The sequence below is a fragment of the Streptomyces sp. NPDC093586 genome (assembly GCF_044764905.1).
GTDB lineage: Bacteria > Actinomycetota > Actinomycetes > Streptomycetales > Streptomycetaceae > Streptomyces.
In genome coordinates this window covers 57,015-111,662 of sequence record NZ_JBIWJA010000022.1, presented here as the reverse complement: position 1 = coordinate 111,662, position 54,648 = coordinate 57,015, and the positions used below count along the sequence as shown (strand labels likewise).

At 73.2% G+C, this 54,648-nt stretch carries 55 protein-coding genes and 4 pseudogenes (1 of these 59 cut by a window edge); 30 read left to right on the top strand and 29 right to left on the bottom strand.

What is annotated here, in order from left to right:
* Positions 1-795 carry the beginning of a glycogen debranching protein GlgX gene (glgX, locus tag ACIRFH_RS22890; RefSeq protein ID WP_403523743.1) on the bottom strand. 1,323 nt of this gene lie to the left of the window's left edge, so 795 of the gene's 2,118 nt are visible here — the first part of the coding sequence; its start codon is at positions 793-795; the stop codon falls past the left edge of the window.
* A gap of 344 nt (positions 796-1,139) precedes the next feature.
* Between glgX and ACIRFH_RS22885 the strand changes: the two genes are divergently transcribed.
* Positions 1,140-2,396, top strand: a complete 1,257-nt coding sequence (locus ACIRFH_RS22885) for an SAV2148 family HEPN domain-containing protein (RefSeq protein ID WP_403523740.1) — start codon at positions 1,140-1,142, stop codon at positions 2,394-2,396.
* Positions 2,397-2,509: 113 nt separating this feature from the next.
* Entirely contained in the window at positions 2,510-3,232 is a 723-nt protein-coding gene (locus ACIRFH_RS22880; protein WP_403523737.1) for a 3'-5' exonuclease, read from the top strand.
* Positions 3,233-3,271: 39 nt separating this feature from the next.
* Here the strand turns inward: ACIRFH_RS22880 and ACIRFH_RS22875 are convergent, their stop codons facing one another.
* Positions 3,272-4,135 carry a phosphotransferase enzyme family protein gene (locus tag ACIRFH_RS22875; RefSeq protein ID WP_403523734.1) on the bottom strand — a complete coding sequence of 288 codons (864 nt, stop codon included), beginning with the start codon at positions 4,133-4,135 and terminating at the stop codon, positions 3,272-3,274.
* A 278-nt stretch (positions 4,136-4,413) separates the two neighbouring features.
* Here ACIRFH_RS22875 and ACIRFH_RS22870 point away from each other — a divergent pair, with 278 nt between their 5' ends.
* The 4 genes from ACIRFH_RS22870 to mgt are packed head-to-tail and all read left to right on the top strand — an operon-like array spanning position 4,414 to position 8,727.
* The gene (locus ACIRFH_RS22870) at positions 4,414-5,352 is read left to right on the top strand and encodes a carbohydrate ABC transporter permease (RefSeq protein WP_403523730.1); all 939 of its coding nucleotides are present in this window, start codon (positions 4,414-4,416) and stop codon (positions 5,350-5,352) included.
* A complete protein-coding gene (locus ACIRFH_RS22865; RefSeq protein ID WP_403523727.1) occupies positions 5,349-6,182 on the top strand; it encodes a carbohydrate ABC transporter permease in 834 nt (277 codons plus the stop codon). Before ACIRFH_RS22870 ends, ACIRFH_RS22865 begins: the two co-directional genes overlap by 4 nt.
* Positions 6,182-7,468, top strand: coding sequence for an ABC transporter substrate-binding protein (locus ACIRFH_RS22860; RefSeq protein WP_403523724.1), 1,287 nt, complete (start codon positions 6,182-6,184; stop codon positions 7,466-7,468). The genes ACIRFH_RS22865 and ACIRFH_RS22860 overlap by 1 nt, the downstream gene beginning before the upstream one ends.
* A 56-nt stretch (positions 7,469-7,524) precedes the next feature.
* Complete coding sequence (gene mgt, locus ACIRFH_RS22855; protein WP_403523721.1) at positions 7,525-8,727, top strand: macrolide-inactivating glycosyltransferase; 1,203 nt, start codon at positions 7,525-7,527, stop codon at positions 8,725-8,727.
* 70 nt (positions 8,728-8,797) lie between these two features.
* On the opposite strand, the gene ACIRFH_RS22850 is transcribed toward mgt, so the two are convergent.
* The gene (locus tag ACIRFH_RS22850) at positions 8,798-11,047 is read right to left on the bottom strand and encodes an MMPL family transporter (protein ID WP_403523718.1); all 2,250 of its coding nucleotides are present in this window, start codon (positions 11,045-11,047) and stop codon (positions 8,798-8,800) included.
* Positions 11,048-11,434: 387 nt separating this feature from the next.
* Between ACIRFH_RS22850 and ACIRFH_RS22845 the strand changes: the two genes are divergently transcribed.
* Together ACIRFH_RS22845 and ACIRFH_RS22840 are read left to right on the top strand one after the other, a co-directional pair.
* Entirely contained in the window at positions 11,435-11,989 is a 555-nt protein-coding gene (locus tag ACIRFH_RS22845; protein WP_403523715.1) for a DUF1697 domain-containing protein, read from the top strand.
* 76 nt (positions 11,990-12,065) lie between these two features.
* Positions 12,066-12,284, top strand: a complete 219-nt coding sequence (locus tag ACIRFH_RS22840) for a hypothetical protein (protein WP_403523712.1) — start codon at positions 12,066-12,068, stop codon at positions 12,282-12,284.
* 56 nt (positions 12,285-12,340) lie between these two features.
* Here the strand turns inward: ACIRFH_RS22840 and ACIRFH_RS22835 are convergent, their stop codons facing one another.
* The 15 genes and pseudogenes from ACIRFH_RS22835 to ACIRFH_RS22765 form a co-directional block, all read right to left on the bottom strand.
* Entirely contained in the window at positions 12,341-13,108 is a 768-nt protein-coding gene (locus tag ACIRFH_RS22835) for a sirohydrochlorin chelatase (RefSeq protein ID WP_403523709.1), read from the bottom strand.
* Between the two features lie 8 nt (positions 13,109-13,116).
* On the bottom strand, positions 13,117-14,013 hold the full coding sequence (locus tag ACIRFH_RS22830) for an ABC transporter permease (RefSeq protein ID WP_403523706.1): 897 nt from the start codon (positions 14,011-14,013) through the stop codon (positions 13,117-13,119).
* Entirely contained in the window at positions 14,000-14,788 is a 789-nt protein-coding gene (locus tag ACIRFH_RS22825) for an ABC transporter ATP-binding protein (protein WP_403523704.1), read from the bottom strand. Before ACIRFH_RS22825 ends, ACIRFH_RS22830 begins: the two co-directional genes overlap by 14 nt.
* 34 nt (positions 14,789-14,822) lie before the next feature.
* On the bottom strand, positions 14,823-15,926 hold the full coding sequence (locus ACIRFH_RS22820) for an aliphatic sulfonate ABC transporter substrate-binding protein (protein ID WP_403523701.1): 1,104 nt from the start codon (positions 15,924-15,926) through the stop codon (positions 14,823-14,825).
* 425 nt (positions 15,927-16,351) lie between these two features.
* The gene (locus ACIRFH_RS22815; RefSeq protein WP_403523698.1) at positions 16,352-17,707 is read right to left on the bottom strand and encodes a sulfate adenylyltransferase subunit 1; all 1,356 of its coding nucleotides are present in this window, start codon (positions 17,705-17,707) and stop codon (positions 16,352-16,354) included.
* 2 nt (positions 17,708-17,709) lie between these two features.
* Complete coding sequence (gene cysD, locus ACIRFH_RS22810; RefSeq protein WP_403523695.1) at positions 17,710-18,657, bottom strand: sulfate adenylyltransferase subunit CysD; 948 nt, start codon at positions 18,655-18,657, stop codon at positions 17,710-17,712.
* Positions 18,654-19,223, bottom strand: coding sequence for an adenylyl-sulfate kinase (gene cysC, locus ACIRFH_RS22805; protein ID WP_403523692.1), 570 nt, complete (start codon positions 19,221-19,223; stop codon positions 18,654-18,656). Before cysC ends, cysD begins: the two co-directional genes overlap by 4 nt.
* Before the next feature lies 1 nt (position 19,224).
* Positions 19,225-19,935, bottom strand: a complete 711-nt coding sequence (locus ACIRFH_RS22800; protein WP_403523690.1) for a phosphoadenylyl-sulfate reductase — start codon at positions 19,933-19,935, stop codon at positions 19,225-19,227.
* Positions 19,932-20,111: a hypothetical protein gene (locus ACIRFH_RS22795; protein WP_403523687.1), complete on the bottom strand. Its 180-nt coding sequence runs from the start codon at positions 20,109-20,111 to the stop codon at positions 19,932-19,934. Before ACIRFH_RS22795 ends, ACIRFH_RS22800 begins: the two co-directional genes overlap by 4 nt.
* Positions 20,108-21,805 carry a sulfite reductase SirA gene (gene sirA, locus ACIRFH_RS22790; RefSeq protein ID WP_403523685.1) on the bottom strand — a complete coding sequence of 566 codons (1,698 nt, stop codon included), beginning with the start codon at positions 21,803-21,805 and terminating at the stop codon, positions 20,108-20,110. The genes ACIRFH_RS22795 and sirA overlap by 4 nt, the downstream gene beginning before the upstream one ends.
* Positions 21,806-21,985: 180 nt before the next feature.
* Complete coding sequence (locus tag ACIRFH_RS22785) at positions 21,986-22,069, bottom strand: putative leader peptide (RefSeq protein ID WP_310591794.1); 84 nt, start codon at positions 22,067-22,069, stop codon at positions 21,986-21,988.
* Positions 22,070-22,196: 127 nt separating this feature from the next.
* Positions 22,197-22,769 carry a GNAT family N-acetyltransferase gene (locus ACIRFH_RS22780; protein WP_403523681.1) on the bottom strand — a complete coding sequence of 191 codons (573 nt, stop codon included), beginning with the start codon at positions 22,767-22,769 and terminating at the stop codon, positions 22,197-22,199.
* Positions 22,770-22,863: 94 nt separating this feature from the next.
* Complete coding sequence (locus ACIRFH_RS22775) at positions 22,864-24,162, bottom strand: hypothetical protein (RefSeq protein ID WP_403523813.1); 1,299 nt, start codon at positions 24,160-24,162, stop codon at positions 22,864-22,866.
* Positions 24,163-24,462: 300 nt separating this feature from the next.
* Positions 24,463-25,734, bottom strand: a pseudogene (locus tag ACIRFH_RS22770) (GAF domain-containing protein); the annotation flags it as partial.
* A 322-nt stretch (positions 25,735-26,056) separates the two neighbouring features.
* Entirely contained in the window at positions 26,057-27,697 is a 1,641-nt protein-coding gene (locus tag ACIRFH_RS22765) for an acyl-CoA dehydrogenase family protein (RefSeq protein WP_403523678.1), read from the bottom strand.
* A gap of 100 nt (positions 27,698-27,797) precedes the next feature.
* Here ACIRFH_RS22765 and ACIRFH_RS22760 point away from each other — a divergent pair, with 100 nt between their 5' ends.
* On the top strand, positions 27,798-28,931 hold the full coding sequence (locus ACIRFH_RS22760) for a YihY/virulence factor BrkB family protein (RefSeq protein WP_403523675.1): 1,134 nt from the start codon (positions 27,798-27,800) through the stop codon (positions 28,929-28,931).
* Positions 28,932-28,943: 12 nt separating this feature from the next.
* On the opposite strand, the gene ACIRFH_RS22755 is transcribed toward ACIRFH_RS22760, so the two are convergent.
* A complete protein-coding gene (locus ACIRFH_RS22755; protein WP_403523672.1) occupies positions 28,944-29,786 on the bottom strand; it encodes an NmrA family transcriptional regulator in 843 nt (280 codons plus the stop codon).
* An 82-nt stretch (positions 29,787-29,868) separates the two neighbouring features.
* On the opposite strand from ACIRFH_RS22755, the gene ACIRFH_RS22750 reads away from it, so the two are divergent.
* Together ACIRFH_RS22750 and ACIRFH_RS22745 are read left to right on the top strand one after the other, a co-directional pair.
* Positions 29,869-30,804 carry an AraC family transcriptional regulator gene (locus ACIRFH_RS22750; RefSeq protein WP_403523670.1) on the top strand — a complete coding sequence of 312 codons (936 nt, stop codon included), beginning with the start codon at positions 29,869-29,871 and terminating at the stop codon, positions 30,802-30,804.
* A gap of 10 nt (positions 30,805-30,814) precedes the next feature.
* Complete coding sequence (locus tag ACIRFH_RS22745; RefSeq protein ID WP_403523667.1) at positions 30,815-31,498, top strand: helix-turn-helix domain-containing protein; 684 nt, start codon at positions 30,815-30,817, stop codon at positions 31,496-31,498.
* On the opposite strand, the gene ACIRFH_RS22740 is transcribed toward ACIRFH_RS22745, so the two are convergent.
* Entirely contained in the window at positions 31,484-31,882 is a 399-nt protein-coding gene (locus ACIRFH_RS22740; protein WP_403523664.1) for a VOC family protein, read from the bottom strand. The two genes, ACIRFH_RS22745 and ACIRFH_RS22740, sit on opposite strands and share 15 nt — an antisense overlap.
* Positions 31,883-32,012: 130 nt before the next feature.
* Here ACIRFH_RS22740 and ACIRFH_RS22735 point away from each other — a divergent pair, with 130 nt between their 5' ends.
* The 5 genes from ACIRFH_RS22735 (at position 32,013) to ACIRFH_RS22715 (ending at position 36,402) form a co-directional block, all read left to right on the top strand.
* On the top strand, positions 32,013-32,339 hold the full coding sequence (locus tag ACIRFH_RS22735; RefSeq protein WP_403523661.1) for a hypothetical protein: 327 nt from the start codon (positions 32,013-32,015) through the stop codon (positions 32,337-32,339).
* 62 nt (positions 32,340-32,401) lie between these two features.
* Positions 32,402-33,052, top strand: a complete 651-nt coding sequence (locus ACIRFH_RS22730) for a hypothetical protein (RefSeq protein ID WP_403523658.1) — start codon at positions 32,402-32,404, stop codon at positions 33,050-33,052.
* Positions 33,053-33,159: 107 nt separating this feature from the next.
* Positions 33,160-33,579: a YciI family protein gene (locus ACIRFH_RS22725; protein ID WP_403523655.1), complete on the top strand. Its 420-nt coding sequence runs from the start codon at positions 33,160-33,162 to the stop codon at positions 33,577-33,579.
* Positions 33,576-34,715 carry an RNA polymerase sigma factor gene (locus ACIRFH_RS22720; RefSeq protein ID WP_403523810.1) on the top strand — a complete coding sequence of 380 codons (1,140 nt, stop codon included), beginning with the start codon at positions 33,576-33,578 and terminating at the stop codon, positions 34,713-34,715. Before ACIRFH_RS22725 ends, ACIRFH_RS22720 begins: the two co-directional genes overlap by 4 nt.
* Before the next feature lie 181 nt (positions 34,716-34,896).
* Positions 34,897-36,402, top strand: coding sequence for a carboxylesterase/lipase family protein (locus ACIRFH_RS22715; RefSeq protein WP_403523652.1), 1,506 nt, complete (start codon positions 34,897-34,899; stop codon positions 36,400-36,402).
* On the opposite strand, the gene ACIRFH_RS22710 is transcribed toward ACIRFH_RS22715, so the two are convergent.
* Entirely contained in the window at positions 36,359-36,601 is a 243-nt protein-coding gene (locus ACIRFH_RS22710) for a DUF397 domain-containing protein (RefSeq protein ID WP_403523649.1), read from the bottom strand. The genes ACIRFH_RS22715 and ACIRFH_RS22710 overlap by 44 nt on opposite strands.
* Entirely contained in the window at positions 36,598-37,416 is an 819-nt protein-coding gene (locus tag ACIRFH_RS22705; protein WP_403523646.1) for a helix-turn-helix domain-containing protein, read from the bottom strand. Before ACIRFH_RS22705 ends, ACIRFH_RS22710 begins: the two co-directional genes overlap by 4 nt.
* 112 nt (positions 37,417-37,528) lie before the next feature.
* On the opposite strand from ACIRFH_RS22705, the gene ACIRFH_RS22700 reads away from it, so the two are divergent.
* Positions 37,529-37,972, top strand: a complete 444-nt coding sequence (locus tag ACIRFH_RS22700; protein ID WP_403523642.1) for an ATP-binding protein — start codon at positions 37,529-37,531, stop codon at positions 37,970-37,972.
* A gap of 84 nt (positions 37,973-38,056) precedes the next feature.
* On the opposite strand, the gene ACIRFH_RS22695 is transcribed toward ACIRFH_RS22700, so the two are convergent.
* The 3 genes and pseudogenes from ACIRFH_RS22695 to ACIRFH_RS22685 all read right to left on the bottom strand — a co-directional run bounded on the left by ACIRFH_RS22695 (position 38,057) and on the right by ACIRFH_RS22685 (position 39,767).
* Positions 38,057-38,569 (bottom strand): hypothetical protein, encoded by a 513-nt coding sequence (locus ACIRFH_RS22695; RefSeq protein WP_403523638.1) that lies wholly within the window; start codon positions 38,567-38,569, stop codon positions 38,057-38,059.
* Between the two features lie 234 nt (positions 38,570-38,803).
* A pseudogene (locus ACIRFH_RS22690) lies at positions 38,804-39,297 on the bottom strand (hypothetical protein).
* A gap of 29 nt (positions 39,298-39,326) precedes the next feature.
* Entirely contained in the window at positions 39,327-39,767 is a 441-nt protein-coding gene (locus ACIRFH_RS22685) for a MarR family winged helix-turn-helix transcriptional regulator (RefSeq protein WP_403523636.1), read from the bottom strand.
* Positions 39,768-39,886: 119 nt separating this feature from the next.
* On the opposite strand from ACIRFH_RS22685, the gene ACIRFH_RS22680 reads away from it, so the two are divergent.
* Positions 39,887-40,528 (top strand): MBL fold metallo-hydrolase, encoded by a 642-nt coding sequence (locus tag ACIRFH_RS22680; RefSeq protein ID WP_403523633.1) that lies wholly within the window; start codon positions 39,887-39,889, stop codon positions 40,526-40,528.
* 7 nt (positions 40,529-40,535) lie between these two features.
* Here ACIRFH_RS22680 and mmuM read toward each other — a convergent pair whose 3' ends face one another.
* Positions 40,536-41,450 carry a homocysteine S-methyltransferase gene (gene mmuM, locus ACIRFH_RS22675; RefSeq protein WP_403523631.1) on the bottom strand — a complete coding sequence of 305 codons (915 nt, stop codon included), beginning with the start codon at positions 41,448-41,450 and terminating at the stop codon, positions 40,536-40,538.
* Between the two features lie 162 nt (positions 41,451-41,612).
* Here mmuM and ACIRFH_RS22670 point away from each other — a divergent pair, with 162 nt between their 5' ends.
* From ACIRFH_RS22670 to ACIRFH_RS22660, 3 genes are read left to right on the top strand one after another with little or no spacing between them, the layout of a single operon-like run.
* Positions 41,613-42,452 (top strand): lysostaphin resistance A-like protein, encoded by an 840-nt coding sequence (locus ACIRFH_RS22670; RefSeq protein WP_403523628.1) that lies wholly within the window; start codon positions 41,613-41,615, stop codon positions 42,450-42,452.
* Positions 42,449-43,615 (top strand): sensor histidine kinase, encoded by a 1,167-nt coding sequence (locus tag ACIRFH_RS22665; protein ID WP_403523625.1) that lies wholly within the window; start codon positions 42,449-42,451, stop codon positions 43,613-43,615. The genes ACIRFH_RS22670 and ACIRFH_RS22665 overlap by 4 nt, the downstream gene beginning before the upstream one ends.
* Positions 43,612-44,271: a response regulator gene (locus ACIRFH_RS22660; protein WP_403523622.1), complete on the top strand. Its 660-nt coding sequence runs from the start codon at positions 43,612-43,614 to the stop codon at positions 44,269-44,271. The genes ACIRFH_RS22665 and ACIRFH_RS22660 overlap by 4 nt, the downstream gene beginning before the upstream one ends.
* A gap of 182 nt (positions 44,272-44,453) precedes the next feature.
* On the opposite strand, the gene ACIRFH_RS22655 is transcribed toward ACIRFH_RS22660, so the two are convergent.
* The gene (locus ACIRFH_RS22655) at positions 44,454-44,990 is read right to left on the bottom strand and encodes a hypothetical protein (RefSeq protein ID WP_403523619.1); all 537 of its coding nucleotides are present in this window, start codon (positions 44,988-44,990) and stop codon (positions 44,454-44,456) included.
* Positions 44,991-45,107: 117 nt separating this feature from the next.
* Here ACIRFH_RS22655 and ACIRFH_RS22650 point away from each other — a divergent pair, with 117 nt between their 5' ends.
* From ACIRFH_RS22650 to ACIRFH_RS22640, 3 genes are read left to right on the top strand one after another with little or no spacing between them, the layout of a single operon-like run.
* Positions 45,108-45,578: a hypothetical protein gene (locus ACIRFH_RS22650; protein WP_403523617.1), complete on the top strand. Its 471-nt coding sequence runs from the start codon at positions 45,108-45,110 to the stop codon at positions 45,576-45,578.
* A complete protein-coding gene (locus ACIRFH_RS22645) occupies positions 45,575-46,321 on the top strand; it encodes an isocitrate lyase/phosphoenolpyruvate mutase family protein (protein ID WP_403523614.1) in 747 nt (248 codons plus the stop codon). The genes ACIRFH_RS22650 and ACIRFH_RS22645 overlap by 4 nt, the downstream gene beginning before the upstream one ends.
* Positions 46,322-46,356: 35 nt before the next feature.
* Complete coding sequence (locus tag ACIRFH_RS22640; RefSeq protein ID WP_403523612.1) at positions 46,357-47,160, top strand: SAM-dependent methyltransferase; 804 nt, start codon at positions 46,357-46,359, stop codon at positions 47,158-47,160.
* Between the two features lie 63 nt (positions 47,161-47,223).
* On the opposite strand, the gene ACIRFH_RS22635 is transcribed toward ACIRFH_RS22640, so the two are convergent.
* Positions 47,224-47,796: a TetR/AcrR family transcriptional regulator gene (locus ACIRFH_RS22635; protein WP_403523609.1), complete on the bottom strand. Its 573-nt coding sequence runs from the start codon at positions 47,794-47,796 to the stop codon at positions 47,224-47,226.
* Between the two features lie 219 nt (positions 47,797-48,015).
* Here ACIRFH_RS22635 and ACIRFH_RS22630 point away from each other — a divergent pair.
* Positions 48,016-48,234 (top strand): annotated as a pseudogene (locus ACIRFH_RS22630) (nitroreductase/quinone reductase family protein); the annotation flags it as partial.
* A gap of 1 nt (position 48,235) precedes the next feature.
* Positions 48,236-48,499, top strand: a pseudogene (locus ACIRFH_RS22625) (nitroreductase/quinone reductase family protein); the annotation flags it as partial.
* Here ACIRFH_RS22625 and ACIRFH_RS22620 read toward each other — a convergent pair.
* A complete protein-coding gene (locus ACIRFH_RS22620; protein ID WP_403523607.1) occupies positions 48,462-49,718 on the bottom strand; it encodes a D-arabinono-1,4-lactone oxidase in 1,257 nt (418 codons plus the stop codon). The pseudogene ACIRFH_RS22625 and the gene ACIRFH_RS22620 sit on opposite strands and share 38 nt — an antisense overlap.
* Positions 49,719-49,866: 148 nt before the next feature.
* On the opposite strand from ACIRFH_RS22620, the gene ACIRFH_RS22615 reads away from it, so the two are divergent.
* The 4 genes from ACIRFH_RS22615 (at position 49,867) to ACIRFH_RS22600 (ending at position 54,646) form a co-directional block, all read left to right on the top strand.
* On the top strand, positions 49,867-51,186 hold the full coding sequence (locus ACIRFH_RS22615; protein ID WP_403523604.1) for a radical SAM protein: 1,320 nt from the start codon (positions 49,867-49,869) through the stop codon (positions 51,184-51,186).
* A 338-nt stretch (positions 51,187-51,524) separates the two neighbouring features.
* Positions 51,525-52,625 carry a ribosome small subunit-dependent GTPase A gene (rsgA, locus tag ACIRFH_RS22610; RefSeq protein ID WP_403523601.1) on the top strand — a complete coding sequence of 367 codons (1,101 nt, stop codon included), beginning with the start codon at positions 51,525-51,527 and terminating at the stop codon, positions 52,623-52,625.
* A 75-nt stretch (positions 52,626-52,700) separates the two neighbouring features.
* Positions 52,701-54,134, top strand: a complete 1,434-nt coding sequence (locus ACIRFH_RS22605; protein WP_403523807.1) for a bifunctional transcriptional activator/DNA repair enzyme AdaA — start codon at positions 52,701-52,703, stop codon at positions 54,132-54,134.
* Complete coding sequence (locus ACIRFH_RS22600) at positions 54,131-54,646, top strand: methylated-DNA--[protein]-cysteine S-methyltransferase (RefSeq protein ID WP_403523598.1); 516 nt, start codon at positions 54,131-54,133, stop codon at positions 54,644-54,646. Before ACIRFH_RS22605 ends, ACIRFH_RS22600 begins: the two co-directional genes overlap by 4 nt.
* Positions 54,647-54,648: the final 2 nt, after the last annotated feature.

Below are 54,648 nucleotides of genomic sequence, written 5' to 3'. Positions count from 1 at the left end.
GAGGATGACCTCGATGCCCGCCTCGTGCAGCGCCTTCACCGCCGACTTGAACTCCAGCACCTGCTGGCCGCGGTCGCCCCAGGAGGCGTACGCGTTGTGCGGGGCGAAGAAGCCGATCGTGTTGTAGCCCCAGTAGTTGTTCAGCCCCAGGTCGACCAGGCGGTGGTCGTTGACGAACTGGTGCACGGGCATCAGCTCCAGTGCCGTCACCCCCAGTTCGGTCAGGTGCTCGATGACCGCCGGGTGCGCGAGGCCCGCGTAGGTGCCGCGCAGCTCCTCGGGAAGCCCCGGGTGGCGCATGGTGAGGCCCTTCACGTGGGCCTCGTAGATCACCGTGTGGTGGTACTCCGTCCGGGGGCGCCGGTCGTCGCCCCAGTCGAAGTACGGGTTGACCACGACCGACGACATCGTGTGCGGTGCCGAGTCCAGGTCGTTGCGCCGGTCGGGGTCGTCGAAGTGGTAGCCGTACACCTCCTCCCCCCACCGGATCGAGCCGCTGATCGCACGCGCGTACGGATCGAGGAGCAGCTTCGCGGAGTTGCAGCGCAGCCCGCGCTCCGGCGCGTAGGGGCCGTGGACGCGGTAGCCGTACCGCTGTCCCGGCATCACGCCCGGCACGTACGCGTGCCGTACGAACGCGTCGCTCTCCCGCAGCTCCACCGCCGTCTCCGAGCCGTCGTCGTGCAGCAGACACAGCTCTACTCGGTCCGCGGCCTCCGTGAAGACCGCGAAGTTCGTACCGGCGCCGTCGTACGTGGCACCGAGTGGATATGCCTCTCCAGGCCAGACCTGCATGGACACGACTCTTTCAGGTGTGCGGCGCCGGTACGGACGCCTGGGCTCCGAGTCTCCCCCGAAAGTGAGGCGACCACCTAGCACTCACGTGCCTCTTACCCGTCTCGTGCCGATCCGTTCCGGCGAGTTCCCGGCCGTCCTGCCCGCACCGTACGACGTCACCGCTATGAATCCGCTCACTCGCCCCGGGCCGGGGACCCGGAACGGGCGCGTGGTCCAGGGCCGTTGGGGAAACCGGCGTGCCCATCCGGCTGCACCGCGCACCACTCGCGGAGTACCCTTCCTTGATCGTTGGACGGGGGTCTGACCGGGAGTGCTCCCAGGGAGCGGAAGGCGGTGCGCGGGTGGGCTCGGGAGGGCTGGAGCTGCCCCCTGGTGGCGAGGGTCACGAGGGGACCTCCACGGACGTCCCGCCCGGTGCGGTGTCCCTGGCGCGGCCCATGAACGCGGGCGCGATCGGTCCGGAACTGGACTGGGACGCCGACGCCTGGCACGAGGTGCGCACGCGCGCGCAGCGCGCCGGCCGGGCCTACATATGGCTCAACCTCGTCGAACAGCGGCTGCGCGCCGTCGTCGCCGCCGTGCTGCGGCCGATCTACGAACCCGTCCACGGCGACGACTGGGTGGTCGCCGCGGCCGGGCCCGCCGGACAGGAGTGGGTGCAGCGCGCCGTCGCCGTCCGCGAGGTCAGCCGCCGCAAGGGCTACCTCCTCGACCCGGCCGACGACAACGTCCTCAGCTTCCTCACGCTGCCGCAGCTGCGCGAGCTCATGGTCCAGCACTGGCCCTGCTTCGAGCCCTACGTCGACGAACGCCGCGACGTGGAACTGGCCCTGGACGAGCTGGAGGTCACCCGCAACGTCGTCTCCCGCAACCGGGCGCTGTCCGAGGCGGTCCTGAACCAGGCCGAACGGGCCTCGGCACGGCTGCTGGAGGCCCTCGGCGCGGGCAGCGACCTGCCGTCCACGCGCCGGCTCCCGGTCGACGCGGTGGAGGACCTGGTCGGCGACCGGTACGCCGACGTGGTCGCCGTGCACTCGGACCGGGTCCGGCTGCTGCGCCAGTTCCCGGCGGAGGACATCTTCGGCCAGGCCCGTCGCGTGGACGCCCTCGGCATCGGCCTCAACCTGCTCGTGCAGAACTTCTCCGGCCGCCGCCTGCTGCGGCTGGCCGAGTCCGGCAGCCGGGTGCGGCTGCTGTTCCTGAACCCCGCCTCCAGCGCGATCAAGCGCCGCGAGCGCGAACTGGGCATCAAGCGCGGCGAGCTGAGCCGCGCCGTCGAGACGAACATCCTGCACATGCGCCGGGTGCGCTCCCGGCTGCGGGATCCGGGCGCCTTCGAGATCCAGGTCTTCGACGAGACCCCCCGCTTCACGGCCTACCTCGTGGACGGGGACGGCGCCGACGGCATCGCGGTCGTGCAGTCCTACCTGCGCCGCACGCGGGGGATGGAGGCGCCGGTGCTCGTCCTGCGCAACGGGCGCAACGGCGGCAGGGTCGTGAAGCCGGGCCAGGCGGACCAGGCGGACGAAGGCGGACTCTTCCCCACCTACCGTGAGGAGTTCGAGCAGATGTGGGCGGATTCGCGGCCGGTGTCCTGAGCGTCGGCGGGCGCCGGCACCGGCGCGAACGGAACGCGATCCTCCGATTGTCAGTGGTCCGTGCGAAGGTGGAGACCACTGGGGGAACGCACCACCGAGGAGGGGGACCGCCCATGGGCTGGCACCGGGAGCTGCTGATCGGCTTCGACCTGGAGACGACGGGCACCGATCCGCGCGAGGCGCGCATCGTCACCGGCGCCGTGATCGAGGTCAGGGACGGGGAGCCGCTCGGCCGCCACGAGTGGCTGGCCGACCCCGGCGTGGAGATCCCGGCGGACGCGGTGGCCGTGCACGGCATCAGCAACGAACGCGCGGCCGCCGAGGGCCGCCCCGCCGACCAGGTCGCCGACGCCGTCGCCGAAGTCCTCACGGACCACTGGAAGGCGGGCGTCCCGGTCGTCGCCTACAACGCGGCCTTCGACCTCACCCTGCTCAGCGCCGAACTGCGGCGCCACGGGCTGCCGTCCCTGCGGGAGCGCCTGGGCGGCCTGGACCCCGCGCCCGTCATAGACCCGTACACCATCGACCGCTCCGTGGAGCGCTACCGGCGCGGCAAGCGCAACCTGGAAGCGGTCTGCCGGGAGTACGGCGTCCCGCTCGACGACGCCCACGACGCCTCGGCCGACGCCCTCGCCGCGGCCCGGCTGGCCTCCGCGATAGCCGGCCGCCACCCAGAGGTCGCCGCCCTCGGCCCGGCGGAGCTGCACCGCCGCCAGATCGAGTGGTACGCCGAGTGGGCGGCGGACTTCCAGAGCTTCCTGCGCCGCAAGGGCGACGCCACGGCGGTCGTCGACGGGACGTGGCCGGTCCGTGAATCGGCCGGCGAGCCGGTCTGACCCGGGCCGCCGGGACCGCCGGGGCCGCCGGGGCCGCCGTCAGAACGGGTACCAGCGCACCGTCGGATCCCCGTCCCGCAGCGACGCCACCCGGCGTTCGAACTCGGCCAGCGCCTTCGGGTTGCCCGGCGCGTGCTGGGCCACCCAGGCACAGCTGGCCGTCTCGCGGGCCCCGCGCAGCACCGCGCAGCCGTCCCACTCGCGCACGTCCCAGCCGTAGGTGGCGGCGAACGCGTCGTACGCCTCGGCGGGCAGCCCGTACCGGTCCCGGCTGAGCGACATCACCACCAGGTCGTGCTCGCGCAGGTCGGCGGAGAAGGTCTCCAGGTCGACCAGGACCGGCCCGTCGGGACCGACGTGCACATTGCGGGGGAGCGCGTCGCCGTGGATCGGGCCCGGCGGCAGATGGGGGGTGAGCGCGGCGGCGGCCGTCGCGAAGCCGTCGCGGCGCTCACGCAGGTACGCCGCGTCCGCGGGGTCGATCGCGTCGCCGGCGAGCCGCAGCCAGCGTTCCACCCCGCCCAGCAGGTCGCGGGGCGGCAGCCCGAAGGAGGGGGAGGGCAGCGCGTGGACGAGCCGCAGCAGTGCGGCCACGTCCCGCGGCTCGGTGGGCCGCACCGCGTCGGGCAGCCGGTGCCACACGGTCACGGGATGCCCGTCGACCGTCAGCGCGTCCGGCCGGGCCGCCCGCACCGCCGGCACACCGGCCTCCTCCAGCCACACCGCGACGGCCAGTTCCCGGCCCGCCCGCTCGAGGAGTTCGGCGTCGCGGCCCACCTTCACCACCAGGTCTCCGGCGGCGAAGACCGCGTTCTCGCCGAGGGCGAGCAGCCGCGCCTCCCGCGCCGGGCCGGGCAGCACCTCCGCCGCGGCCAGCACCTCCCGCGCCCGTGCCTCGTCCATCGTTCCGTGCCTCCGTGTCCGTCCCGGTCCGTCGTCGCCGCCCCGCCGTCGCCCGGGCAGGTCCGATGCGCCTGAGCCGGTGCGGTCGCCGGGGACGGCCCGGGCCCCCGCCGGGGTACGGCACGCGTCCGCCGTGCGCGTCCACCGACGGGATCCCGCCATCCGACGGCCAGTGTCGCATTCGCACAGGTGGGAGCGTGTGCGCGGTCCCTTGACGGGGCACAGCGCCTTCACGACCATGACCGAGCCCGTCCGAGCCGTGCGAAGGGGCTGACCACGTGACATCGGTGACCGAGGTGAGGAGACCGGCGCGCCGCGCGCCCGGGGGCAGGGACCGGCCACGGCGCGGCCCCGACCACGGTGCCTGGTTCCTGGTGCTGCCCGCGCTGATCCCCATCCTGGTGCTCAGCGTCGGACCACTGATCTACGGCGTCCTGCTGGCCTTCACCGACGCCCAGTCGGGCCGCACCGAGCCCACGCAGTGGATCGGCACCCTGAACTTCCAGGACCTGCTGCGCGACACGCTGTTCTGGGAGTCGTTCGGCATCGGGCTGGTGTGGGCGGTCGGCGTGACCGTGCCGCAGTTCCTGCTGGCGCTCGGCCTGGCCCTGCTGCTGAACCAGGACCTGCGGCTGCGCTGGCTGGCCCGCGCCCTGGCGATCATCCCCTGGGCGATGCCCGAGGTCGTCGTCGGCATCATGTGGCGGCTCGTCTACAACCCGGACGCGGGCATCCTCAACGAGACCCTGCGCGACCTCGGCCTCGGCGACGGCCGCGACTGGCTCAGCGGCCTCGCCACCGCCCTGCCCGCCGTGATCGTCGTCGGCGTCTGGGCCGGGATGCCGCAGACCACGGTCGCGCTGCTCGCCGGGCTCCAGAACACCCCGCGCGAGCTGCACGAGGCCGCCGCGGTCGACGGCGCCGGAGCCTGGCGCCGCTTCCGCACGGTCACCTGGCCCGCCCTGAGGCCGGTCGCGCTCGCCATCACCGCGCTCAACCTGATCTGGAACCTCAACTCCTTCGCCCTGGTCTACGTGCTGACCAACGGCGGCCCCGGTGGCCGGACCCGGCTGCCCATGCTCTTCGCCTACGAGGAGGCCTTCCGGTACGGGCAGTTCGGCTACGCGGCGGCGATGGGCTGTGTCCTGGTCGCCGTGGTCTCGGTCCTGCTGGCCGTCTTCCTCGTCGGTCGGCTCAGGGGAGGTGGCGACGCGTGAGGACCTCGACCGGGGCCCGCGTCGGCCAGTACGCCGCGCTGCTCGCGTATCTCGTCTTCCTGGCCTTCCCGCTCCTGTGGCTGCTCTCCACCGCGTTCAAACCACCGCGCGAGCTGGCGAGTCTCCACCCCACCTGGATCCCGAAGAACCCCACCCTCGACAACTTCCGGCAGGCCTTCGACGAGCAGCCGCTGCTGCACGCCGCGCTCAACTCCCTGCTGGCCGCCCTCGGCGCCGCGGTGATCGCGGTGCTGATCGCGACCCCGATGGCCTATGTCATGGCCCGGCGCCGCGGCCGGCTCGCCAAGGCGGCCACCGGGTGGGTCGTGGTCAGTCAGGCCTTCCCCTTCGTCCTGCTGATCATCCCGCTCTTCCTGGTCCTGAAGAACCTGCGGCTGATCAACTCCGTGCCGGGGCTGGTGATGGTGTACGTCGTGTGGTCGCTGCCGTTCGCGCTGTGGATGCTCGCCGGGTACGTCCGGGCCGTGCCGGCCGAGCTGGAGGAGGCCGCGGCGGTCGACGGGGCCGGGCGGCTGCGCACCCTCGTCTCGGTGACCGCGCCGCTGCTCGCGCCGGGGATCGTGGCGACGGCGCTGTTCGCGTTCATCACCGCGTGGAACGAGTTCTTCTTCGCGCTGGTGCTGCTGAAGACACCGGAGAAACAGACCCTGCCGGTCGTGCTCACCCACTTCATCGGCGCCGAGGGCGTCGCCGACCTCGGCCCGCTGGCGGCGGCGGCCTTCCTCGCGACGCTGCCCTCGCTGGTGGTGTTCGCGATCGTCCAGCGGCGGATCACGGGCGGCATGCTCGCCGGGGCGGTGAAGAGCTGATGCGCACCAGGACCCTCACCACCCTGCTCGCCGCGCTCGCCCTGCTGCTCGCGGCCTGCACCGGAACGGGCGGCGAGGCCGACGACGGCCGGATCACCCTGCGCTTCCAGTCCCTGGCCTGGCAGGACGAGTCCGTCAAGGCCAACAAGGAGCTGGTCGAGGAGTGGAACAGGACCCACCCCGACGTGCGCGTCGAGTACGTCCAGGGCAGCTGGGACAGCGTCCACGACCAGCTCCTCACCTCCTTCGAGGGCGGCGAGGCGCCGGACGTCATCCACGACGCCTCCGACGACCTCGCGGACTTCGCCCACGGCGGCTACCTCGCCGACCTCACCGGCCTGCTGCCCCAGCGGCTGAAGGACGACATCCCGCGGCACAGCTGGGAGACGGTCACCTTCGGCGACGGCGTCTACGGCGTGCCGTTCCTCCAGGAACCCCGCGTCCTGATCGCCAACACCACCCTGCTGGAGAGAGCGGGCGTCCGCCTCCCCACTCCCCAACGCCCCTGGACCTGGCCGGAGTTCCGGCAGGTGACGAAGCGGCTGAGCGGCGACGGGAGGTACGGGGTGGCCTGGCCGCTCAAGGAGCCCGTGTCCGCCACGCTCAACCTGTCGCTGTCCACCGGCGGACGGCTGTTCCACCGCGACGGGGACGGCAAGGTGACCGTCCGGTTCGAGGACGCCGACCAGGTGGTGCCGCGCACCATCCACGACCAGGTCGGCCGCGACCGCAGCGCCTCCGCGTCCACCCTGGGCAGCGGCGGCTCCGACACCCTGCCCGGCTTCTTCGCGGGCAAGTACGCGATGGTGCCGCTCGGCTTCTCCTACCGCCAGCAGATCGAACAGCAGGCGCCCGAGGGCTTCGACTGGCAGGTGCTGCCCGCCCCGGCCGGCGCCGACGGGCTCGCCCAGGGCGTCAGCCCGCAGACCCTGTCCGTCGCCGAGGACAGCCCGCACAAGAAGGAGGCCGTCGCGTTCGTCGACTTCCTCCTCCAGCCGGACAACATGGTCCGCCTCGCCCTCGGCGACTGGATGCTGCCCACCGGCACCCGGGCCCTGGAGGACCCCGCCCTGCGCACGCCCGAGAACGGCTGGGCCACCGGCGCCGCCCTCGCCGCCCACCTGCGCCCGGCACCCGCGCAGTCCGTCCGGGGCTACGCCGAGTGGAAGGACAAGGTGGCGACCCCCGCGCTCCAGGAGTACTACAGCGGGGCGATCGGCATGAAGGAGTTGCGCGAGAGGCTGGAGGAGGACGGCAACCTGGTGCTCGCCCGCTATCAGCGCTGACGGCCCGCACCGGAAAAACGTTGTACGAGACGTTTCGTCTCGCTTACGGTGGTGACATGACCGGTCGAGCCCACATCGCCATGTTCTCCATCGCCGCGCACGGCCACGTGAACCCCAGCCTGGAGGTGATCCGCGAGCTCGTCGCACGAGGGCACCGGGTGACGTACGCGATCCCGCCGCTCTTCGCGGAGAAGGTCGCCGAGACGGGCGCCGAACCCAAGCTGTGGAACAGCACGCTGCCCGGCCCCGACGCCGACCCGGAGGCGTGGGGCACCACCCTGCTCGACAACGTCGAGCCGTTCCTCGACGACGCCGTCCAGGCACTGCCCCAGCTCATCAAGGCCTATGAAGGGGACGAGCCGGACCTCGTCCTGCACGACATCGCCTCCTACCCGGCCCGCGTCCTCGCCCACCGCTGGGGCGTGCCCGCGGTCTCCCTGTCGCCCTGCATGGTCGCCTGGGAGGGGTACGAGAAGGAGGTCGCCGAGCCGATGTGGGAGGAGCCGCGCAAGACCGAGCGCGGTCAGGCGTACTACGCCCGTTTCCGGACCTGGCTGGAGGAGAACGGGATCACGACGCACCCCGACCCCTTCACCGGCCGCCCCGACCGCTCCCTGGTGCTGATCCCCAAGGCGCTCCAGCCCAACGCCGAGAGGGTGGACGAGAAGACGTACACCTTCGTCGGTGCCTGCCAGGGCGACCGCGGTGCCGAGGGCGCGTGGACGCGTCCCGAGGGTGCCGAGAAGGTCGTGCTCGTCTCCCTCGGGTCCGCCTTCACCAAGCAGCCCGCCTTCTACCGGGAGTGCGTCAGGGCCTTCGGCGACCTGCCGGGCTGGCACGTGGTGCTCCAGATCGGCAGCCACGTCGACGCCGCCGACCTGGGCGACGTGCCGGGCAACGTGGAGGTGCGGTCGTGGGTGCCGCAGTTGGCGATTCTCCAGGAGGCCGACCTGTTCGTCACCCACGCGGGTGCGGGCGGCAGTCAGGAGGGCCTGGCCACCGCCACGCCGATGATCGCCGTGCCGCAGGCCGCGGACCAGTTCGGCAACGCCGACATGCTCCAGGGGCTCGGCGTCGCCCGCCGGCTGTCCACCGAGGACGCCACCGCCGAGGCGCTGCGCGCCGCCGCCCTCGCCCTGGTCGACGACCCGGAGGTGGCCGCGCGCCTGGAGGAGATCCAGGCGCAGATGGCCCAGGAGGGCGGCACCCGGCGGGCCGCCGACCTGATCGAGGCGGAGCTGGCGGCGGCGCGGTCCTGACCGCGCCGGTGACGACCGAGGGCCCGTCGGTTCCCCCGGAACCGACGGGCCCTCACCCTCCCGGGGCCGTTCAGACCCCGACCCGCTCGCCCTCGTCGTCCCGGGCCGCCGGGGCGACCGCCTCGGGCGTCTCGTCGTGGGTGAGGTCGGGCAGCCGGTGCAGCCACTTCGGCAGGTACCAGTTCCGCTCGCCGAGCAGGGCCATCACGGCCGGCAGCAGCACGCCCCGGATGACCGTCGCGTCGATCAGCACCGCCGCCGCCAGGCCCACGCCCATCTGCTTCATGGACTGCATGGACAGGGTGCCGAAGATGGCGAACACGGCGACCATGATGACCGCGGCACTGGTGACGACCCCGGCCGTGGTGACCACGCCGTGCTGGATGGCGTCCCTGGTCGTCCGGCCGCGCAGCCGCGCCTCGCGGATTCGCGAGACCACGAACACGTGGTAGTCCATCGACAGGCCGAAGAGGATCACGAAGAGGAACAGCGGCAGCCAGGTGACGATGGCGCCGACCCCCTCAGCGCCCACCAGCGAGGCGCCCCAGCCGTGCTGGAAGACGGCGACGAGGATGCCGTACGCCGCGCCCACCGACAGCAGGTTCAGCACGATCGAGGTGATCGCGACCGTCAGGGAGCGGAACGACAGCAGCATCAGCAGGAAGGCGAAGACCACGACGAACGCGAAGACCGGCACGACCGAGCCGATCAGCTGGTCGTTGAAGTCCTTGTTGCCGGCCACCTGCCCGGTGATCGGGGCCTCGACGCCGTCGACCTTGCCCAGCGTCGCCGGCCGCACGTCGTCGCGCAGCGTGTCCAGGCTCTCGCCCGCCTTGTCCTGGTCGGAGCCGCCGACCAGGGGGACGTGGATCAGGGCGACGTTCTGCTCGTCGTGCATGGTGATGCCGACCGGCCCGCGCGAGGCGCCGGAACTGACCGCCCGCTCCCGGAAGTCGGCGAGCGCCGCCCGCACCTCGGGCGCGTTGATGTCGTCGGCCTTGACGACGACCTCGGCCGGGTCGGAGCCGCCGGGGAAGGCCTCGTTGACCCGGTTGTACGTCTGCACGATGGGCAGTGCGTCGCCGAACTCCTGGTCCAGGGTGAGGTTCTGCGTCTTCATGCCGACGGCGGGAGCGGCGACGGCCAGCAGGGCACCGACCGCCACGGCGGCGGCGAGCACCGGCTTGGCGAGCACGCGCCGCAGCACCGCCGTCCAGAACCGGCTGCCCTCCTCGGCACCCTGGCGCCGGCGCCGGCGCAGGAAGGGCACGCGCCCCTTCTCCACCCGCTCGCCCAGCAGGGACAGCAGTGCCGGCAGCACCGTGACCGAGCCGACCATGGCGACCGCGACCACCATCAGCGAGGCCAGGCCCATCGCCTCGAACTCGGCGATACCGGTGAACAGCATGCCCGCCATCGCCACGCACACCGTCACACCGGAGACGACGATCGCCCGGCCACTGGTGGCGGCGGCGATCCTGAGCGCCGTCTGCGCGTCCCGGCCCGCGGCGCGCTCCTCGCGCTCGCGGCGCAGGTAGAACAGGCAGTAGTCGACGCCGACGGCCAGACCGACCAGCAGCATCACGGAGTTGGCGGTGTCGCTCATCGGCTGGAGGTGGCTGACGAGACCCATCAGGCCCATCGTCGCCATGATCGCGGTGATCGCCAGCGCCACCGGAACCAGCGCGGCCACCAGCGCGCCGAACGCGACCAGCAGGATGCCGAGGGCCACCGGCACCGCGGAGTACTCGGCCTTCTGGAAGTCGTCGCCGAACGCGTCGTCGTACGTCTTCATCATGCTGGCGCCGCCGATCTCCTCGATCCGCAGCGACCCGTGCTCCTCCTGGACGCCCTCGACGGCCTTCAGCACCGGTTCGATCCGCTCGACCGCGGTGTCCGCCTCGCCGCGCATGTCGAACTGCACCAGCGCGCTGCGGCCGTCCTTCGAGATCGTCTTCGTCCGGTACGGCGAGGTGACGCCCGTGACCTTCCCGGTGCCCTCCACCGCCTCGACGACCGCGGTGACGGCGGCGCGGAACTCGGCGTCCGTGGCCGTCAGTTCCCCGTCCTTCGCCTGGATCAGGACGGTCTCACCGGCCGGTTCGTCGATCCCGGCGTCCTCGATGATCCTGGCGGCGGTACGCGTCTCGCCCCCCATCTGCTCGCTGTCCTTGACGTCGACCCGGCCGGCCGCCGAACCGAGCCCCATCGCCAGGACGACGAACAGTACCCAGATCCCGACGGCAGCCCATCGGTGCCGGGCGCTCCAGCCGCCGGCCCGGGCGGCGATGCCCCGCACCCGTGTGTCTCCGTTCCCCATGACGGGCTTGCCCCCTCGTCTGCGGTGGAGGCCCCCTGCCACCACCTTCCGATTCGAAGGTATGGCCCGCATAAGCCGGTCTCGTCGTGCTGACCGGTGACGTGGGACGGGTCCGGCTCATCCCCTCGGACACCCGGTCTCACCGCTGGGGAGGACGGTGGTCCCTTACATCTGTCCGGGTCTCTCGGGGGCGGCGGTCGGGGGAGGGTGACCGGAGGGCAGGATTCTGCCAAGTTTCCCTCCGCGGGCCTGTCGGACACGTCACAGGTGTGCGCGGCGGTTGAATCCCGCCCGGCGGATGGGCGAGAGTGGCGCGCACGTCCGCCCGGCGGACGCGGCCGTCGCGCCCGCCCCCACGGGGCGCGACGGCCGCTCTATGGTGTGGGCATGACGACGAGGTATGCGGCGCTGCTGCGCGGGATCAACGTGGGCGGCGCCAGGAAGGTCCCGATGGCCGAACTGCGCACGCTCCTGGAGGGCCTCGGTCTCGACGCCGTACGCACCCATCTGCAGAGCGGGCAGGCCGCGTTCACGTCCGGCCGCGGGGACGAGCAGTCCCTGGCCGCAGAGCTGGCGCGGGCGGTCGAGGAGCACTTCGGCTTCCCGGTGGACGTGATCGTGCGCGACCACGCCTATCTGAGAGCGGTCGCCGAGGCGTGCCCGTTCCCGGCCGCCGACCTGGAGGCCCGGCAGCTGCACGTCACCTACTTCTCCGCGCCGGCCGACGAGGAGCGCTTCGCGCCGGTCGACCGGGCGGCGTACCTCCCCGAGGAGTTCCGCCTCGGCGACCGCGCCCTGTACCTGTACGCGCCGGACGGGCTGGGCCGCTCCAAGCTCGCCGAACAGCTCGCCAGGCCGCGCCTCACCGAAGGTCTGGTCGCCACCACCCGCAACTGGAACACCGTCGTCAAGCTCGTCGAGCTGACCGCGCCGGCGGCCTGAGGGAACTGTGCGGCGCCCGCAGTCGTCACAACGGACAGGACTGAAGCGCCGGACGACGCGACGGAGGCGAGTGGTCATGCGGACGAGCGACTCGACGAAGGTACGGGCGACATTGGCCGACGGGCGGCGGATCACCCTGTCGCTCCCGCCCACGGACGCGCCCTGGGCCGCCGACGGCATCGGCGGCCTGCGCCCCGTCCCGCCCACCCACACCGGCCGCGGCGAGGAACCCCGCCCTCTCCCGGACCGGCCCCCACTGCCCCTGGACGTGGCCCTGCTCGGCCTGGGCGCCTAGCCGTATCGACCTGGAGCGTCGTTCACGCGGCTGATCGGTGGGCGGCGGTCCGGGTGTCAGGCCGCCCCGGCCGCCGCCGGCACCGGTGTCCGCGCCGCGTCGTACCGCTCCAGCAGCAGCCGCGCCACCTCGGGCGCCGGGCCCAGCACGTCGGCCAGGACGTCGGCCCCGGCCGCGCCCCGTGCGATGCGGTCCGGCAGGAAGCCGGGGGCCAGCACGTACGGGGCGACGGCGACGCGTGCGCAGCCGGCGGCGCGCAGCGCGCGGACCGCGTCCTCGGTGCGGGGAAGGGATGCGGAGGCGAACGCAGGCCGCACGGCGCACCAACCGGTGTGCCGCCACTCCCGCGCGATGTCTGCGATCACTGCGATCGCCTCCGGGTCGGAGGACCCCGCCGAGGCCAGCACGACCCCGGTCGAGGACTTGTCGGCGGGCGTGAGGCCCGCCTCGTACAGGCGCCGCTCCAGCGCCGACAGCAGCAGCGGGGAGGGGCCGAGCACCTCCGCCTGCCGGATCCGCAGCCGGGCCGGCGCGTCCGCGAGGACGGCCGGGATGTCGGCCTTGGCGTGGAAGGCGCGGGTCAGCAGCAGCGGCAGCGCCACCACGTCCCTTATCCCCTCCGCCGCCAGGGACTCCAGTACCCCCTGCACGGAGGGGACGTTGAAGTCCAGGAAGCCGGTCTCCACCCGTACGTCCGGGCGCAGCGCCCCGACCCGGCGGACCAGGGCGTGCACGGTCGCGGCGTGCCGCGGATCGCGGCTGCCGTGGGCGACGACCAGCAGGACGGGCCGGGCGTGCGGGGCGGGGCGGACCGGACGGCGCATGGGGTGTCTCAGCTCCTCACCAGCAGACCGCGGCTGCGCAGCACCCACCGCTCCAGCGGGCTGAAGATCAGCAGGTCGATGGCGATGCCGACGATCAGGATCAGCAGGATGGCCTCGAAGACCATCGCCATGTCGCTGGCGTTGCGGCCGTTCTCCAGCAGCTGGCCGAGGCCCACGCCGAGGTCGGGGAAGGACGCGATGATCTCGGCGGCCATCAGCGACCGCCAGGAGAACGCCCAGCCCTGCTTCAGCCCCGCCACATAGCCGGGCAGCGCGGCCGGCAGCACGATGTGCCAGGTGCCCTTCAGCCCCGTCGCGCCCAGCGTGCGGCCCGCCCGCAGGTACAGCGGGGACACCTGGTCCACGCCGGACACCAGACCGTTGGCGATGGAGGGCACCGCGCCCAGCAGGATGACGGCGTACATCATCGAGTTGTTCAGGCCCAGCCAGATCACGGCCGGCGGCACCCAGGCCACCGACGGCAGCGACTGGAGGCCGGACAGGATCGGGCCGATCGCCGCCCGCACGAACTTCACCCGCGCCACCAGCAGCCCCAGCGGGGTGCCGATCAGCAGGGCGAAGCAGAAGCCGAGCAGGCCGCGCGAGACGCTGGTCCAGATGTAGCCGAGCAGCTCGCCCTGGAGCCACGCCTGCCGGACGACGTCCCACACGGCGGACGGGGCGGGCAGCTTCGTCGGGTCGTCGACGACGTGGAACGAGACCAGTCCCTGCCAGATCGCCAGCACCAGGAGCACCGCGACGGTGGGCGGCAGGATCTTCTCGACGAAGGTCTGCCGGAACGGCGTGCGGCCCTGCTGCACCGTCTCCAGTGCGTCGAGGCCCGCCTCCAGACCGGCGAGGTCGCCGCCGTCCTTCGCCGGACCGGTCGTCTCAGTGCTGGCCATGGCGGCGGATCTCCCCACGCAGTTCTTCGGTGATCTCGACGGACAGTTCCGCCACGGCGGTGTCCTCGATGCGGCGCGGATGCGGGATGCCCACCGTCCACTCGCGTGCGACGCGCCCGGGGCGGGAGGACAGCAGCACCACGCGCTCGGCGAGCCGCACGGCCTCGCGCACGTTGTGCGTGACGAACAGGACGGACAGCTTCGTCTCCCGCCAGATCCGGGTCAGCTCGTCGTGCAGCACGTCCCGCGTGATCGCGTCCAGCGCCGCGAACGGCTCGTCCATCAGCAGCAGCCTGCTCTCCTGCGCGAGAGCGCGCGCCATCGCGACGCGCTGGCGCATGCCGCCCGACAGCTCGTGCACCCGCTTGCCGTACGCGCCCTTCAGCCGGACGAGTTCGAGCAGTTCCTCGGCCTTGTCGCGGCGCTCGGACTTGGGCACGCCGCGCAGTCTGAGGGCGAGTTCGATGTTCTTGCCCGCGGTCAGCCACGGGAACAGGGCGTGCTCCTGGAACATCAGGGCCGGCCGCCCGTCCGTGGTGATGGCGCCGGCGCTGGGCCTGTCCAGGCCGGCCACCAGGTTCAGCAGCGTGGACTTGCCGCAGCCGGATGCCCCCAGGAGGGTGACGAACTCGCCGGGTGCGACATCGAGGGTGATGTCGTCCAGCACGAGCTGCTGTCCGGCGGGGCCCGCGAACGACTTCGAGACGTGCTCGATCCGGGCGGCGTGCGTGGCCGCCTCGGTGCCGTCGGCGGCCTTGGCGAGGGTCGTGGCCATGGTCGTCACCTCCTGGGAGTGGTCGGATCCGGGCTTACTTGACGCCGAGACCGGCGTCGTCGACCGCGGGCTCGCCCTTGGCCTTGAGGACCTTGTTGAGCAGCGTGAGGTCGTAGATGCCCTGGAGGTCGGGCTTCTTCAGCAGACCGGCCTTCACGGCGTGCTCCGCCTGGGCGTCGAGGGTGGCGGCCAGCGGGTCGTCGGTGAGCTGGATCGACTTCCACGCCGGGTCCAGGACGTCGGCGGGCAGTGCCTTGCCGGTGTCGGCCTTGAGCCGCTCGTTCGCCGCGGCCTTGGCCTCGTCCGGGTGGGCCTCGATCCACGCGTTGGTGTCGACCGACGCCTTCAGGACGGCCTCGACGGCCTTCGGGTGGGCCTTGAGGAACTTCTGCGACACGATGATGTTCGTGATCACGAACTTCTTGTCGGGCCACAGGTCGGACTCGTCGAGCAGCACCTTGCCGCCCGCGGCGACCAGCTTGGACGCGGTCGGCTCCGGCACCCAAGCGCCGTCCAGGGAACCGGCCTTGTAGGCGTCCGGGGTGACCTTGTTGTCGCTGCGGACGACCGTGACGTCGCCCTTGCCGCTCTGCGCGTCGACCTTCCAGCCCTGGTCGGCGATCCAGTTGAGGAACGCCACGTCCTGTGTGTTGCCGAGCTGCGGGGTCGCGATGCGCTTGCCCTTGACGTCCTTCAGGGACGTGACCTTGTCGGGGTTCACCACCAGCTTCACCCCGCCGGAGGCCGAACCGCCGATGATGCGCAGGTTCTTGCCGGCGGACTTGGTGTAGCCGTTGATCGCGGGGGAGGGGCCGATCCAGCCGATGTCGATGGAGCCGGAGTTCAGCGCCTCGATCTCGGACGGGCCCGCGTTGAACGTCGCGTACTTGGCCTCGGTGGCGCCCAGCTCCTTCTGGAAGAAGCCCTTCTGCCGGGCGACCAGGGCGGTGGCGTGGGTGACGTTGCCGAAGTAGCCGATGCGGACGGAGTCGAGTCCGTCGATCTTCTCGGCACCCGCGGCGACCTCGGCGGTGTCGTCGTCCTTCGCCTCGGAGCCGTACCCGCAGGCGGCGAGGGTCAGGAGCGGCAGGGCGGCTATGACCGCGAGGGTGCGGCGCAGGGCGGTGGTGGCAGGCACGGGAGGTGTTCCTCTCGTTGGCCCGGCGGTCACGCCTGTCGCTTCGTGCGAGGTGTCAGGTCGTGGCCGGGAGGTCGGCAGGTCTTCGGCTGTGCGGGTGGGGGGTGTGGGGGTGTCGTTCGGACCTTGCCGGGGTCGCGGGCTCCGGCACGCACGTCTGCGGCGTTGTCGTCGGTTGCCGACGCTCCGCGTCGACGCCCTCCTCCGCCTTGCAGCCGCACGCACCAGACCCCGCTCGGCCCGGTACAAAGGCGCCGTTGCCTGGAGCCGGCCAGGTCCGAACGACACCCCCTTGGGCGCGCATGCGGTGCGCGTACGTCAGCGCGCACATCGCGCCACTCCGCCCTGCCCGCTGCCGAGAGCACCGCTGCCGACGCGGCCGCCCTCCTTCGCGAACGTGGAGTAGAAATCGGGGGAGTTCATGCTCAGAAGTCCCAGCCGTCCTCGTCGTCGGCGTCCTTGACCGGCTCCGGGGCGGCGAAGGACTCGCCGGCCATCCCGGCGGTCAGCGTGGTGCCGTCGCTCGGATCGATCAGGATGAACGAGCCGGTGCGGCGGGAGTCCGCGTAGGAGTCGGCGGGCAGCGGCTCGGCGGTGCGGATCTTCACGCGGCCGATGTCGTTGGCGACGAGCCGGCCGGGGTGCGGGTGCAGGGACAGGTCGTCCAGCGTGAGCCGGGCCGGGATGTCCTTGACGATGGCCTTGACGGTGCGGGTGCCGTGCTTGAGCAGCACGCGGTGGCCCACGGTCAGCGGCGCGTCGGCGACGTGGCAGACGGTGGCCTCGACGTCCTGGGTGGTGGCCGGGGCGTCCTTGCTGGGCACGATCAGGTCGCCGCGGGAGACGTCGATGTCGTCCTCCAGCAGCAGCGTCACCGACTGCGGCGTCCAGGCCGCGTCGACCGGCTCGCCCAGCAGGTCGATGCCGGCCACCTTGGAGGTGCGGCCCGACGGCAGCACGGTGACCTCGTCGCCGACGCGGAAGGTGCCGGCGGCGATCTGGCCCGCGTAGCCCCGGTAGTCGGGGTGCTCGGCGGTCTGGGGACGGATCACGTACTGCACGGGCAGCCGGGCGTGGCAGTGCGCCAGGTCGTGGCTGACCGGGACGGTCTCCAGGTGCTCCAGGACGGTCGGGCCGCCGTACCAGTCCATGACCGCCGACGGCTCCACCACGTTGTCGCCCGCGAGCGCCGAGATCGGGATCGCGGTGACCTCGGGGACGCCCAGCTCGGTCGCGTACGCCGTGAACTCCTCGGCGATCGCGGCGAACACGGACTCCCGGTAGTCGACCAGGTCCATCTTGTTGACGGCGAGGACGACGTGCGGCACCCGCAGCAGGGCGGCGATCGCGGCGTGCCGACGGGTCTGCTCGACGACCCCGTTGCGGGCGTCGACCAGGATCACCGTCAGCTCGGCCGTGGAGGCGCCGGTGACCATGTTCCGGGTGTACTGCACGTGCCCGGGGGTGTCGGCCAGGATGAACCGGCGCCGCGGGGTGGCGAAGTAGCGGTAGGCCACGTCGATGGTGATGCCCTGCTCGCGCTCGGCCCGCAGACCGTCGGTGAGCAGCGCGAGGTCCGGAGCGTCCTGGCCGCGGCTCGCGGAGGCGCGCTCCACGGCCTCCAGCTGGTCCACGAGGACCGACTTGGAGTCGTGCAGCAGGCGGCCGACGAGGGTGGACTTGCCGTCGTCGACGGACCCCGCGGTGGCGAACCGCAGCAGGGTGGTCTCCGACAGCTGCCAGGCCGCCGAGGGCTCGGTGGGTTCGGTGGTGGTGGTCATCTCTAGAAGTACCCCTCGCGCTTGCGGTCTTCCATCGCGGCCTCGGAGAGCTTGTCGTCGGCGCGCGTCGCGCCGCGCTCGGTGAGCCGGGACGCGGCGATCTCGGCGATCACCTTCTCGATGGTGTCGGCGTCGGAGTCGACCGCGCCGGTGCAGGACATGTCGCCGACGGTGCGGTAGCGCACGCGCCGCTTGACCACCGTCTCGTCGTCCTTGGGGCCGCCCCACTCGCCGGCGGTCAGCCACATGCCGGCGCGGGCGAAGACCTCGCGCTCGTGGGCGTAGTAGATCTCGGGCAGTTCGATGCCCTCACGGGCGATGTACTGCCACACGTCCAGCTCGGTCCAGTTGGACAGCGGGAAGACGCGGACGTGCTCGCCGGGGGCGTGCCGGCCGTTGTACAGGTTCCACAGCTCGGGGCGCTGACGGCGCGGGTCCCACTGGGAGAACTCGTCGCGCAGCGAGAACACCCGCTCCTTGGCGCGGGCCTTCTCCTCGTCGCGGCGCCCGCCGCCGAAGACGGCGTCGAACCTTTCCGCCTGGATCTTCTCCGTCAGCGGCAGCGTCTGCAGCGGGTTGCGGGTGCCGTCCGGGCGCTCCTTGAGCACCCCCCGGTCGATGTAGTCCTGCACGGAGGCGACGTGCAGGCGCAGCCCGTGCTTCTCCACCGTGCGGTCGCGGTAGTCCAGGACCTCGGGGAAGTTGTGCCCGGTGTCGACGTGCAGCAGGGAGAACGGCACGGCCGCGGGGGCGAACGCCTTCAGCGCCAGGTGCAGCATGAGGATGGAGTCCTTGCCGCCGGAGAACAGGATCACCGGCCGCTCGAACTCGCCCGCCACCTCGCGGAAGATGTGCACCGCCTCGGACTCGAGGGCGTCGAGGTGGGAGAGGGCGTAGGGGCTGCTCGCCGAGCCCTCGCCCTCCTTGACCGTGGCGACGGTCGTCGTCATGCCAGTCCCCTTTCGCTGAGCAGGGCGTACACCGCCGCGGCGGACTCCTGGACGGTCTGGTCCTGCGACTCGATGCGCAGGTCGGGCGAGGCGGGTTCCTCGTACGGGTCGTCGACCCCGGTGAGCCCCGTCAGCTCACCCGCGGCCTGCTTGGCGTACAGGCCCTTCACGTCGCGTACGGAGCACACCTCCACCGGGGTGGCCACGTGCACCTCCACGTACGCCGTCCCGTGGGTCTCGTGGCGCTTGCGGACCGCCTCCCGGCTGTCCGCGTACGGCGCGATCACCGGGACCAGCGCCGTGACGCCGTTGCGGGCGAGCAGTTCGGCGACGAAGCCGATGCGCTGCACGTTGGTGTGCCGGTCCTCGCGGCTGAAACCGAGGCCCGCCGAGAGGAACTCGCGGATCTCGTCGCCGTCGAGCACCTCGACGCGCCGGCCCTCCCCGCGCAGCCGGCCGGCCAGCTCGTGCGCGATGGTGGTCTTGCCGGCGCTCGGCAGACCCGTGAGCCAGACGGTGGCTCCGGTCGTCACGTGGTTCTCCTGGATCTCGGTGGTCGTCGTCATGTCAGCCGTGCAGCCCGCACTCGGTCTTGGAACGGCCCGCCCAGCGGCCGGCCCGCGCGTCCTCGCCCTCCAGCACACGGCGGGTGCAGGGCGCGCAGCCCACGGAGGCGTAGCCGTCCGTCAGCAGCGGGTTGGTGAGGACCCCGTGCTCGGCGACGTACGCCTCCACGTCGTCCTGGGTCCACCGGGCGATGGGGGAGATCTTCACCTTCCGGCGCTTCTCGTCCCAGCCGACCACGGGGGTGTTCGCGCGGGTCTCGGACTCGTCGCGGCGCAGGCCGGTCGCCCACGCCTGGTAGCCCTTGAGGCCCTCCTCCAGCGGCTTGACCTTGCGCAGCGCGCAGCACAGGTCGGGGTCGCGGTCGTGCAGCCTCGGCCCGTACTCGGCGTCCTGCTCGGCGACCGTCTGCCGGGGGGTGAGCGTGATGACGTTCACGTCCATCACGGCCTCCACGGCGTCCCGGGTGCCGATGGTCTCCGGGAAGTGGTAGCCGGTGTCGAGGAACACCACGTCCACGCCGGGCAGGGCGCGGGAGGCGAGGTGGGCGACGACCGCGTCCTCCATGGAGGAGGTCACGCAGAAGCGCTTGCCGAAGGTCTCGGCGGCCCACCGGAGAATCTCCAGTGCCGGGGCGTCCTCCAGTTCGCGGCCCGCCCGCTCGGCCAGCGCCTTCAGCTCGTCGGTCGTCCGCTCTTCCTGAATGGCCGTCATATCGCTTTCCCTCCCGGGGAGTCGGGCTGAAGCCCCCGGGCCATCAGCCCGAGGAACCTCAACTGGAAGGCGCGGTTGCACGCCGCGCATTCCCAGGCCCCGTGGCCCTCTTCGCTCGGTCGCAGGTCCTCGTCGCCGCAGTAGGGGCAGTAGAAGGGCGCGGCGCGCTCGCTCACGACAGCGCCTCCTCCGAGGCGCGCGCCGCCCAGGTGGCGAACCGCTCGCCGTCCTCGCGCTCGGCCTGGTAGCGCTTCAGGACGCGCTCCACGTAGTCCGGCAGCTCGGCCGCCGTCACCTTCAGGCCACGCACCTTGCGGCCGAAGCCGGCCTCCAGGCCGAGCGCCCCGCCCAGGTGCACCTGGTAGCCCTCGACCTGCTCGCCCCGGTCGTTCAGGACCAGCTGGCCCTTGAGACCGATGTCCGCGGTCTGGATACGGGCGCACGCGTTCGGGCAGCCGTTGAGGTTGATGGTGAGGGGCTCGTCGAAGTCCGGGAGGCGGCGCTCCAGTTCGTCGATGAGCGAGGCGCCGCGCGCCTTGGTCTCGACGATGGCGAGCTTGCAGAACTCGATGCCGGTGCACGCCATGGTGCCGCGCCGGAACGTGGACGGCCGGGCACTGAGGTCCAGCGCCTCCAGGGACTCCACCAGGGAGTCGACCTGTCCCTCCTCGACATCGAGCACGATCATCTTCTGCTCGACCGTGGTGCGCACGCGGCCCGAGCCGTGCGCCTCCGCCAGGTCGGCGATCTTCGTGAGGGTGGTGCCGTCGACGCGGCCGACGCGCGGGGCGAAACCGACGTAGTAGCGGCCGTCCTTCTGCCGGTGCACGCCGATGTGGTCGCGCCAGCGGCTCGCCGGCTCGTCGGGCGCCGGACCGTCGGTCAGCCTGCGCTTCAGGTACTCGTCCTCCAGGACCTGGCGGAACTTCTCCGCGCCCCAGTCGGCGACCAGGAACTTCAGGCGGGCGCGGTTGCGCAGGCGCCGGTAGCCGTAGTCGCGGAAGATCGAGATGACGCCCTCGTAGACGTCGGGCACGTCCTCGATCGGCACCCAGGCGCCCAGGCGCACACCGAGCTTGGGGTTGGTGGACAGGCCGCCACCGACCCACAGGTCGAAGCCCGGACCGTGCTCGGGGTGGCGCACGCCGACGAACGCCACGTCGTTGATCTCGTGCACGACGTCCTGCACCGGCGAGCCGGAGATCGCGGTCTTGAACTTGCGCGGCAGGTTCGAGTACGCCGGGTTGTTCAGGACCCGGCGCTTCATCTCCTCCAGCGCCGGCGTGCCGTCGATGATCTCGTCCTCGGCGATGCCCGCGACCGGGGAGCCGATCATCACGCGGGGCGTGTCGCCGCAGGCGGTGACGGTGGACAGGCCGACGGCCTCCAGGCGGTTCCAGATCTCGGGCACGTCCTCGATCCGGATCCAGTGGTACTGGACGTTCTGCCGATCGGTGATGTCGGCCGTGCCGCGCGCGAACTCCTGGGAGATCTCGCCGATGACGCGCAGCTGGGTGGTGGTCAGCGCGCCGCCGTCGATGCGCACGCGCAGCATGAAGTAGCTGTCGTCCAGCTCCTCGGGCTCGAGGATCGCGGTCTTGCCGCCGTCGATGCCCTGCCTGCGCTGGGTGTACAGACCCCACCAGCGCATCCGTCCGCGCAGGTCACCGGGGTCGATGGAGTCGAATCCCCGCTTGGAGTAGATCGTCTCAATACGTGTCCGTACGTTGAGACCGTCGTCGTCCTTCTTGGTCTGCTCGTTGCCGTTGAGCGGGGTGAAATGACCCATGGCCCACTGGCCCTCGCCGCGGTGACGGCTCACCTTGCGGCGGGGAGTCGTGGCATCGGGCTTCGGCGGGGTGGCGGCCATGGTGGACACGTCCTTCGGGACAGCGATGGATTGGGCCGGCGCGGAGCGCCGTCGGTGAGAGGTGGCGGTCGGGTGACGGGAGGGCGGCTCTGACCTGCGCGAACGGGCGCACGGGCATACGTGCGCGTCATTGCGCGGAGGGAGGGGAACGCAGGAATCCGGTGGTGCTGGAGGGGTCTCTCAGCGCGCCGGACAGATGGCGCTGGACATGCGGCCGAGGTCGACGTGCCGCCGACTCACCAAGGCAATTCCAGTTCCGGACATGGCGGAAGCGTGGCACGGCGATCTGAATGCAGTCCAGCTTTATCCAAAATGCGGACGCCCCTGTCCCGTAGAGCGAGACAGGGGTGTCGTGGGTCACACGGTCCGAAAACGGACGCTCCGGAGCAGGTCAGGACGGGAAGGCCCCGGGCCAGGGCCCAGGAGTCTCCACTTCCGGTTCTTCCTCGACCTTGGTGTCGAAGAGGCGGAAGCCACGGCGCTGGTAGTTGTCCATCGCGAACTCGCCGTCCTTGCTGCACGTGTGCAGCCACACCCGCTTGGTCGTGGCCAGCCCCGGCCAGCGGTCCGCGAGGTCCCAGGCGCGGGCGGTCCCGTACGACAGCAGGTGACCGCCGATGCCCCGGCCGCGGAAGGCCGGGATCAGGCCGAAGTACTCGATCTCCACGACGCCGTCGTCCCCGGGCGTCAGCTCCACGTACCCGGCGGGCGTGCCCCGCTCGTAGGCCACCCAGGTCTCCACGCCGGGCCGCCCGAGGTGCTCCTGCCACCGCGCGTAGGTCCAGCCCAGCCGGTCCGTCCAGCGGATGTCACCGCCGACGGAGGCGTACAGGAAGCGGCTGAACTCGGGCGAGGGCACCTCGGCGCGGACGATCCGCACGTCCCCCTCCGGGGCGGCGACCGGCAGCAGATCGGTCGGCGCGGTCTGCTCCAGGGACCAGGTGGTCACGGCGATGTTGGTCATGGCGGTCAGGGAATCATCCGGCCGCGAGATCTGTCGATCCCGGTTCCGCGTCCACCCGGCCTCGACCCCGGCCCCGGAGCCGCCGCCGCGGCCGTCAGCCGAGCGCCTCGTCCATCGAGGTCAGCGGCAGCGCGAAGAGCACACGGCCCGACTGGGACCAGACCTCACCCGTCCCCGCCTGGTACGACAGGGAGCCCGGCGGCCCGCTCCAGCACTGGCGCGACCCGTCGGCACCGCACTCCGCGGTCCGCGCGCCCTCCGCGTCCTGCCGCCACAGCGTCCCGTGCCCGCCCCGGTCGCCGGCCGGCCGGTCCAGGTACCAGTCGGTGTGTCCGGCGCCGGCCGGGCGGTGCGCCAGCACGCCCACGACCTCGGCCGCGTCGCTCTCGTACGCCTCCCGCGCGTCCACGTGCCCGGCGGAGTCGGCGGCCGGCAGTCCGGTCCGGGCCGGGTCCGTGCCGAGCGCGTAGCGCCACAGGCGGGTGGGCCGGTCGGCGTCGGCGGGCACGTACTCGCTCGCCACCAGGCCGGCGGGGACCGTGCCGCGGTCCAGGGAGAGCGCGGCGGGGCGCGCGGCGTCCGGCGTGTCGGCGAGCCGGTAGGAGGCGACGGCGGGCAGCACGTACCGGTGGCCGTACGCCGCCCAGCCGCCCGGCACCCGGCCGACCGCGTCGGCGTCGGCGGTGGCGCGCTGGACGCGGTCCAGGTCGTACACGTACAGCGCGTCGCGGTCCCCGGCGCCGGTGGTGACCAGCAGCTTGTCCCGGTACCAGACCATGCCGGAGACGGGGGAGGCGAGCGCCCGGTAGTCGCGTCCGCCGTCCACCGGGACGGCGAGGAGCGCCGAGGCGTAGGCGAGGCGGCCGGGATCGTCGGCGTCGACGAACGAGACCCGGGCGAGCCCGCCCCCGGGCGTGCCGGCGTCGCGGCTCCAGGCGGACAGGACGACCCGGTGGGAGCCCCAGCGGCCGTCCTCGCCGGCGTCCCCCGAGGTGGTGACCGCCCCGGGCCGCCAGCCCCGGGTGTCCTCGGCGTCCCAGCAGTAGGCGCGCGTGGCCGCGGGGGAGACCGGCAGCGCCTCGCGTTCCCCGGCCGTGCAGTCGGCGGCGTCGCGCAGGGTGTGGTCGGCGGAGCCGAGGACGGTGTCGGCGCCCACCGGCCCGCCCATCGCGGCGGAGAGCCGGTCGAGCCAGGGCTCGGGCACCCGGTGTTCCGTCAGCCGCAGGGCGTCGGTCGCGGCGAGGGGCTTGAGGGCGCCGGGGTCGCCGGCGACCGTGGCCTGCGAGGCGCTGATCATCGTGGCGGCGCCGGTCAGCGCGAGAGCCGCCCCGGTCAGTGCCGCGCGCAACGCCCTGCTCCGACTGCGCCGACGGTGTCTGCCGCGCTGCTTCATAGAACCTCCACGGGCCCCGATCCACCTGCGCCCGTCGTTCCGTACGTCGACCGAGGAGCAGAGGGGGCGGTCCGTGGAGGATGCTACGGCAGGTGGCGGGGCCGCGGAGCCGGACGCTGCAAATATGCGGAAACGAACCACCTTTCGGGGGCCGTCGGGGGGAGGACCGGGAGGCCGCGGGGCCTGCCGCCGCTCAGGGGCCTGTGCCGGTGTCCGGGACGGGGCTTGGGCCGGTGTCCGGGACGGGGCCTGTGCCGGTGTCCGGGACGGGGCTTGGGCCGGTGTCCGGGACGGGGCCTGTGCCCGGTGCTCCGTCACCGCCGGTGCGGTCGAGCGGGGCAGCAGGTCACGGGGGTCGTCCGGGAGGACCACCTCGACCCCGGCGTCGTCGCGGAAACGATACGGCCGGTGCCGCAGATAGGCCCCGAGGTACCGCCGGACCCGGGACATCTCGGCCCGCACCGTCACCGTGCGCGACGGATCGCCGAACACGTCCTCCGCCAGCCCAGCGGCGCTGCGGCCGGCGCGCCGGACGGCCAGCAGGTAGAGCAACTCCGCGTGCCGCGGGCTCAGTTCCCGCTCCCACGACCCCGCGCCGTCCCGCACCCGGACCGACCAGCGGCGCGGCTGCCCGAGGTCGAGCACGATCCGGGGGGCGCCGTGGGACGCCGGCTCCGCGGCGACCCGCACCAGCCAGCCCCCGGCCAGCGGCTCCACCGCGCACGCCCCGAGCGCCGGGAGCCACCTCGGACCCGTCACCGGTGACCCGGGCAGCACCACCCGCTCCACGTACGGCATCCCCGTCACCGCGGCCGTCCAGCCGTCCCGGTCCACGACCAGCGCGCGCCCGCCGAGCCGGGCCAGCACCGGCGCCGCCACCGCACGCAACCGCTCCAGCGACCGCGCGTGCAGCTCGCGCAGCCGGGCCTCGGCGAGCTGGGCCACCGAGTCGACCCAGGCGAGCGTGGCCGGATGCATCGTCTCCAGCGGCCCGCTCACGTCGACCACACCGAGCAGTCGGCCGCTGCGCGGGTCGCTGATGGGCGCCCCCGCGCAGGTCCAGGTCGCCTGGGAGCGCACGAAGTGCTCGGAGGCGAAGACCTGCACCGGCCGCCGGGTCACCGCCGGTGTGCCGACGCCGTTGGTGCCGACCACGTCCTCCCGCCAGTCCGCGCCGATCTCGAAGCCGAGCCCGTCGGCCTTCCGCAGCACCGGCGCGCTGCCCTCCCGCCACAGCACACGGCCCTCGTCGTCGGCGACCACCATGATGTGGCGGGCGACGTCCGCGACCGACAGCAGCCCCTCCCGCAGCACCGGCAGCACGTGCCGCAACGGCGAGGTCTCCCGCCGGCGCCGCACCTCCTCCGGGGACAGCAGCCCGGAGCGGACGTCGCGGTCCGGGTCGACGCCGCCGCGCAGCATCCGCTCCCAGGACTGCTCGATCACCGGACGCGGTGCCGCCGGAGCGCGCCCGCCCGAGAGCCTGGCGGAGCGGACCTCGCTGAGCATCCGCGCCGCGCGCGCGGTGTCGACGGCGGCGAACCGCGTCACATCCATCGGCGAGAGCGCCACTGGTCCTCGTCCTCCCGGAAACAGGGGCCGGGACGCGCGCCCGGCCGGCGGCGGGCCCGTGATCGTCCCGGATGTTCGTCTCGGCACCGGCCATCTTCCCGTGACGGTCGGAAACGGTCGGTACACAGGGGGCGACAAGGTGCAACCCCCTGCAACCCTGGTGGACGGTCGCGCGGGTGTCCGAAACTTGAACCACGCCGCCCCGAGCGGCGTACGCGGCCCGAACGGGCCTGTGTGGCGGGGGTGGTGCCGTGTCGGCGCAGCATCACCCCCGCGCCGCGCGGCCGTGTCGCCGCGAGGCGGCAGGACCGCCGGGGCCGGATCAGGCCACCGGACGGGCCCGCTCCACGACCGACGCCAGAGCCAGGCTCGGCGGCAGCGTGCCGAAGGCCGCGCCCCCGTCGCCGCCCAGCCGCGAGGCGCAGAACGCGTCGGCGACCTCCGGCGGCGCGTACCGCACCAGCAGCGAACCCTGGAGCACCAGCGCCAGCCGCTCCACCAGCCGCCGCGCCCGCCCCTCCGCGGCCTCCAGATCGGCGAGTTCCGTCAGCAGCCCCCTGATCGCCGCGTCCAGACGGTGATCGGCGCCACGGGCGAGACCCACCTCCGTCAGATACGCGTCCAGGGCCAGCGGCTCCCGCCCGAGCGCCCGCAGCACGTCCAGCGCCTGCACGTTGCCGGCGCCCTCCCAGATCGAGTTCAGCGGCGACTCGCGCACCAGCCGGGGCAGCCCGGACTCCTCGACGTACCCGTTGCCGCCCAGGCACTCGGCGGCCTCCACCGCCACCGGCGCGCAACGCTTGGTCACCCAGTACTTCGCCGCCGGCACCGCCAGCCGGAGCAGCGCCCGCTCCCGCTCCCGCTCGCCCCCGTCGTCGTACGCCGCCGCCAGCCGCAGCGCGAGCGTGGTGGCCGCCTCCGACTCGATCGCGAGGTCGGCCAGGACGTTGCGCATCAGCGGCTTGTCGATCAGCTTCCCGCCGAACGCCTCCCGGTGCGCGCAGTGGTGCACGGCCTGCGCGACGGCCTGCCGCATCAGCCCCGCCGAGCCCAGCACGCAGTCCAGCCGGGTCGCCGCCACCATGCCGATGACGGTGCGCACCCCGCGCCCCTCCTCGCCGACCCGGCGCGCCCAGGTCCCGGCGAACTCGACCTCGGCGGAGGCGTTGGACCGGTTGCCCAGCTTGTCCTTCAGCCGCTGGAGCAGGAACACGTTGCGGGTGCCGTCCGCGAGCACGCGCGGCACCAGGAAGCAGGTCGGTCCGCCCGGGGCCTGTGCCAGTACCAGGAAGCCGTCCGACATGGGCGCCGAGCAGAACCACTTGTGCCCGGTCAGCTCGTACGTCCCGTCCTCGGCCAGCGGCCGCGCGGAGGTCGTGCCCGCCCGGACGTCGCTGCCGCCCTGCTTCTCCGTCATGCCCATCCCGAACAGCACGCCCGCCTTGAGGTGCGCCGGCCGCAGCCCGCGGTCGTACACCCGCGAGGTCAGCCGAGGCTCCCACTCGGCGGCGAGGTCCGGGTCGGCGCGCAGGGCGGGCACCGCCGCGTGGGTCATCGACAGCGGACAGCCGTTGCCCGCCTCGGCCTGCGTCCACACGAGGAACCCGGCGGCGCGCCGCACGTGCCCGCCCGGCCGGGTCCAGGCCGCGGTGAGGCCCGCGGAGACGCCCTTGCCCAGCAGCCGGTGCCAGGCCGGGTGGAAGTCGACCTCGTCGACGCGGTGGCCGTAGCGGTCGTGCGTGCGCAGGACCGGCGGATTGTCGTTGGCCTGCGCGCCCCACTCCAGCACCTGGGCGGAGCCGCAGCTGCGCCCGAGGCCGGACAGCTCGTCCAGCGCCTCCTCGCGCAGCTCCGGTGCCAGGTGCCGTTCGACCGCCGCCACGAGGGCCCGGTCGGCGGTGAAGACGTCGTAACCGGCCAGCGGCGGGGCCTGGTTCGTCACGGTGTGGGTGCTCCCTGCCATGACGGCGAACCTACCGCGCCCGGGGACCGGGAAGGGCCCCGGGCGCCTCCACGGTCGTCCGCGGGTGAGTGCGGGCCTCCGCGACGGATACCTTTAGGGCGTGCAGCCAGCAAGTGAATCTCCCGAACGGCCCGCGGGCCGGCTCCACCGTGCCCGGGTCCTCTACCGGAACGTCTCCAAACGCAGGACCGCCTGGCTGCTGCTCAAGGACACCGTCAACTCGTGCATGGAGTACCGCATCCTCGGCCTCGCCGCCGAGGCCGCGTTCTTCACCCTGCTGTCGGTGCCGCCCCTGCTGCTGAGCGTCCTCGGCCTGCTCGGCTACGTCGACCTGTGGATCGGCGCCGACACCACCGCGAGCCTGCGCACCAACATCCTGGACGCCTCCCGCACGGTGCTCTCCGAGCGGGGCGTCAAGCAGATCACCGAGCCGATCCTGAACGACGTGACGAAGGGCGGACGGCCCGACGTCATCTCCATCGGCTTCCTGTTCGCCCTGTGGTCCGGCTCCCGCGCGGTCAACGTCTTCATCGACACCATCACCGTGATGTACGGCCTCGACGGCGTCCGGGGCATCGTCAAGACCCGTCTGATGGCCTTCCTGCTGTTCATCGTGGCCCTGCTGATCGGGTCGGTGGCGCTGCCGCTGATGGTGGCCGGTCCGGACGCCGTGGTGCGGGTCGTGCCGTGGTCGACGACCGTCGTGCAGGTCCTGTACTGGCCGGTCGTGATCGTCCTGTCCGTGGCCTTCCTGACCACGCTGTACCACGTGTCGGTGCCCGTGCGCTCCCCGTGGATCGAGGACGTGCCCGGCGCGCTGGTCGCCCTCGCCATGTGGGTGCTGTGCAGCTTCCTGCTGCGGATCTACCTCACCAGCACCGTCGAGGGCCCGACCATCTACGGCTCGCTCGCGGCGCCGGTGGCCGTGCTGCTGTGGATCGGTGTGTCCGCGTTCGCCGTGCTCGTCGGGGCCGCGGTCAACGCGGCCATCGACCGGGTCTGGCCGGCCGCCGCCACCGCCGCGGCCCGCGAGGCCAACGAACGGCTGCGGCAGGCGCAGGTCGCCGAGTACGTGGCCCGGGCCGCCGCGAGCGGTGAGGCGGACCCCGACATGCCCTCCGAGTTCCCGGAACGCTGGTCCCGGTTCCTGCCCCCGGAGGACGTCACGGCCCGCCTGCGCGCCCACGCCAAGCATCCCCACCACGATCACGGGGACAAGCCGGAGGCCTCCTGACCCCGCGGCCCGTCAGGGCCGCCACGTCCCCGCCACCGCGGCGTCCCGGACGAACTCCCCGAAGTCCCTCGGCGCCCGGTGCAGCACCTGCCGGACCCCGTCGGACAGGTGGGCGTTGCGCCCGTCGAGCAGCGAGCCGAACAGCTCCAGGAGGAAGGCGGCCTCCTCCTCCGGAATCCCGAACGCGGCCAGGATCTCGCCGTACTCGTGCGACGGGACGGCCCGGTACGTCAGCGCCCGGCCCGTCTCCTTCGCGATCTCGCCGACCGCCTCCCCGAAGGTCAGCAGCCGGGGCCCCGAGACCTCCAGCACCTGCCCGGCGTACCGCTCGCCCGAGGTCAGCGCCGCCACCACCACGTCCGCGACGTCCCGCAGATCCACGAACGGCTCCGCGACCTCACCGGCCGGGAACACCAGCTCCCCGCTCGCGCGCAGCCCCTCCACCAGCGGGCCCTCGCTGAAGTTCTGCGCGAACCAGGCGGCCCGTACGACCGTCCAGTCCGCGCCCGCCCCGGCCAGCGCCTCCTCGGTGGGCCGCGCCTGCTCCTCGCCCCGCGACGACAGCAGCACCAGCCGCCGTACGCCGAGCCCGGCCGCCTCCCGGGCGAGCGCCCCGACCACGTCGGGGGCGTCGGGAGCGCCGACGTCCGCCGGGTGGACCAGGTAGGCCGCGTCGGCGCCGCGCAGGACGTCCGCCCAGGTGGACCGGTCCCGCCAGTCGAAGCCGGTCGCCCGGGACGCCGCCCGCACCGTGAGTCCGGCCGCCCGCGCCGACTCGGCCACGCGCCGCCCGCTGCGGCCGGACGCCCCCGTCACCACGACCGTCATGTCCCCGTGCCTGCTCATCTCCGTCATGCCCCCAGCCAACCGCCGGCCGTCGCACCAGCCCATCGCCGAACGGCTCGCTCCCATACGCGTACGTCTACGCTGTCCGGTCATGGACGCACTCGCCGGTCTGCTGGAAGGCCCCCGTGCCCGTGGCGCGTTCATGATCCGCGCCTGTTTCGACCCGCCGTGGGCCGTGCGCGTCGAGGACCGGGCGCCGCTGACGGTGATGCTCATGGTCCGCGGTGACGGCTGGATCGTGCCGGACACGGGGGAGCGGGTGCGGCTGCGGGCCGGGGACCTCGCGATCGCGCGCGGCCCTGACGCCTACACCTGCGCCGACGACCCGGCCACCCCGCCACAGGCGCTGATCCTGCCGGGCGGCGAGTGCAGCTACCCCGACGGGCGCCCCCTCAACGGCTCGATGGACCTCGGCGTGCGCACCTGGGGCAACCGGCCCGAAGGCGACGTGGTGGTACTGATCGGCACCTACCTGGTGCGCGGCGAGATCGGCGGCCGGCTGCTGGACGCCCTGCCGCCGCTGCTGTCCCTCACCTCCGAGGAGTGGGACTGCCCGCTGACACCCGTCCTCATGGACGAGGTCACGCGGGACGAACCCGGCCAGGAGGTCGTCCTCGACCGCCTCCTCGACCTGCTGGTCATCGCCGCGCTGCGGGCCTGGTTCGCCGGGCCGCGGGCCGAGGCGCCCGCCTGGTACCGGGCGCTGGGCGACCCGGTCGTGGGCCGGGCGCTCAGGCTGCTCCAGGACGCCCCGGCCCACCCCTGGACGGTCGCGTCCCTCGCCGCCAAGGCCGGCGTCTCCCGCGCCGCGCTCGCCCGGCGCTTCACCGAGCTGGTGGGCGAACCCCCGATGGCGTACCTCACCGGCTGGCGCCTCGCCCTCGCCGCCGACCGGCTGCGCGACACCGACGACACCCTCGGCGCCATAGCGCGCCAGGTCGGCTACGGCACCGCGTTCGCCCTGTCCACCGCCTTCAAGCGGGTGTACGGCGTCAGCCCGCAGGAGTTCCGGACCGTGGCGGCGTAGCGTGGCCGGCGTGTACGCGGAACGTACTTCCCGGCTGCCCGGCGCGGTGGTGTGGACGAGCACGCCGGCCGGGGACGGCCCGGGACGTGTCCTGCCCGACGGCTGCATGGACCTGCTGTGGCACGAGGGACGGCTGCTGGTCGCGGGCCCCGACACCCGCGCGTACGTCACCGACGGCTCCCCGGGCCGCTGGGCGGGCGTCCGCTTCTACCCCGGCACCGCGCCCGCCCTCCTCGGCGTCCCCGCGCACGCACTGCGCGACCGGCGCGTCGACCTGGCCGACCTGTGGCCGGCCGCCGAGGCGCGGCGCCTGACCGCGCGGGTGAACGCGGCCGGTGACCCGGTGCGCGGCCTGGAGGAGGCGGCCCTGTCCCTCGCGGCCGGCACCGAACCCCCCGACCCGCTGCTCCTGGGAATCGTGGCCGCCCTCGACGCGGGCCGCCCGGTCGCCGCCACCGCCGACACACTCGGCATCGGGGCGCGCCGGCTGCACCGCCGCTCGCTGGCCGCCTTCGGTTACGGCCCCAAGACACTGGCCCGCGTCCTGCGGTTGCAACGCGCCCTCGCCCTCGCCCGGGCCGGCACGCCCCTCGCGGAGACGGCCGCCCGCGCCGGGTACGCGGACCAGGCGCACCTGGCCCGGGACGTACGGGGGCTGACCGGGACGTCCCCGACCGCGCTACTGGGGCGCTAGCGGGGCGAACAGGTCGACGCCGTTGCCGTCCGGGTCGTTCACGACGGCGTACCGCTGCCCCCAGAAGGCGTCCCAGGGCCGCAGCTCACCGTGGTGCCCGGCGCCGGTCAGCTCCTCGTACAGCGCGTCCACCTCCTCCGGTGTCTCGCACCGCAGCGCGAGCGAGGCCCGCCCGCCGCCGGCCGGCGGCCGCCACCCGGGGTGGAAGGAGCGGACGGTCTCCTCGGTGTCGAGCAGCAGCCGGATCCCGCCCGGCAGCCCGGCCTCGGCGTGCGGCTGCTTCTCGGCGCCCTCGGGGAAGGCGAAACCGAGCCGGCGGTAGAAGGTCACGGAGGCGGCCATGTCGGAGACGACCAGGCCGATGGCGTCGAATCGTGCGGTCATGACGCCACCGTAGGCAGGACGGCGAGGGCGCGTCTTGAAGGAATCGGACACCGCGGGCCGCCGGGCGGAACAGCTCAGAAAGCCCTCAAGTCCCTTGATCCGTACGGCATGCGGCACCGACCCTGGGGCCATGCTCGGACGCGGAAAACACGAATTCGACGTGCTGCTCCTGCGGGAATCGGACGACATCGCCGCCGGCCTGCGCGAGGCGCTCGCCGAGGCGTCCCCGGAACAGCGGCCCGGGCTGGAGCAAGCGGCCGCCCTGGTGGAGCGCGCGGCCGCCGTCCCCGACGCCGCCCTGCGCGCCCGCTGGGTCCACCAGCGTCTCGCCGCCGCCGGGTACGAGGGCCCGGCCGACTCCGTGCGGGCCGTCAAGGTCCTGCGCGAGGCGGCCCCCGGCCTCAGCCTGCGGTCGGCCGTCAAGCTGTCCAAGGACGCGGCGGCGCACCGTCCTTGACCGGACGCCGGGGTGACCGGACGCGGAGCCGCTGTGGAACACCTGTGCGGCAGGATGGGCGCATGAACCGTCGCGCGCGCGTCCTGCCGCTGTTGCTGCTGCCCCCGCTGCTGCTCACCGCCTGCGGCACGCAGAGGGCGGCCGACGGCCCGGCCGCCGTCGCGGCTTCCGCCGAGACCGCCTCCGCCCCGTCCGAGGAGCTCGAGAACCGGGCGCAGGCGCTCGGTATCGCCCCCGAACTGGTCTACGTCACCAGGACCCCCGGTCTCACCCTGGCCCAGCAGTCCGTCGGCGTGCTCGGCGACGACGGCTTCTCCGCCACCTACCTGACCGGCTCGGGGGCCCTGGTCCGCCTCTCCGTCGAGCGGGGCTCGATGACCGAGGACTCCTGCCGCAGCCTGCCGGCCGGAGACAGCACCGGCGGGCGGGCCGTGTGCGAGCGCGACACCGAGGCCTGGTACCGCACCGGCGGCGGACAGCACGAGTACGCCCTGCCGAAGAACGGGCACGTGGTCCGGCTGTCCGCCGAGACGGCCGCCGTACCGCGCGAGGTCCTGCGCGAGGCCGCCGGATCCATCCACCGACCCGACACCGCCGAGGCCGCGGCCACCCTGCCCTCGCCCCGGCCCGCCGCCACCGCGCCCGTGGAACGCGGCGACCTCCCCCCGGAGGGCGACGGGGCACCCGACAACAGCGTGGACATGGGCGGCTGAACACCGAGCCGGAAAAAATCCGGCGGCGATGTCGAGAACCCGCGTCCGGCTCCGTCCCCGGGGTGAACGCGACCACAATGGGCCGCACAGCACCGAGGAGAGTCACCATGGCCAAGTACCTGATGCTCAAGCACTACCGAGGCGCCCCGGCAGCGGTCAACGACGTCCCGATGGACCGGTGGACGCCGGAGGAGATCTCGGCCCACATCCAGTACATGAACGACTTCGCGGCCCGGCTCGAGAAGACCGGCGAGTTCGTCGACGGGCAGGCGCTCGCCCCCGAGGGAGCGTGGGTCCGCTACGACGGCGAGGGGCGCCCGCCGGTCACCGACGGCCCGTTCGCCGAGACCAAGGACCTCATCGCGGGGTGGATGGTGATCGACGTCGACAGCTACGAGCGCGCCGTCGAGCTGGCCGGGGAACTGTCGGCAGCGCCCGGGGCCGGCGGGAAGCCGATCCACGAGTGGCTCGAACTGCGCCCCTTCCTGGCGGCGCCGCCCACCGTCCCGGAATGCCCTCACGGGTGAACGAGGCCCTGCTCCGGAGCCTCACGCCGAGCGTCCTCGCCGTCCTCGTCCGCCGCGGAGCCGACTTCGCGGCGGCCGAGGACGCCGTGCAGGACGCGCTGCTCGAGGCGATCCGCGTCTGGCCGGCCGACCCTCCGCGGGACGCGAAGGGCTGGCTGGTCACCGTCGCCTGGCGCCGGTTCCTCGACCAGGCCCGCTCGGACGCCGCCCGCCGCCGGCGCGAGGACCTTCTCGACGAGGAGCCTGCGCCCGGGCCCGCGCCCGCGGTGGACGACACGCTCCAGCTCTACTTCCTGTGCGCCCACCCGTCGCTGACCCCGGCGTCCGCGGTCGCGCTCACCCTGCGCGCCGTCGGCGGGCTCACCACCCGCCAGATCGCCGAGGCCTACCTGGTGCCCGAGGCGACCATGGCCCAGCGGATCAGCCGGGCCAAGCGCACCGTGTCCGGCGTGCGCTTCGACCGGCCCGGCGACGTCGCCACCGTGCTGCGCGTCCTCTACCTGGTCTTCAACGAGGGGTACTCCGGTGACGTCGACCTCGCCGCCGAGGCCATCCGCCTCACCCGGCAGCTCGCCGCCTCGATCGACCACCCGGAGGTGGCGGGGCTGCTCGCCCTCATGCTGCTCCACCACGCCCGCCGCGCCACCCGGACCGCGCCCGACGGCAGCCTGGTGCCGCTCGCCGAGCAGGACCGCACCCGGTGGGACACCGCGTCGATCGCCGAGGGCGTCGGGATCCTGCAGGCGGCCCTCGCCCGCGACCGCCTCGGCGAGTTCCAGGCCCAGGCCGCCATCGCGGCCCTGCACGCCGACGCCCCCACCGCCGAGGAGACGGACTGGGTGCAGATCGTCGAGTGGTACGACGAACTCGCCCGCCTGACCGACAGTCCCGTGGTCCGGCTCAACCGCGCCGTGGCCGTCGGCGAGGCGGACGGCCCGCGCGCGGGCCTCGCGGCGCTCGCGGAGGTGGACGCCTCCCTGCCCCGCCACACCGCGGTGGCCGCGTACCTCCACGAGCGCGACGGCGACCCGGCGACGGCGGCCCGGCTGTACGCGGAGGCGGCCCACAAGGCCCCCAACCTCGCCGAGCGTGACTACCTGACCCGCCGCGCCGCCCGGCTCAACACCGCCCGGTGACGTCCTGACGGCGGCACGTCGCCCGCCGCGCCTCCTCCGGAGCCGGCGGGCGGCGGCCCCCGGACGGCGGGATCATGGGACCGGGCCCGGAATACATCCGGGCGGTACGCCGCTGGAACACGAGCGGTGCGCGGTGCGGCGGTACGACGGTGCGGTGGCGCGGCGAAGGGCTGGTGAGCGCATGACGGCAAGCCGGACGGACCCTGTGGTCGGCACGCCTCACGGGGCGGTACGCGGCAGACACGAGGACGGGATCGCCGTGTTCCGTGGCATCCCGTACGCGGCGCCCCCCTTCGGGCCCCGCAGGTTCCGGCCCCCCGTGCCGCCCGAGCCCTGGGACGGCGTGCGCGACGCCGGCGCCTTCGGGCCGACCGCGCCGAAACCGCCGTACTCCGAGGCCTTCGCCCGCTATCTGTCCGACCCGACGATCCCCGGCGACGACTGCCTCAACCTCAACGTCTGGACGCCGCAGCCGGGCCCCGGCGCCCGCCTGCCGGTGCTGGTGTGGCTGCACGGCGGCGCCCTGACCAGGGGCTCCTCCGCCGTGCCCGTCTACGACGGCCGCACCTTCGCCCGCGACGGCGTGGTCTGCGTGTCGGTCAACTACCGGCTGGGCGTCGAGGGCTACGGGCTGTTCCCGGACGCCCCCGCCAACGCCGGACTGCGCGACCAGATCGCCGCGCTGGAGTGGGTGCGGGACTCGATCGAGGCCTTCGGCGGCGACCCCGGCCGGGTGACCGTCGCCGGTCAGTCGGCCGGCGCGATCAGCGTCGGCGCGCTCCTGGCCGCACCCCGGGCCCGGGGGCTGTTCCGGCGGGCGGTACTGCAGAGCGGGGCGCCGGAGGCCCCCGACCGGGACAAGGTGCGGCGGATGGTGCGCCGCATGGCCGCCCGGCTGAAGATCCCCGCGACCGCGGAGGCCTTCGCCGCCGCCGACCGCGCACAGCTGCTGCGCGCCCAGGCCGAGGTCGGCAGGCTCAGCAGCCCCGTGCTCGGCGGCCCCGCCTTCGGCATCGTCGTCGACGGCGACGTGCTGCCGGAGGACCCCCTGGAGGCGCTCGTCGACGGCGAGGCGGCACGTGACGTCGACCTGATGATGGGCTGGACCCGCGACGAGTACCGGCTCTGGCTGGTCCCCGGCGGCCTTCTCGAACGCGTCGACCGCCTCGGCTCCGTCGCCCTCGCGGGCGCGCGGGCCCGCTGCCACTGCGGCAACGAGGTGGTACGCGGCTACCGCGCCCTGCGCCCCGACGCCGGCACCGCCGAGACGGTCGGCCAGCTCGTCACCGACCACCTGCTCCGCATCCCGCTGCACCGTCTGGCCGACGCCCGGCCGGGCTCCTCCCACGTCTACGAGTTCGCCTGGCCGTCCAACCTGCCCGGCCTCGGCGCCTGCCACGCCCTGGAGCTCGGCTTCGTCTTCGACTCCGGGGACTCCCCGGACGCGCGCAGACTCGCGGGCGAGGGCGCCCCGCGGGAACTGGCCGACGCGATGCACGGGGCGTGGGTCCGGTTCGCCGAGTCCGGCGACCCGGGGTGGGCGGCATGGGACGCCACCCACCCCGTACGCGTCTTCGGTGACGGCGCCCCTTACACGGCGTACGGCCCGCGCGACGCCGAGTACGACCTGTGGAAGGCGGACGTCACCAGGCGAGGAACGCGCTCCAGGCGTCCGGCGCGACGGTGATGCGGGGGGTGGCGGGGTCGCCGATGGTCTTGGAGTCGCGGATGTGGACGGCGGCGGGTTCGAGGGCGACTTCTACGCAGTTGCCGCCTTCGTCGCCGCTATAACTGGACTTGCGCCACTCGTAGGCGACTTCGATGCAGTTGCCGCCTTCGCTGCCGCTGTAGCTCGACTTGATCCACCGAAGTGCGGTGCTGCTCATTGCTCTCCCAGGAGGCGGTCCAGAAGATCCCTCGTGTCCTCGGGTGTGAGGGCCTGCGACCGCAGCATTGCACACTTCTGTGTGAGGATCGCCACCTCATCCGGGTCGGTGATCAGTTGGCTGCCACGCTGATTCTCCGCGTAGGCGAGTCGCTGGTGGTCGGGTGTCTCCAGCAGGACGAAGGGGCCATTGAGCCCGGCGTGACTCGTCCGGTCCTGGGGCAGAACCTGAAACATGAGCCCCGGCAACTCCGAGCACTCGCGCAAGTGTCGAAGCTGCTCGGCCCAGACCTCCCGCCCACCGATCGGCGCCCGCACGACCGGCTCCCAGACCACGAAACAGGTGATCGGTGCTTCCTCTCGGTGCAGGATTCCCTGACGTTCGATCCGTGCCGTCGTCAACTGGGTGATTTTTTCCTCACCGTAGAACGGCACACGGCTGCGGAACACCGCCCGAGCGTACGCCTCCGTCTGGAGCAGGCCGGGCAGCACCTGGTTCTCGTACGACGAGATGGCGATGGCCTCCCGCTCCCTGTCCAGGAACTCCTCCGCCCACAGCGGGACCAGGTCCACCTCCGGCATCTTGCTCAACGCGATCGACAACGCCCCCTTGGTGTCGAGGAGTTCGTCGAGCTGCTCGGCGAGGTCCGGTTTCAGCGGGCGTCTGCCCTGCTCGATCGAGGCGATCTGCTGCTCACCGATGACGAACCGTTCGCCCAGCGACCTCTGGGTGTGCCCGGCGGCCTGGCGGTAGAGGGCGAGCAGCGCCCCCACCATCTTCATCGCGGAGGCGTTCCTCCGTGCCGTCGTGCCCATGAAGTCGAACTCCCCCTCCGCGCGCGTACGTTCACCGCTGCGCGCTCGTACGGATCGGCTGTACGGGGGCGCGCACTGTCCCATCATGGCCACGGAGCGTGACCCTCGTCACGTGAACAAGGAAACTCCACCCCCGTCCTCACGCGAGCGCTTCTACCGCCGGGAACGCCGCTCCGTTCCCGCCGCGCGGGCGTTCACGCGCGAGGCCCTGGCCGACTGGGGCGTGCGCGAGCGCGCGGACGACGTGCTGCTGTGCGTCAGCGAACTGGCGACCAACGCCCTGCTGCACGGCGTACCGCCCGGCCGCGGCTTCCTGCTGCGGCTGCTGCCCTACGCGGACGGAGTGCGCGTCGAGGTGCACGACAGCGGGGACGGCGTACCGGCCGTACCTCTGACGCCCGGGGTCTCGCAGGAGAGCGAGGGCGGGCGCGGGCTGCTGCTGGTGGCGGAACTGGCGGACAAGTGGGGCGTGGGGGAGCGGGCGCCGGGCAAGGTCGTGTGGTTCGAGTGCGCCCTGGACCGGGCCGCTGGAAGACTCCGGTGCGAGGGGAAGTGAAGGGTTCCCGCCCGCCTGTCGGCCGGCGCTCGGGTCGGCCGCCAGAGCTGCATGACACGGCATCACGGGCCCGAGCCCAGTAGGTCACTTGCCGCTTGTGGTGGCACATTGCAGCACCGTGCAGTCGGAATCCCACCACGGCAGGCCGTCTCGGACCTCGTTCAGCCTGCGCTCCGTATAGTCCGGCGGTGCGTCAGGGACACCATGGGCTTCGAGGAGATGGAAGTCCGCTCCTTGGCCAGTGACGGAAAGCTCACCGTCCGGGATGAGGCCAAGATTCATCCGCCATCCTTTTCGTGACGCCGATGGTGTGCTCGACATGATCGCGAAGGGCAGCAGGTCGCGTTCCAGTGGTTCTTCGTTCCACTGGAACGACGCGAGTCCCCGGACCACGAGCAGGGCTGCGTTGCCCGTGCGGTACTGGAGGGCGCTACGCATGTCGAGGAGCAGCCCGGCCCGGCCGGTGAGGGGGCATATCCGACAGTCGAGAAGGCCGACCTCCTGCAGCGCGTCGGGCTCCAGCAGGGGGTCCCAGCCGATGGGTGGCGCTGATGGGGCGTCTGTCGTGCCGGCGAAGAGATCTTCAATGGAGGCCATGGGATCGCAATGCGGTAGTGAGGATCGGACTCACTGATTGTTTCAGGACGATTCCGATCCGGGGCGGGGAAGGTCGGGCCGGCGGGCGGTCACCAAGACCCGCGGTCATGTGATGTCCCGGGGGTCCGGCGCCGAGCCGTGGTCCTCGCGCTGGACCCGGGTCGGTGCGGCCGGCAACTCCGGGTCGGAGTGCACCTCGGCAGTGGAATCACTTCGAAACCGGGCTTGGTGGCATCACCCGCAAGGAGGGCGTGAGCAAGGTCCGCCCCGACCGGTGGCGGCCACCACCTCCCGCGCAATGTCGATGACGAGCCGTCCGTCCGTCGCCACTCGCACGGTGTCTGCGGGGCCCGCTGGTCGAGGAGACGTGCCTTGCGGGCACTTCCCTCTTGTTCCTGCTCCAGCCCTGAGCCGATTTCTCGTCCCACCAGCCGCTCGCGGGCGGTGGTGTCCGAGGCGGCGAGCAGGATTCGTACGATCCGTACTCCGGCCCCCATGGCACGCTCGAACATGCCCGTGGCCTCCGGCACAGCAGCCAGGTTGCTCTCGGTGATCTCTGAGCGCCGGGGGTCTTTCTCGGGCGCCGGATGCACCTGCCCCGTGAAGTCACCGTCGATGATCGCGTGAGCGACCGCCTCGGAGCGCAGCAGCGCCGAGACCTCCCATCCCACCGTCGTCTTGCCGACACCGGCGCGTCCTCCGACGAGCAGAACCTCTGCGCGCTCCATGGGGGGCGGTGTGCCGACGGGCGACCCGCTCACGCGATCCGATTTCCGGTGCCGGTGAGGCGGGTCGTCAGGCGGGAGAGGAGGGTGACGCACTCGCGCAGGCGCCGTTGTTCGTCGGGGCTGAACGTGTCGCGGATGGCGGTGTCCACGGCGCGGGCACGTCGGTCGCGTTCGACCTGGAGGCGGGCGCGGCCGGTGTCGGTGATGTGCACCAGGAGCTTGCGGCCGTCGGTGGGGTGCGGCTCGGTGCGCGCCAGGCCGGCGCCGGTCAGGTCCTTCACGGACTTGGCCGCCGACTGGTGGGTGACGCCGCGCCGGTGGGCGAGGTCGGCCGTGGTGAGCGGGCCGCTCCGGTCGAGGAAACCGAGGACGGCCGCCTCCCCGGGCGACATGGTGTCCACGGTCCGTACGGCCCGGACCAGCTCCCCGATCGTCTGCCGCAGCTCCTCGGCCAGCGTGTCCTCGTCCATGTCACCAGCCTACGCAGACCGGAGCGGGTGGTTGTACAGATTGGTTGCGCAGATTAATTGCACAACTAAGTTGTACAGTTAGGTTTCACATGATCGGGTATCCCAGGAAGGCGTCACTCATGCAGCTCACCAAGTTCGGCCACGCCTGTGTCCGCGTCGAGCGGGACGGCCGTCGCCTGGTCGTCGATCCGGGCGGGCTGACCGATCCGCGGGCGCTGGACGGCGCCGACGCGGTGCTGGTCACCCACGAACACTTCGACCACTTCTCCGAGGAGAACCTGCGCCGGGCCGCCGAGCACAACCCGGGCCTGCGGATCTGGACCAACTCCGCCGTCGCCGCCCGGCTCGACGGCCTCGGCACCCGGGTCACCGCGGTCGGGGAGGGGGCGGCCTTCGAGGCGGCCGGCTTCGACGTCCAGGTCCACGGCACCTGGCACGCGGCCCTCCATCCCGACATCCCCCGCATCCCCAACGTCGGCTTCCTCGTCGACGGCACCCTCTTCCACCCCGGAGACGCCCTGACGGTCCCCGGCGCTCCCGTCGGCACCCTGCTGCTCCCGGTCCACGCCCCCTGGTCCACCGTCGGCCACCTGATCGACTACGTTCGTGAAGTCTCACCGCGCGACGCCTACGCCGTCCACGACGGTGCCCTCAACGACCTCGGCACCGCGATGGTCGGCGGGTTCCTCGGCGACCAGGGGCCCGGCACCGGCGCCCGGTACCACCGGCTGGCCCCGGGGGAGTCCGTCGACCTCGGCTGAGCGCCCCCTACGGCGCCGGGGCGGCCAGAGCCCGCGCCATTCCGGCGATCGCGCCCGGCCCCACCCGGCAGCAGCCACCGATCAGCCGGGCTCCGGCCGCCAGCCAGTCCCGTACTCGCTCGGCGGCGAACGACGAGTGCCCGGTCCAGGCCCCCGCCTCCGCGTCCCAGGCCTCCCCGCTGTTGGGGTACACGACGACCGGCTTGCCGGTGACACGGGCGGCCGTCTCGACCGCGCCCGCGGCGTCCTCGGGCGCGCAGCAGTTCACGCCGACCGCGACCACCTCGTCCGCGTCCGCCGCCAGGGCGAACGCCTCCTCCAGCGGCTGCCCGGCGCGCGTGCGGCCGCCCGCGACGCTGTACGACAGCCAGGCGGGCACGCCGAGTCCCCGCACCGCCCGCAGCAGCGCCGCCGCCTCGGCGGTGTCGGGGACCGTCTCCAGGGCGAGCACGTCGGGGCGGGCCGCGGCCAGCACCTCCAGGCGGGGGCGGTGGAAGCGTTCCAGCTCGGCGACGGTGAGCCCGTACCGGCCCCGGTACTCGGAGCCGTCCGCGAGCATCGCCCCGTACGGTCCGGCCGACGCCGCCACCCACAGCGGCCGGGCGGCGCCGGACCGGCGGGCGGCCTCGCGCGCCAGTTCCACGCTGAGCGCCATCAGCCCGGCGGCCCGCTCCCGGCCGATGCCGCGTGCCGCGAAGCCCTCGAAGGTCGCCTGGTAACTCGCCGTGATCGCCACGTCCGCGCCCGCCTCGAAGTAGGCGAGGTGCGCCCCGGTGACCGCCTCGGGCTCCTCGGCGAGCAGCCGGGCCGACCACAGGCCGTCGCTCAGGTCGTGGCCCGCCGACTCCAGCTGGTTGGACATGCCGCCGTCGAGCACGAGGGGCCGGCCGGAGCCGAGCGCGTGGGCGAAGTCGCTGGTCATGGCACGAGCGTAGTCAGTCCGGCGGGTGACCTCCCGGGCGTTTGTCCCCCGCGCGAGCTACGGCCAGGTGTCCACCGTGAGGTGACGATCTTCGGCCGCCGGATCCGTAGCGTCCTGTGCAGTCCGCGGCACACGGCCGCCGGCCCGAGGAAAGGGGATCCCGTGAGGTTTGTCTGGCAGTTCCTGGCCGTCATGGCGATGTACGCCATCACCGGCAACGCCGTCAATGCGGCGAAGGAGAACGACGGGCTCACACTGGTCCTCGGCTTCGTGGCGGCCGCGCTGGCGTTGCTGGTGTACGCATGGGTGGTCCGGCGGACCGAGCACCGGCCGGCCCGGGACGTGGCCCGGGAAGGCGCGGTGTCCAAAACCGGCTGGGGCCTTCTGATCGGCGTCGGGATGTTCAGCGCCGTCATCACGAACCTCTTCACCTCCGGGTACTACGAGATCCACGGCCTCGGCTCGGTGCCGGGCGCACTGGGGCTGGCCGGTTTCATGGTCGGCGCCGCCGTGACGGAGGAAGTGGTGTACCGAGGTGTCCTGTTCCGCATCGTCGAGGAGCACATCGGCACCTACCTCGCGCTGGCCCTGACCGGCCTCGTGTTCGGCCTCTCCCACCTGCTCAACGAGCACGCCACCCTGTGGGGCGCGATCGCCATCTCCATCGAGGCCGGCTTCATGCTCGCCGCCGCGTACGCCGCCACCCGCAGCCTCTGGCTGACGATCGGCGTGCACTTCGGCTGGAACTTCGCCGCGGCCGGCATCTTCAGCACGGAGGTCTCCGGCAACGGCTCCAACCAGGGGCTGCTGGACACCACGACATCGGGCCCGAAGCTGCTCACCGGCGGCGAGTTCGGCCCGGAGGGCAGCGTGTACTCGGTGGGCTTCGGTGCGCTGCTGACGCTCGTGTTCCTGGTGCTGGCCCACCGGCGCGGCAACATCGTGCGGTTCGGCGCCCGGCGTGCGGCGAAGGCCAACTCCGCAGCTACACTGCCCCGGTGATCGTTCGTCGACGGTTCCTGGATTCGTGGCACCGCCTCGATGTCACGGTCCGGGACCTGCCGCTCGGGGTGCTGCTCCTCGTCGCGTCGCTCATGCCCGCCTTCCACGGCAGCGGCACGGAGATCGGCGGCCTGCCGGCCAGGCCCGCCGACGCGACGGCGGGCCTGGCGGCCGTCCTGCAGTGCCTGCCGCTGGCCGTGCGCCGCCGGTGGCCGCTTCTCTGCCTCGCCCTGGTGTCGGGCGGTTTCGTCCTCGACCAGTTGCGCGGCTACCACCTCGTCGCGGGCACCGCGCTGCCCATCGCCCTGCTGAGCGCGGGGTCCTGGCTGGAGCGGTACCGGCGCACCACGATGATCGCGGCCTCCGTGGCGTTCGTGGCCCTGGCGGTCGCGCTCCACCGGCTCGGACCGGGCGAACCGGTGGTCGAGTTCGTGACGTTCTACCTGGCGCTGGCCCTCGTGTGGGGCATCGGCGCGTGGACGCGCTCCGCCCGGGCCGCGGAGGCCGAACGGCGCCGCCGCGTCGCCGAGGACGCCCGCAACGCCGAACGCACCCGGATCGCCCGCGAGCTCCACGACGTCGTGACCCACCATGTGACGGCGATGGTCGTGCAGTCCGAGGCGGCCCGGTACCTGACCGCCGCCCCCGACCGCCTCGACCAGACCCTGTCCGCCGTCAGCGACACCGGCCGGCGCGCCATCACCGATCTGCGGCACCTGCTGGACCTGCTCAACCCCGACCACGGCACCGGCCACGGCGGCGGGGACCGGACGCCGCCCGTGGGCAGGGTGCTCACGCTCGTCGAGCAGACGCGGCTGGCCGGGCAGCCGGTGGAGTTCACCGAGGAGGGCACGCCGCCCACCTCGACCGGCAGCGCCGACCTCGTGGCCTACCGGGTCGTGCAGGAGGCTCTGACGAACGCGCTCAAGTACGACCACGGCGGCCGGACCTCGGTCCTGGTGCGCCACGGTGAGAGGGAGATCACCGTGGAGGTCGGCACGGACGGTTCCGGAACGCGGGACGCGTCCCCCGGCGGCAGCGGGCGCGGCCTGGAGGGCCTGCGCGAACGGGTCGACGTGCTGGGCGGCGACTTCAGCGCGGGCCGCCGCACGGACGGCGGTTTCCTGGTCCGGGCGCGGATACCCGCGGGGAGCCCGGCGTGAGCGCACCGATCCGGGTCCTGGTCTGCGACGACCAGGTGCTGATCCGCACCGGGCTGGCGACGATCATCGACGCGCAGCCCGACCTGGAGGTGGCGGGCGAGTGCGGGGACGGTCGGACCGCGGTCGAACTGTCCGGCCGGCTGCGCCCGGACGTCGTGGTGATGGACGTCCGCATGCCCGTGCTCGACGGCATCGAGGCCACCCGCCTGCTGGCCGGCGTAGGGGTGGAGCACCCCGTGAAGGTGCTCGTGGTGACGACGTTCAACCTGGACGAGTACGTCTACGAGGCGCTGCGGGCGGGAGCGAGCGGGTTCCTGCTCAAGGACGCGCCGCCGGACCGGCTGCTGCACGGCATCCGGACCGTGGCCATGGGCGCGGCGCTGCTGGACCCCGAGGTGACGCGCCGGCTCGTGGGCCGGTACGCCGCTCGGATCCGGCCCGCCGCGGGCCGCGCCGAGGACATCCCGCTGACACCCCGTGAACTGGAGGTCCTGCGCCTCATCGCGGACGGCCTGTCCAACAGCGAGATCGCCGCGGCCCTCGTGATCAGCCACGAGACCGTCAAGACCTTCGTGTCCCGCATCCTCACCAAGCTCGGCCTGCGCGACCGCGTCCAGGCCGTCGTCTACGCCTACCGGCACGGCCTGGTCACCTGAGGCCCCCCGCGGGCCTTTCGGCGCCGGGCCCGGCGCTCTTTTCCCGTCGCGCCCGCGCCCGCGCCCGCGTCTGCGGACTCGGCCGGAAGTCGGACGGCCCCGGACTCCGGCCCCCGGACTTCGACCCCCGGTCGCCGGCACCGTGGAGGCGGATGCCCGGGCGGGGAGCCGGGCCGCGAGGCTCAGCCCTGCAGACGGCGGCGCATCTGCGACAGACGGCGGTCGTACCGGACGTGGTACCAGAGCATCCACGTCATGGAGACGACCGCGGCCGCCAGCATCCAGCCGCCCGCGGCCACCGCCCCGGAGGCGAACCACAGGGCCGCGGTGCCGAAGAAGATCACGGCGAGGAGGGGGAGCGCCCACCAGCGGTGGCGCCGCAGGCGTTGCTGACGGGAGTCGACCAGTGCCGCCATCGCCCGCCGCCGTCCGGGCTCCTCGGGCGGCGGCGCCCCCTTGAGGATCCGGCGCTCCATGGCGGGTATGTCGTCCGGGTCGGTGCCGGTGGTCCGCGCGTCGTGCCGCCGCCGACGGCGTACCAGCCACACGGCGTAGACGCTCGTCAGCGCGGCGCCCACGAGAGCCGGCAGCCACCCCGAGAACCCGTCGAAGGCCATGCGGGTCACGAGACCGACGACCAGGACCATCAGGCCCATCACCCATAAGCTGTCCTGCCACCGCCGCGCGGGGCGGCCGTCGCGTCGTTCACTGCTCGCCATGTCCACCGTCCTGCCGGTCGAAGAAGCGGATGACGTCGGGTGACCGTCCGGATACCCGCCCGAGGGGCCGGGACACTTCGGTGAGGACCGAAGCAACTCGCCCCTAACGTCGGGGACATGAGCGAAACGAACACCGCCACCGCTGCCCTCACGCCCGCCGGCGCCGTCACCGGCATGGTCGACCACGTCCTCGCCCTGGCCGCCACCTGGACCGCCTGGGACGGGCGACCCGCTCACGTCGACGGCCGGGCCTACACCCCGCACAAGGCCGTCCGGCGCGTCGCCGACCACCTGATCGACCATCTCGCGGAACTGGAGGCGCGGCTGGCGGGGAAGCGGCCGCAGCCCGACCACTGGCACGCCTCCGCGATCACGACGGACGCGGACCGCGCGCCGTTCACACGGGAGGACCTGGAGGAGGCCCGCAGCCGCCTCACCCGGCTCGCCCGGATCTGGGCCGACCGCCTCGACGCGCTCACCGACGAACAGCTCGACCACTCGCCGGGCGAGGGCTGGACCTTCCGCGAACTCGCCCTGCACGTCGCGGAGTCCGCGTACTACGCCGACGCCGTGGGAGACCTGTCGTGACCGCCTTCGCCGACCTGCACCGCGCGGGGGAGCCCCTGCTGCTGCCGTGCGCCTGGGACCACGCCTCCGCGCTCCTCCTCGCGGAGCAGGGCTTCACGGCCGTCGGCACGACCAGCCTGGGTGTCGCGGCGGCGGCCGGGCTGCCCGACGGGGCGTCGGCGACCCGCGACGAGACGCTCCGGCTGGCCCTCGCCCTGGGCTCGCAGCCGTTCCTCCTCTCCGTCGACGCGGAGGGCGGCTTCAGCGACGATCCCGACGACGTCGCGGAGTTCGCCCGGCAGTTGGCGGCCGTCGGCGTCGTCGGCATCAACCTGGAGGACGGCCTCGGCCCCGTCGACCGGCACGCCGCGAAGATCGCCGCGGTGAGAGCGGCGGCCCCCGGCCTCTTCGTCAACGCCCGCACCGACACGTACTGGCTCGGCGACGGCGAGGGAACGGCACGACGCCTCGACGCCTACCAGGAGGCGGGCGCCCACGGCGTCTTCGTGCCCGGCCTGAGCGACCCGGGCACGATCGCCGCCCTGGTCCGGCACCTCGACGTCCCCCTCAACGTCCTCTGCACACCGGCGGGCCCCGCCCTGCCCCACCTCACCGACCTCGGCGTACGCCGGGTGAGCCTCGGCTCCCTGCTGTACCGGCGCGCGCTGGGCGCCGCGCTGGAGGCCGCGGCCGGCATCCGGTCCGGGCGTGTCCCCGACGGGCTGGTGCCGTCCTACGACGACGTGCGAAAGCTGGGTGGTTGACCCCATGGAACATCGCTCTGTGTGAAGCTGCCCCCATGGATTACCCGCGTGATGACGTCAGGGCCAGGCTGCAGGCCGACCGCCCGCATTCCGCCCGTGTCTGGAACTACCTGCTGGGCGGCAAGGACAACTACCCCGTCGACAGCCAGGTCGGCGAGGCCATCCTGACGACCTTCCCCGAGTTCGCGGCCGTCGCACGGCTGCAACGGAAGTTCCTGGCGCGCGCCGTGCGCTTTTTGGCCGGGGAGGCCGGCATCCGCCAGTTCCTCGACATCGGCACCGGTCTGCCCACCGCGGACAACACGCACGAACTGGCCCAGCGCATCGCGCCGGAGAGCCGCATCGTCTACGTCGACAACGACCCCCTCGTCCTGACGCACGCCGAGGCGCTTCTGACCAGCAGCGACGAGGGGGCCTGCGCCTACATCGACGCCGATGTGCGCGACCCGGACCGGATCCTCGCCGAGGCCGCCAAGACCCTGGATCTCGACCGGCCGGTCGCCCTGACCATGCTGGGCGTCATGGGGCAGATCGCCGACGAGGACCGGCCGGCCGAACTGGTCGCCCGGCTGGTGTCGGCACTGCCGCCGGGCAGTTACCTCGCCCTGAGCGACGGCACGGACAGCAACGACGCCCTCAACGCGGCCGTCGAGGCCTACAACGGACAGTCGGCCGACACCTACCACCTCCGGTCCCCGCAGGAGATCGCCGGCTGGTTCGCCGGGCTCGAACTCGTCGACCCCGGTGTGGTGGCGACCGCCGCCTGGCGCCCGGACGGCACCGCGTCCCCGGAGCCCACGGCCGAGGTCGCCGTCTGCGGGGTCGCGCGCAAGCCCTGAGCGGGCGGCGCGAGGCGGACGGCGTAGAGCTGACGGCGCGGGGCGGCCGGCGCGGGGCCGCGGTCAGCCGTCGGCCGGCCAGTGCTCCAGCGCCACGTGCAGCGCCTCCACGGCCCTGTCCCACGACGCCTGGACGTCCCGCGGGGCACCGAAGGCTCCGGCGGCCTCCAGGGCGCAGTAGCCGTGGAAGGTGCTGCGCAACAGGCGTACGGCATCGGTGAGTCCGGGCTCGCCGAGGCCGTACGCGCGCAGCATCCCGTAGGTGATCTCCGAGGTGCGGCGCAGCGCGGGGGAGTCCGCGACGAGGGACGGGTCGACGCGGATCTGGGTCGCGGCGTACCGGCCGGGATGGCGCAGCGCGTACGCCCGGTAGGCATCGGCGAAGGCGGCCAGCGCCTCCTTGCCGGCCCGTCCGGCGACCGCCGCCTCGATCTCCCCGATCAGCTCGCCGCCCGCCAGCAGCGCCATCCGCACGCGCAGGTCCTGCAGGCCGCGGACGTGCGTGTACAGGCTCGCGTCCTTCACCCCGAGGCGCCGGGCCAGCGCGGAGACGGTGACGCTCTCGAACCCCGTCTCGTCGGCGAGGTCCGCGGCGGCCGCGACGACGCGCTCGGTCGTCAGCCCGGCTCGGGGCATGGGTCCACCTCTCCGGCGGGTGCGCTCGTCTTCCCGGAATGTCCAGCGCGCATCCTAGGACAGACACGGGCCCACGCCCCCGGCCCGGTCCGGCCCACGCTCCCGTCCGGCCTGTGCCCCCGTCCGGCCGGTCCGGTCCGCCCGGTCCGATGCGCAGCGCCGGACCGCCTGCGAGGGCGCGGAGGCTGTGGCACATTGGCCGCCACGGACCCGTCGACGATGAGCCCCGAGCAGATCAACGAGCTCAACCGCCAGGTCGCCGAGCGGTTCCGCGCGCAGCGGGGCAGCGGGATGATCGGTGAGACGATGCACGCCGACCGGTTGCTCCTGCTCACCCACGCCGGGGCCCGCACCGGCACGCGACGCACCACCCCGATGGGTTTCTGGCGGCTCGACGGCGACCGGATGGTGGTCGTCGCGTCCAACCTGGGGGGCGCCGCGGCACCCGGACTGGTTCCACAACGTCGTGGCCCACCCCGACGTCACCGTCGAACTCGGCCCGGCCACCTGCCCGGCCGTCGCCACCGTCCTGGACGCGCCCGAACGCGCCCGGCTGTGGCCGCTGCTGCTGGAACAAGCACCGTTCTTCGCCCAGCACCAGGAGCGGGCCGGCCGCGTCATCCCGCTGGTGGAACCTCCGCCGCACAGCCGGCTGATCGCCCGCCTCAGCCGCCCAGCACCCCGCGCACGAACGCGTTGGTGAACGTGCCCTGCGGATCGAGGGACTTCACCAGCGCCCCGAAGTCGTCGAGCCGCGGGTACCGGGCACGCAGCACCGCCGCCGGAGTGGTGAACACCTTCCCCCAGTGCGGCCGCGCGTCGAAGGCGTCCAGCGCCTCCTCCAGCCGCCGCACCACCGGCAGCACCGCCGCGGTGTCCTCGACCCAGGTGAAGTGCACCGCCACCGTGTCCCGCCCGTAGGAGGGGCTCAGCCACTGCTCGTCGGCGGCGACCGTGCGCACCTCGCAGGTCTGCAGCACCGGCGCGACGGTCTCCCGTATCGCCTCCAGCGCGCGCAGGGCGTCCACGGCGTGCTCGCGCGGCATCAGGTACTCCGACTGGAGCTCGGCGCCGCTGCTGGGCACGAACTCGGCACGGAAGTGCGGCAGCCGCTCGTGCCAGGGCCCCGGCACCCCGAACTGCTCGGTGCAGTTGACCGCCGGCATGCCCGGCACCGGGTGCATCTTCTCGGCGGCCGGGGCCGCGTACGGGAAGTCGGGCAGCGGCCGGTCGGTGCGCCGCTTGAGCCACACCTGCCGGAAGCCGGGCTCCCGCCAGTCGGTGAACAGGCTCACGCTGTGGGCCGCCGACATCACCGTCTCGAACGTCGCCCGGTCCAGCCCGGCCGACGGCAGCTCGGTGAACACGTGCTGCTCGACCTCGTACGCCGGCTCCAGGCCGAGGGTGAGGGCGGTCACGACGCCGAGCGCGCCGAGCGAGGTGACCGCGCCGCCGAATCGTTCCTCCCCGCGGGAGACGGTCACCGTCGAGCCGTCCGCCGTGACCAGCTCCACCTCGCGCACCACCGACGCCAGCGAGCCGTTGCCCACCCCCGAGCCGTGCGTGCCGGTCGCCACCGACCCGGCGACGGAGATGTGCGGCAGCGACGCCATGTTCGGCAGCGCCAGCCCCCGCGCGTGCACCAGCCGGGCCAGCTCCGCGTACCGGACGCCGCCGCCCACCCGCACCGTACGGGCCGCCGTGTCCACGTCCACCTCGGCCGGCAGCGAGGCCAGCGACAGCAGAACGCCCTCCGGGCCCGGCTCGGCGATCTCGTTGAAGGAGTGCCCGCTGCCCAGCACCCGCACCCGGGCGCTGCGCGCCACCGCGGCCCGCAGTTCCCCGGCCGAGCGCGGCCTCAGCACCTCCCCGGCCGTGTAGGTGATGTTGCCGGCCCAGTTGGTCACGGCGGTCCCGGTCATAGCGCGCCCTCCCGAAGCTCCATGAGGACCGGAGGTCCTCCCCGCCGGAAACCTACCTGGCGCGCCGGGAGGGGCCCCGGGCGCCCGGGCGCCCGGGCGGGGGCATACCGTGAGAAGTCGAACGCCTGAGCCGGGAGGAGACAACGGGATGGACAGCCGTACCGCGCTGGTCGAGGATCTGATGGAGCGGTTCCCGCACGTGCCGCGCGAGGCCGTCTTCAAGGAGGACCTGCTGCGGGGCGGCGTCGCCTTCGACCCCTCCGCGCTCAGTGACAACGAGGACGGCGAGGTCAAGCCGAAGTCGTACTTCATCTTCTCCTTCGACCACGGCACCCTGCCCGAACTGGGCGAGGCCGCGCTGCGCCGCCCGCCCGAGGAGATCATCCTCACCGGCGGCCCCTACGACCTGCGCCGCACCGTCGTCTCGGTGCGCGTGAACCCGTCCTCCCCCTACCGCGTCGCCGCGAACGAGGACGGCGTGCTCGGCCTCTACCTCGACGGCAAGCGCATCGCCGACGTCGGCGTGCCGCCCATGCCCGAGTACTACCGGCACAAGCTCTCCAACGGGAAGTCGGTCATGGAGGTGGCCCCGACCATCCAGTGGGGCTACCTGATCTACCTGACCGCGTTCCGCGTCTGCCAGTACTTCGGCGCCAAGGAGGAGTGCCAGTACTGCGACATCAACCACAACTGGCGCCAGCACAAGGCGGCCGGGCGGCCGTACACGGGCGTGAAGGACGTCGACGAGGTCCTTGAGGCGCTGGAGATCATCAACAAGTACGACACCGCCAGGATCTCCACCGCGTACACGCTCACCGGCGGCGCGATCACCTCGAAGGTCCAGGGTCTGGACGAGGCCGACTTCTACGGGCGGTACGCCAAGGCCATCGAGGAGCACTTCCCCGGCCGGTGGATCGGCAAGGTCGTCGCCCAGGCCCTGCCCAAGCCGGACGTCCAGCGCTTCAAGGACTACGGCGTGCAGATCTACCACCCCAACTTCGAGGTGTGGGACGAGTACCTGTTCAAGATGTACTGCCCCGGCAAGGAGCGCTACGTCGGCCGCGACGAGTGGCACAAGCGCATCCTCGACTCCGCCGACGTCTTCGGCGCGCGCAACGTCATCCCGAACTTCGTCGCGGGCGTCGAGATGGCCGAGCCCTTCGGCTTCAAGACGGTCGACGAGGCCATCGCGTCCACCACCGAGGGCCTGCGCTTCTTCATGTCGCACGGCATCACGCCCCGCTTCACCACCTGGTGCCCCGAGCCCACCACCCCGCTCGGCAAGGCCAACCCGCAGGGCGCGCCGCTGGAGTACCACATCCGGCTGCTCCAGGCGTACCGCCAGACCATGGAGGACTTCGGCCTGTCCTCGCCCCCCGGCTACGGCCCGCCCGGAGCCGGCAACGCGGTCTTCTCCGTCAGCTCCTTCATGGACAGCCTGCCGGCGGACGAACCCGTCGAGGCGTGACCCGACGCGTCACGAGGTGAGACGTTCCGGCCCGGTCCCCGCGCGCATCCGGCGGGGCCGGGCCGCGGCCGTGCCGGTTCGGTGCCGCGGCCGTGCCGGAAAAACCCGTTGACGGGCCACGGTACCGACCGGCTACTGTGACGGCACGTCGCGCGGAGACCGCCGCGGGACGGAGGAAGCAGACGTGAGGAGGTGTCGACCGATGGCTGTCGTTGCGCTGGGCGCTGCCCGCATCCCGGAAACCATCACGTCCACCTCCGTGGCCGCCGGCTGACACCTCTTCCTCGCACGCGTCCGTGAACGCGTGCCGCCGGGGCCGCCCTTGTGAAGGGTCACCCTTGTCTTCCAGCTCCGTCTTCACCGCTCACTCCGCCCTCGCCCCCTACGGCTGGGACGAGGACTGGGCCGACGCGTTCACCCCCTACGACGCCGAAGGACTGCTGCCCGGCCGGGTCGTCCGGGTCGACCGCGGCCAGTGCGACGTCGTCACCGCCGACGGCGTCCTGCGCGCCGACACCGCGTTCGTCACCCCGCACGACCCGCTGCGCGTCGTCTGCACCGGCGACTGGGTCGCCGTCGAACCGGACGGCAACCCGCGCTACGTGCGCACGTACCTGCCGCGCCGCACCGCCTTCGTGCGCTCCACCTCCTCCAAGCGGTCCGAGGGGCAGATCCTCGCGGCCAACGTCGACCACGCCGTCGTCGCCGTGTCGCTGGCCGCCGAACTCGACCTCGCCCGGATCGAACGGTTCCTCGCGCTCGCCTGGGAGTCCGGCGCGCAGCCCGTGGTCGTGCTCACCAAGGCCGACCTGGTCCCCGACCCGGTGACCCTGGCGCACCTCGTCCAGGACGTGGAGACCACCGCGCCCGGGGTGCCGGTGCTGTCCGTCAGCGCCGCGCGCGGCGAGGGACTCGACGTCCTCGCCGCCGTCGTCTCCGGCGGCACGGCGGTGCTGCTCGGCCAGTCCGGCGCGGGCAAGTCCACCCTCGCCAACGCACTGCTCGGCGAGGACGTCATGGACGTCCAGGCCATCCGCGACGTCGACGGCAAGGGCCGCCACACCACCACCACCCGCAACCTCCTCGCCCTGCCCGGCGGGGGAGTGCTGATCGACACCCCCGGACTGCGGGGCGTCGGGCTCTTCGACGCCGGCAACGGGGTCGGCCAGGTCTTCGCCGAGATCGAGGAGCTGGCGCGGCGGTGCCGGTTCCACGACTGCGCCCACGAGAGCGAGCCGGGCTGCGCCGTCCTCGCCGCCGTCGACGACGGTGAGCTGCCCGAGCGGCGCCTGGAGAGCTACCGCAAGCTGCTGCGGGAGAACCAGCGCATCGTCGCCAAGACCGACGCCCGGCTGCGGTCCGAGATCCGCAAGGAGTGGAAGCGCCGGGGTGCCGTCGGGAAGGCGGCGATGGAGGCCAAGCGGGGCCGGGTGCGGTAACCGTCATCCCACCCCAGGGCGATGTCCGATTTCCGCCAGCCCGGTCCGCCGGGCAGGCGGAGACTGGACGGCGTGATGGAGAACGTGAGGGAGACCGCCGGGCACGAGGACAGCAGGTACGAGGCCGTCCGCAGCCGGGACGCCCGGTTCGACGGGGTGTTCTTCTTCGCCGTCGAGACCACCGGCGTCTACTGCCGGCCCAGCTGTCCGGCGGTCACGCCGAAGCGGCACAACGTGCGGTTCTTCGCGACGGCCGCCGCCGCGCAGGGCTCGGGCTTCCGGGCCTGTCGGCGGTGCCGCCCGGACGCCGTGCCCGGCTCGGCCGACTGGAACGTGCGCGCCGACGTCGTCGGCCGGGCCGTACGGCTCATCGGCGACGGCGTCGTCGACCGCGAGGGCGTCGCCGGACTCGCCGGCCGGCTCGGCTACAGCGCCCGCCAGGTGCAGCGGCAGCTCACCGCCGAACTCGGCGCCGGACCCGTGGCCCTCGCCCGCGCCCAGCGGGCGCACACCGCGCGCGTCCTGCTGCAGACCACCGGCCTGCCGGTCACCGAGATCGCCTTCGCGTCCGGGTTCGCCAGCGTCCGGCAGTTCAACGACACCATCAGGGCCGTGTACGCGGCCACCCCGAGCGAGCTGCGCGCCGCCGCCCCGGCCCGCGACCGGGCCTCCCAGCGGGCGGCCACCCCGTCCGCCGGCATCCCGCTGCGGCTCGCCCACCGCGGCCCCTACCGGGCCGGACCCGTCTTCGACCTGCTCCAGCGGGAGGCGGTCGCCGGGATCGAGGAGGTGAGTGGCCCGCCCGGCCGCCGCGTCTACCGGCGTACTCTGCGCCTGCCGTACGGCACCGGCATCGTCGCCGTCGAGGAACGGCCGGGCCGGCCGCGGACCGGCAGCGGCGGCTGGCTCGATGCCCGCCTGCACCTGACCGACCTGCGCGACCTGACCACCTCCGTGCAGCGGCTGCGGCGCCTGTTCGACCTCGACGCCGACCCCTACGCCGTCGACGAGCGGCTCGGCGCCGACCCCCGGCTCGCCCCGCTGGTCGCCGCCCGCCCCGGGCTGCGCTCACCGGGCACCGCCGACCCCGACGAACTCGCCGTACGCGCCCTCGTGGGACGGACGGAGGCCGAGCGGCTGGTCCGGAGGTACGGCACGACACTCGACGCGCCGTGCGGCGCCCTGACCCACCTCTTCCCCGAACCGGCCGTCCTCGCCGGCGCCGAGCCGCACGGCACCCTCGGCGTCCTCACCGCCGCCCTCGCCGACGGCACCGTACGCCTGGACCCGGGCGCCGACCGGGACGAGGCCGAGCGCGCGCTGCTCGCCCTGCCCGGTCTGGACGCCGCCACGGCCGCCGTCATCCGCACCCGCGCCCTCGGCGACCCCGACGTCGCCCCGCCCGGCCACGACGTCCCCGACACCTGGCGCCCCTGGCGCTCGTACGCTTTGAACCACCTGCGCACGGCAGGAGACCGCGCGGCAGGAGACTGGGAGCAGCACCGATGACCACCACAGCCACCACGACCACCCCCTCCGTGACGTACTGGAGCGAGTTCGACAGCCCCGTCGGCACGCTCCTGCTCACCGCCGGCCACGACGGTGCGCTCACCTCCCTGTCCGTGCCCGGACAGAAGGGCGGCCGAAGCGTCCAGGACGGCTGGCGGCACGACGCCGGGCCGTTCCGGGAGGCCGGGGCACAGCTCGCCGCCTACTTCGCCGGGGAGCTGACGGAGTTCCGCCTGCCGCTGCGCGCCGAGGGCACCGCCTTCCGGGAGCGCGTGTGGGCCGCCCTGGACGAGGTGCCCTACGGGGCGACCACGACGTACGGCGAGATCGCCGCGCGCATCGGCGCCTCCCGTCCGGCGGTACGCGCCGTCGGCGGCGCGATCGGCGCCAACCCGCTGCTGATCCTGCGCCCCTGCCACCGTGTGATCGGCGCCGACGGCTCCCTGACCGGATACGCGGGCGGCCTGGAACGCAAGACGCGCCTGCTCGCCCTGGAGGGCGTCCCGCTCTGACC

Coding starts and splice junctions, on each gene's coding strand:
- ACIRFH_RS22840 (WP_403523712.1), top strand. CDS start 12,066: ATGCGGACGAGCGACTCGACGAAGGTACGGGCGACATTGGCCGACGGG.
- ACIRFH_RS22705 (WP_403523646.1), bottom strand. CDS start 37,416: ATGGGCACGACGGCACGGAGGAACGCCTCCGCGATGAAGATGGTGGGG.
- ACIRFH_RS22635 (WP_403523609.1), bottom strand. CDS start 47,796: ATGCCCCGAGCCGGGCTGACGACCGAGCGCGTCGTCGCGGCCGCCGCG.
- ACIRFH_RS22845 (WP_403523715.1), top strand. CDS start 11,435: ATGACGACGAGGTATGCGGCGCTGCTGCGCGGGATCAACGTGGGCGGC.
- ACIRFH_RS22850 (WP_403523718.1), bottom strand. CDS start 11,047: ATGGGGAACGGAGACACACGGGTGCGGGGCATCGCCGCCCGGGCCGGC.
- ACIRFH_RS22615 (WP_403523604.1), top strand. CDS start 49,867: ATGGACAGCCGTACCGCGCTGGTCGAGGATCTGATGGAGCGGTTCCCG.
- ACIRFH_RS22685 (WP_403523636.1), bottom strand. CDS start 39,767: ATGGACGAGGACACGCTGGCCGAGGAGCTGCGGCAGACGATCGGGGAG.
- ACIRFH_RS22780 (WP_403523681.1), bottom strand. CDS start 22,769: ATGACCAACATCGCCGTGACCACCTGGTCCCTGGAGCAGACCGCGCCG.
- ACIRFH_RS22755 (WP_403523672.1), bottom strand. CDS start 29,786: ATGACGGAGATGAGCAGGCACGGGGACATGACGGTCGTGGTGACGGGG.
- ACIRFH_RS22725 (WP_403523655.1), top strand. CDS start 33,160: ATGGCCAAGTACCTGATGCTCAAGCACTACCGAGGCGCCCCGGCAGCG.
- ACIRFH_RS22740 (WP_403523664.1), bottom strand. CDS start 31,882: ATGACCGCACGATTCGACGCCATCGGCCTGGTCGTCTCCGACATGGCC.
- ACIRFH_RS22880 (WP_403523737.1), top strand. CDS start 2,510: ATGGGCTGGCACCGGGAGCTGCTGATCGGCTTCGACCTGGAGACGACG.
- ACIRFH_RS22600 (WP_403523598.1), top strand. CDS start 54,131: ATGACCACCACAGCCACCACGACCACCCCCTCCGTGACGTACTGGAGC.
- ACIRFH_RS22695 (WP_403523638.1), bottom strand. CDS start 38,569: ATGGCCTCCATTGAAGATCTCTTCGCCGGCACGACAGACGCCCCATCA.
- ACIRFH_RS22730 (WP_403523658.1), top strand. CDS start 32,402: ATGAACCGTCGCGCGCGCGTCCTGCCGCTGTTGCTGCTGCCCCCGCTG.
- cysD (WP_403523695.1), bottom strand. CDS start 18,657: ATGACGACGACCGTCGCCACGGTCAAGGAGGGCGAGGGCTCGGCGAGC.
- cysC (WP_403523692.1), bottom strand. CDS start 19,223: ATGACGACGACCACCGAGATCCAGGAGAACCACGTGACGACCGGAGCC.
- ACIRFH_RS22640 (WP_403523612.1), top strand. CDS start 46,357: ATGGATTACCCGCGTGATGACGTCAGGGCCAGGCTGCAGGCCGACCGC.
- ACIRFH_RS22735 (WP_403523661.1), top strand. CDS start 32,013: ATGCTCGGACGCGGAAAACACGAATTCGACGTGCTGCTCCTGCGGGAA.
- ACIRFH_RS22875 (WP_403523734.1), bottom strand. CDS start 4,135: ATGGACGAGGCACGGGCGCGGGAGGTGCTGGCCGCGGCGGAGGTGCTG.
- ACIRFH_RS22680 (WP_403523633.1), top strand. CDS start 39,887: ATGCAGCTCACCAAGTTCGGCCACGCCTGTGTCCGCGTCGAGCGGGAC.
- ACIRFH_RS22710 (WP_403523649.1), bottom strand. CDS start 36,601: ATGAGCAGCACCGCACTTCGGTGGATCAAGTCGAGCTACAGCGGCAGC.
- ACIRFH_RS22835 (WP_403523709.1), bottom strand. CDS start 13,108: ATGCGCCGTCCGGTCCGCCCCGCCCCGCACGCCCGGCCCGTCCTGCTG.
- mgt (WP_403523721.1), top strand. CDS start 7,525: ATGACCGGTCGAGCCCACATCGCCATGTTCTCCATCGCCGCGCACGGC.
- sirA (WP_403523685.1), bottom strand. CDS start 21,805: ATGGCCGCCACCCCGCCGAAGCCCGATGCCACGACTCCCCGCCGCAAG.
- ACIRFH_RS22785 (WP_310591794.1), bottom strand. CDS start 22,069: ATGTCCGGAACTGGAATTGCCTTGGTGAGTCGGCGGCACGTCGACCTC.
- ACIRFH_RS22650 (WP_403523617.1), top strand. CDS start 45,108: ATGAGCGAAACGAACACCGCCACCGCTGCCCTCACGCCCGCCGGCGCC.
- ACIRFH_RS22825 (WP_403523704.1), bottom strand. CDS start 14,788: ATGGCCACGACCCTCGCCAAGGCCGCCGACGGCACCGAGGCGGCCACG.
- ACIRFH_RS22765 (WP_403523678.1), bottom strand. CDS start 27,697: ATGGCAGGGAGCACCCACACCGTGACGAACCAGGCCCCGCCGCTGGCC.
- ACIRFH_RS22750 (WP_403523670.1), top strand. CDS start 29,869: ATGGACGCACTCGCCGGTCTGCTGGAAGGCCCCCGTGCCCGTGGCGCG.
- ACIRFH_RS22715 (WP_403523652.1), top strand. CDS start 34,897: ATGACGGCAAGCCGGACGGACCCTGTGGTCGGCACGCCTCACGGGGCG.
- ACIRFH_RS22775 (WP_403523813.1), bottom strand. CDS start 24,162: ATGAAGCAGCGCGGCAGACACCGTCGGCGCAGTCGGAGCAGGGCGTTG.
- ACIRFH_RS22655 (WP_403523619.1), bottom strand. CDS start 44,990: ATGGCGAGCAGTGAACGACGCGACGGCCGCCCCGCGCGGCGGTGGCAG.
- ACIRFH_RS22830 (WP_403523706.1), bottom strand. CDS start 14,013: ATGGCCAGCACTGAGACGACCGGTCCGGCGAAGGACGGCGGCGACCTC.
- ACIRFH_RS22605 (WP_403523807.1), top strand. CDS start 52,701: ATGGAGAACGTGAGGGAGACCGCCGGGCACGAGGACAGCAGGTACGAG.
- ACIRFH_RS22620 (WP_403523607.1), bottom strand. CDS start 49,718: ATGACCGGGACCGCCGTGACCAACTGGGCCGGCAACATCACCTACACG.
- ACIRFH_RS22800 (WP_403523690.1), bottom strand. CDS start 19,935: ATGACGGCCATTCAGGAAGAGCGGACGACCGACGAGCTGAAGGCGCTG.
- ACIRFH_RS22860 (WP_403523724.1), top strand. CDS start 6,182: ATGCGCACCAGGACCCTCACCACCCTGCTCGCCGCGCTCGCCCTGCTG.
- mmuM (WP_403523631.1), bottom strand. CDS start 41,450: ATGACCAGCGACTTCGCCCACGCGCTCGGCTCCGGCCGGCCCCTCGTG.
- ACIRFH_RS22815 (WP_403523698.1), bottom strand. CDS start 17,707: ATGACCACCACCACCGAACCCACCGAGCCCTCGGCGGCCTGGCAGCTG.